This is a genomic window from Pseudomonas kairouanensis (assembly GCF_004682055.1).
GTDB classification, from domain to species: Bacteria; Pseudomonadota; Gammaproteobacteria; order Pseudomonadales; family Pseudomonadaceae; genus Aquipseudomonas; species Aquipseudomonas kairouanensis.
Genome location: NZ_QUZU01000004.1, coordinates 1 through 57,671, shown reverse-complemented (window position 1 = coordinate 57,671; position 57,671 = coordinate 1). Strand labels below are relative to the sequence as shown.

The 57,671-nt window shown below is 61.5% G+C and carries 49 protein-coding genes (1 of these 49 running past the window's edge); 19 read left to right on the top strand and 30 right to left on the bottom strand.

The window, feature by feature from the left end; genetic code table 11:
* Together map and DYL59_RS05185 are read right to left on the bottom strand one after the other, a co-directional pair.
* Positions 1–25 carry the 5' portion of a type I methionyl aminopeptidase gene (gene map / locus DYL59_RS05190; protein ID WP_135288213.1) on the bottom strand. 731 nt of this gene lie to the left of the window's left edge, so only the first 25 of its 756 coding nucleotides appear in the window; its start codon is at positions 23–25; its stop codon lies off the left edge, out of view.
* Positions 25–225, bottom strand: coding sequence for a ParD-like family protein (locus tag DYL59_RS05185; protein ID WP_003190946.1), 201 nt, complete (start codon positions 223–225; stop codon positions 25–27). The genes map and DYL59_RS05185 overlap by 1 nt, the downstream gene beginning before the upstream one ends.
* A gap of 255 nt (positions 226–480) precedes the next feature.
* On the opposite strand from DYL59_RS05185, the gene ilvA reads away from it, so the two are divergent.
* Together ilvA and DYL59_RS05175 are read left to right on the top strand one after the other, a co-directional pair.
* The gene (ilvA, locus tag DYL59_RS05180) at positions 481–1,491 is read left to right on the top strand and encodes a threonine ammonia-lyase, biosynthetic (protein WP_135288212.1); all 1,011 of its coding nucleotides are present in this window, start codon (positions 481–483) and stop codon (positions 1,489–1,491) included.
* Between the two features lie 218 nt (positions 1,492–1,709).
* Complete coding sequence (locus DYL59_RS05175) at positions 1,710–1,979, top strand: DUF1652 domain-containing protein (RefSeq protein WP_135288211.1); 270 nt, start codon at positions 1,710–1,712, stop codon at positions 1,977–1,979.
* A 67-nt stretch (positions 1,980–2,046) separates the two neighbouring features.
* Here the strand turns inward: DYL59_RS05175 and DYL59_RS05170 are convergent, their stop codons facing one another.
* From DYL59_RS05170 to DYL59_RS05125, 10 genes are all read right to left on the bottom strand, one after another.
* Positions 2,047–2,301, bottom strand: coding sequence for a DUF2790 domain-containing protein (locus DYL59_RS05170; protein WP_135288210.1), 255 nt, complete (start codon positions 2,299–2,301; stop codon positions 2,047–2,049).
* A 171-nt stretch (positions 2,302–2,472) separates the two neighbouring features.
* Complete coding sequence (locus DYL59_RS05165; RefSeq protein WP_135288209.1) at positions 2,473–3,411, bottom strand: carbohydrate kinase family protein; 939 nt, start codon at positions 3,409–3,411, stop codon at positions 2,473–2,475.
* Positions 3,412–3,423: 12 nt separating this feature from the next.
* Positions 3,424–4,905, bottom strand: a complete 1,482-nt coding sequence (gene xylB, locus DYL59_RS05160) for a xylulokinase (RefSeq protein ID WP_135288208.1) — start codon at positions 4,903–4,905, stop codon at positions 3,424–3,426.
* A gap of 142 nt (positions 4,906–5,047) precedes the next feature.
* The gene (locus DYL59_RS05155; RefSeq protein WP_135288207.1) at positions 5,048–6,523 is read right to left on the bottom strand and encodes a mannitol dehydrogenase family protein; all 1,476 of its coding nucleotides are present in this window, start codon (positions 6,521–6,523) and stop codon (positions 5,048–5,050) included.
* A 16-nt stretch (positions 6,524–6,539) separates the two neighbouring features.
* Positions 6,540–7,643, bottom strand: coding sequence for an ABC transporter ATP-binding protein (locus tag DYL59_RS05150; RefSeq protein ID WP_135288206.1), 1,104 nt, complete (start codon positions 7,641–7,643; stop codon positions 6,540–6,542).
* A 22-nt stretch (positions 7,644–7,665) separates the two neighbouring features.
* Complete coding sequence (locus DYL59_RS05145; protein WP_016968929.1) at positions 7,666–8,496, bottom strand: carbohydrate ABC transporter permease; 831 nt, start codon at positions 8,494–8,496, stop codon at positions 7,666–7,668.
* Positions 8,497–8,506: 10 nt separating this feature from the next.
* A complete protein-coding gene (locus DYL59_RS05140; protein WP_135288205.1) occupies positions 8,507–9,433 on the bottom strand; it encodes a carbohydrate ABC transporter permease in 927 nt (308 codons plus the stop codon).
* Positions 9,434–9,593: 160 nt separating this feature from the next.
* Complete coding sequence (locus DYL59_RS05135) at positions 9,594–10,877, bottom strand: ABC transporter substrate-binding protein (protein ID WP_420359266.1); 1,284 nt, start codon at positions 10,875–10,877, stop codon at positions 9,594–9,596.
* 218 nt (positions 10,878–11,095) lie between these two features.
* Entirely contained in the window at positions 11,096–12,001 is a 906-nt protein-coding gene (locus tag DYL59_RS05130; protein ID WP_135288203.1) for an AraC family transcriptional regulator, read from the bottom strand.
* Positions 12,002–12,073: 72 nt separating this feature from the next.
* Positions 12,074–13,363, bottom strand: coding sequence for a glycosyltransferase (locus DYL59_RS05125; protein WP_135288202.1), 1,290 nt, complete (start codon positions 13,361–13,363; stop codon positions 12,074–12,076).
* A 158-nt stretch (positions 13,364–13,521) separates the two neighbouring features.
* Between DYL59_RS05125 and tpx the strand changes: the two genes are divergently transcribed.
* The 7 genes from tpx to DYL59_RS05090 all read left to right on the top strand — a co-directional run bounded on the left by tpx (position 13,522) and on the right by DYL59_RS05090 (position 26,419).
* Positions 13,522–14,022 (top strand): thiol peroxidase, encoded by a 501-nt coding sequence (gene tpx, locus DYL59_RS05120; protein WP_135288201.1) that lies wholly within the window; start codon positions 13,522–13,524, stop codon positions 14,020–14,022.
* A gap of 232 nt (positions 14,023–14,254) precedes the next feature.
* Positions 14,255–15,559 carry an MdtA/MuxA family multidrug efflux RND transporter periplasmic adaptor subunit gene (locus DYL59_RS05115; protein ID WP_135288200.1) on the top strand — a complete coding sequence of 435 codons (1,305 nt, stop codon included), beginning with the start codon at positions 14,255–14,257 and terminating at the stop codon, positions 15,557–15,559.
* Positions 15,556–18,657: an MdtB/MuxB family multidrug efflux RND transporter permease subunit gene (locus tag DYL59_RS05110; protein WP_135288199.1), complete on the top strand. Its 3,102-nt coding sequence runs from the start codon at positions 15,556–15,558 to the stop codon at positions 18,655–18,657. Before DYL59_RS05115 ends, DYL59_RS05110 begins: the two co-directional genes overlap by 4 nt.
* Positions 18,654–21,761 (top strand): efflux RND transporter permease subunit, encoded by a 3,108-nt coding sequence (locus DYL59_RS05105; protein ID WP_135288198.1) that lies wholly within the window; start codon positions 18,654–18,656, stop codon positions 21,759–21,761. The genes DYL59_RS05110 and DYL59_RS05105 overlap by 4 nt, the downstream gene beginning before the upstream one ends.
* A complete protein-coding gene (locus tag DYL59_RS05100; RefSeq protein WP_135288197.1) occupies positions 21,758–23,299 on the top strand; it encodes an efflux transporter outer membrane subunit in 1,542 nt (513 codons plus the stop codon). Before DYL59_RS05105 ends, DYL59_RS05100 begins: the two co-directional genes overlap by 4 nt.
* Positions 23,300–23,521: 222 nt before the next feature.
* Positions 23,522–25,618 (top strand): putative bifunctional diguanylate cyclase/phosphodiesterase, encoded by a 2,097-nt coding sequence (locus tag DYL59_RS05095; RefSeq protein ID WP_135288196.1) that lies wholly within the window; start codon positions 23,522–23,524, stop codon positions 25,616–25,618.
* A 54-nt stretch (positions 25,619–25,672) separates the two neighbouring features.
* Positions 25,673–26,419 carry an SDR family oxidoreductase gene (locus DYL59_RS05090; RefSeq protein ID WP_135288195.1) on the top strand — a complete coding sequence of 249 codons (747 nt, stop codon included), beginning with the start codon at positions 25,673–25,675 and terminating at the stop codon, positions 26,417–26,419.
* Between the two features lie 59 nt (positions 26,420–26,478).
* Here DYL59_RS05090 and mapR read toward each other — a convergent pair whose 3' ends face one another.
* From mapR to DYL59_RS05075, 3 genes are all read right to left on the bottom strand, one after another.
* Positions 26,479–27,888: a GntR family transcriptional regulator MpaR gene (gene mapR, locus DYL59_RS05085; RefSeq protein WP_135288194.1), complete on the bottom strand. Its 1,410-nt coding sequence runs from the start codon at positions 27,886–27,888 to the stop codon at positions 26,479–26,481.
* A gap of 54 nt (positions 27,889–27,942) precedes the next feature.
* Entirely contained in the window at positions 27,943–29,352 is a 1,410-nt protein-coding gene (gene ccoG, locus DYL59_RS05080; RefSeq protein WP_135288193.1) for a cytochrome c oxidase accessory protein CcoG, read from the bottom strand.
* Positions 29,353–29,536: 184 nt separating this feature from the next.
* The gene (locus DYL59_RS05075; RefSeq protein ID WP_135288192.1) at positions 29,537–29,776 is read right to left on the bottom strand and encodes a DUF3203 family protein; all 240 of its coding nucleotides are present in this window, start codon (positions 29,774–29,776) and stop codon (positions 29,537–29,539) included.
* Between the two features lie 118 nt (positions 29,777–29,894).
* On the opposite strand from DYL59_RS05075, the gene DYL59_RS05070 reads away from it, so the two are divergent.
* Entirely contained in the window at positions 29,895–30,389 is a 495-nt protein-coding gene (locus tag DYL59_RS05070) for an MgtC/SapB family protein (RefSeq protein ID WP_135288191.1), read from the top strand.
* A gap of 6 nt (positions 30,390–30,395) precedes the next feature.
* Here the strand turns inward: DYL59_RS05070 and DYL59_RS05065 are convergent, their stop codons facing one another.
* Together DYL59_RS05065 and DYL59_RS31330 are read right to left on the bottom strand one after the other, a co-directional pair.
* Positions 30,396–31,418, bottom strand: coding sequence for a M10 family metallopeptidase C-terminal domain-containing protein (locus DYL59_RS05065; protein WP_167496654.1), 1,023 nt, complete (start codon positions 31,416–31,418; stop codon positions 30,396–30,398).
* A gap of 146 nt (positions 31,419–31,564) precedes the next feature.
* Positions 31,565–31,723 carry a hypothetical protein gene (locus DYL59_RS31330; protein ID WP_167496653.1) on the bottom strand — a complete coding sequence of 53 codons (159 nt, stop codon included), beginning with the start codon at positions 31,721–31,723 and terminating at the stop codon, positions 31,565–31,567.
* Positions 31,724–31,927: 204 nt separating this feature from the next.
* Between DYL59_RS31330 and DYL59_RS05060 the strand changes: the two genes are divergently transcribed.
* The 4 genes from DYL59_RS05060 (at position 31,928) to DYL59_RS05045 (ending at position 40,800) form a co-directional block, all read left to right on the top strand.
* Complete coding sequence (locus tag DYL59_RS05060) at positions 31,928–33,916, top strand: alpha-1,4-glucan--maltose-1-phosphate maltosyltransferase (RefSeq protein ID WP_135288189.1); 1,989 nt, start codon at positions 31,928–31,930, stop codon at positions 33,914–33,916.
* 84 nt (positions 33,917–34,000) lie between these two features.
* Positions 34,001–37,348 (top strand): maltose alpha-D-glucosyltransferase, encoded by a 3,348-nt coding sequence (gene treS / locus DYL59_RS05055; protein ID WP_135288188.1) that lies wholly within the window; start codon positions 34,001–34,003, stop codon positions 37,346–37,348.
* A complete protein-coding gene (glgB, locus tag DYL59_RS05050) occupies positions 37,345–39,582 on the top strand; it encodes a 1,4-alpha-glucan branching protein GlgB (RefSeq protein ID WP_135288187.1) in 2,238 nt (745 codons plus the stop codon). The genes treS and glgB overlap by 4 nt, the downstream gene beginning before the upstream one ends.
* A gap of 51 nt (positions 39,583–39,633) precedes the next feature.
* A complete protein-coding gene (locus DYL59_RS05045; RefSeq protein ID WP_135288186.1) occupies positions 39,634–40,800 on the top strand; it encodes a GGDEF domain-containing protein in 1,167 nt (388 codons plus the stop codon).
* A 59-nt stretch (positions 40,801–40,859) separates the two neighbouring features.
* Here the strand turns inward: DYL59_RS05045 and DYL59_RS05040 are convergent, their stop codons facing one another.
* From DYL59_RS05040 to DYL59_RS05030, 3 genes are all read right to left on the bottom strand, one after another.
* Positions 40,860–43,046: a GAF domain-containing protein gene (locus DYL59_RS05040; protein WP_135288185.1), complete on the bottom strand. Its 2,187-nt coding sequence runs from the start codon at positions 43,044–43,046 to the stop codon at positions 40,860–40,862.
* Positions 43,047–43,197: 151 nt separating this feature from the next.
* Positions 43,198–44,049 carry a CAP domain-containing protein gene (locus DYL59_RS05035; protein ID WP_135288184.1) on the bottom strand — a complete coding sequence of 284 codons (852 nt, stop codon included), beginning with the start codon at positions 44,047–44,049 and terminating at the stop codon, positions 43,198–43,200.
* An 81-nt stretch (positions 44,050–44,130) separates the two neighbouring features.
* Positions 44,131–45,345, bottom strand: coding sequence for an MFS transporter (locus DYL59_RS05030; RefSeq protein WP_135288183.1), 1,215 nt, complete (start codon positions 45,343–45,345; stop codon positions 44,131–44,133).
* Between the two features lie 113 nt (positions 45,346–45,458).
* Between DYL59_RS05030 and DYL59_RS05025 the strand changes: the two genes are divergently transcribed.
* Positions 45,459–46,367, top strand: coding sequence for a LysR family transcriptional regulator (locus tag DYL59_RS05025; protein ID WP_135288182.1), 909 nt, complete (start codon positions 45,459–45,461; stop codon positions 46,365–46,367).
* Positions 46,368–46,388: 21 nt separating this feature from the next.
* Complete coding sequence (locus DYL59_RS05020) at positions 46,389–47,057, top strand: GNAT family N-acetyltransferase (protein ID WP_135288181.1); 669 nt, start codon at positions 46,389–46,391, stop codon at positions 47,055–47,057.
* Here DYL59_RS05020 and DYL59_RS05015 read toward each other — a convergent pair.
* On the bottom strand, positions 47,040–47,648 hold the full coding sequence (locus tag DYL59_RS05015; protein ID WP_135288180.1) for a TetR/AcrR family transcriptional regulator: 609 nt from the start codon (positions 47,646–47,648) through the stop codon (positions 47,040–47,042). The genes DYL59_RS05020 and DYL59_RS05015 overlap by 18 nt on opposite strands.
* 69 nt (positions 47,649–47,717) lie before the next feature.
* Here DYL59_RS05015 and DYL59_RS05010 point away from each other — a divergent pair, with 69 nt between their 5' ends.
* Entirely contained in the window at positions 47,718–48,314 is a 597-nt protein-coding gene (locus DYL59_RS05010) for an NAD(P)H-dependent oxidoreductase (protein ID WP_135288179.1), read from the top strand.
* Here the strand turns inward: DYL59_RS05010 and DYL59_RS05005 are convergent.
* The 4 genes from DYL59_RS05005 to DYL59_RS04990 all read right to left on the bottom strand — a co-directional run bounded on the left by DYL59_RS05005 (position 48,311) and on the right by DYL59_RS04990 (position 52,060).
* Positions 48,311–48,700: a hypothetical protein gene (locus DYL59_RS05005; RefSeq protein WP_135288178.1), complete on the bottom strand. Its 390-nt coding sequence runs from the start codon at positions 48,698–48,700 to the stop codon at positions 48,311–48,313. The genes DYL59_RS05010 and DYL59_RS05005 overlap by 4 nt on opposite strands.
* A gap of 126 nt (positions 48,701–48,826) precedes the next feature.
* Positions 48,827–50,083 carry a 3-phosphoshikimate 1-carboxyvinyltransferase gene (gene aroA, locus DYL59_RS05000; RefSeq protein ID WP_135288177.1) on the bottom strand — a complete coding sequence of 419 codons (1,257 nt, stop codon included), beginning with the start codon at positions 50,081–50,083 and terminating at the stop codon, positions 48,827–48,829.
* A 91-nt stretch (positions 50,084–50,174) separates the two neighbouring features.
* Positions 50,175–50,729, bottom strand: coding sequence for a UPF0149 family protein (locus tag DYL59_RS04995; protein ID WP_135288176.1), 555 nt, complete (start codon positions 50,727–50,729; stop codon positions 50,175–50,177).
* Between the two features lie 74 nt (positions 50,730–50,803).
* Positions 50,804–52,060 carry a chloride channel protein gene (locus tag DYL59_RS04990; RefSeq protein WP_135288175.1) on the bottom strand — a complete coding sequence of 419 codons (1,257 nt, stop codon included), beginning with the start codon at positions 52,058–52,060 and terminating at the stop codon, positions 50,804–50,806.
* Positions 52,061–52,252: 192 nt separating this feature from the next.
* Between DYL59_RS04990 and DYL59_RS04985 the strand changes: the two genes are divergently transcribed.
* Positions 52,253–53,065 carry a crotonase/enoyl-CoA hydratase family protein gene (locus DYL59_RS04985; protein ID WP_135288174.1) on the top strand — a complete coding sequence of 271 codons (813 nt, stop codon included), beginning with the start codon at positions 52,253–52,255 and terminating at the stop codon, positions 53,063–53,065.
* A gap of 5 nt (positions 53,066–53,070) precedes the next feature.
* Positions 53,071–53,904, top strand: coding sequence for an NAD(+) diphosphatase (nudC, locus tag DYL59_RS04980; RefSeq protein WP_135288173.1), 834 nt, complete (start codon positions 53,071–53,073; stop codon positions 53,902–53,904).
* Here nudC and DYL59_RS04975 read toward each other — a convergent pair.
* The 5 genes from DYL59_RS04975 to DYL59_RS04955 all read right to left on the bottom strand — a co-directional run.
* A complete protein-coding gene (locus DYL59_RS04975; protein WP_135288172.1) occupies positions 53,872–54,651 on the bottom strand; it encodes a TSUP family transporter in 780 nt (259 codons plus the stop codon). The two genes, nudC and DYL59_RS04975, sit on opposite strands and share 33 nt — an antisense overlap.
* Before the next feature lie 174 nt (positions 54,652–54,825).
* Complete coding sequence (gene pcsA / locus DYL59_RS04970) at positions 54,826–55,545, bottom strand: phosphatidylcholine synthase (RefSeq protein ID WP_135288171.1); 720 nt, start codon at positions 55,543–55,545, stop codon at positions 54,826–54,828.
* Between the two features lie 149 nt (positions 55,546–55,694).
* Complete coding sequence (locus tag DYL59_RS04965) at positions 55,695–56,609, bottom strand: class I SAM-dependent methyltransferase (protein WP_135288170.1); 915 nt, start codon at positions 56,607–56,609, stop codon at positions 55,695–55,697.
* Positions 56,610–56,659: 50 nt separating this feature from the next.
* Entirely contained in the window at positions 56,660–57,148 is a 489-nt protein-coding gene (locus DYL59_RS04960; RefSeq protein ID WP_135288169.1) for a DUF1289 domain-containing protein, read from the bottom strand.
* 165 nt (positions 57,149–57,313) lie between these two features.
* On the bottom strand, positions 57,314–57,671 hold a 358-nt coding region (locus DYL59_RS04955; RefSeq protein WP_193557534.1), incomplete at its 5' end, for a ribonucleotide-diphosphate reductase subunit beta.

Genomic DNA, 57,671 nt, shown 5'->3' with positions numbered 1-57,671 from the left:
CCAGTTGTGGGGCGGTCTTGATCATCAGCTGCGCCCCCGGATCAGGTCGGGTTTGTCCAACAACAGTTTGTTGATCAGCTCGTTGTAGGGCAGGTGCGGGTTCAGTTCGGCCAGCAGGCCGATCTTGATCCAGAACTCGGCCTGGGCGTTGATGGAGCGGTCCATCGCAGCGCTGGCCAGGCGCAGTTGTTCGTGCAGTTGGTCGGTGATCTTGACGATGCCCATGGGGTTCACTGTGCAGAGTGGGTATACGAAGCGTATACGTTTCGTATGGTGTGCGTAAACCTTTTGTTGACTGCTGCCGCTGAGGGCGGTTAATTTCGTGGCATGACCTTTCCAGCCTCGCGCAGCCAGCAGACCATTATTATTTCCGCCATTCCTCATTTGGCGGGATAGCACACGGCTGCACCCAAACCCGCCTTAGAGGCGGGTTTTGTTTTTCCGTCTCCAGGGCCCTTTGCATAACGCCAGGAGACACCCATGAACACCGCCGCCCCGGAACTGCTTGAACACTACGTAAAAAAGATCCTCGCCGCGCCGGTCTATGACCTGGCAGTGCGCACGCCCCTGCAAGCGGCGCCAGCGTTGTCGGCCCTGGTGGGCAATACGGTGTTGCTCAAGCGTGAAGACCTGCAGCCGACCTTTTCCTTCAAAATCCGTGGCGCCTACAACAAGCTGGTGCAGCTTGGCGATGCCGAAAAAGCCCGAGGGGTCGTGACGGCTTCGGCGGGTAACCATGCCCAGGGTGTGGCCCTGGCGGCCCGGGAGTTGGGGATCAAGGCGCGCATCGTCATGCCCTGCAGTACGCCGGAGTTGAAGGTGTTGGGTGTACGTTCCCGTGGCGCCGAAGCAGTGCTGCACGGGGAGAGCTTCCCGTTTGCGCTGGCCCATGCACTGCAACTGGCGCAGGCATCCGGCAGCACCTTTGTGTCGCCCTTCGACGACCCTCTGGTGATCGCTGGCCAAGGCACCGTGGCCATGGAGATCCTGCGCGAGCAACAGGGGCCGCTCGACGCCATCTTCGTGCCGGTGGGCGGCGGGGGGCTGATCGCCGGGATCGCGGCGTACGTCAAATACCTGCGGCCTGAGGTGCGCATCATCGGCGTCGAACCGCAAGGCTCGGCGTGCTTGCTGGCCGCCATGGAGGCGGGGGAACGGGTGGTGCTGCCCAGTGTGGACGGGTTTGCCGACGGCACGGCGGTGGCGCAGATCGGCGCCTACGGTTTTGAAATCTGCCGCGACTGGGTGGATGAAGTGCTCACCGTGAGCAATGACGAGTTGTGCAGTGCCATCAAGCTGATCTACGACGACACCCGTTCCATCACCGAACCGTCCGGCGCATTGGCGGTGGCGGGCCTGCGCAAGTACGTGGCGCGCATGGGCGTGCGTGGGCAAACCCTGGTGGCGGTCAATTCCGGCGCCAATATCAACTTCGATAGTTTGCGACATGTTGCCGAGCGAGTGGCGGCAAGTGCAGGGTTAACCGTTTAATCCCGGTTATTCGCCGACGATTAAACAACTCAATGTTTAAAACCTCGTTGGATATATAACAACGAGCGGCACTTATGAGGAAAAGTTACAACGCCGCCGGATTTTGCCGAGTAGGCTGATCCATGCAAGCGTCTTCCAAGGCTGGCAAGACGCGGCGGGCAAGCGCCTGCCACACCTATAACAATCGATTGGCAGTCTCATGAAAGGAGAGGTTGGCCATGCTTTCGGAACTGGAACTTCGCAGCATTATTGAAACAAGTTTCCTGCCCAAACGGTGCGAATGCACCAAAGCCGAAGATGCGTCGCTGACGATCAAGGTGTATGACGACCGCGACCGTGACCGGGTGGATTTGGAAGTCAAAGGTATAAACGCTGACAAACTCGACAGCAGTCGGGCCATTTGCAACCTGATTACCGGGTTGCGCGAAGACCTCAAGCACACCCATGCCCCTGTTTTGCAAAGAGTCGGGGGGCGCACCTACTACTAGGCACTGACCGAAAAGCTGTGGGCCTGGATAAACGCCAGGCCCGATACGGCTGCCCTGCGCACGCGGTTCAATTCTGGAACATGCAGGCGTCGGACAATTTTTTGTAACTCACGTACTGCACCGCGCCCGCTTTATCCAAAAACTTGATATCGGCCTTGATGACCTTGCACTCATCGGTCTGCGGCTCGTTCATGGAAATGACCTTCTCGACATCCATCGGCATGCCATAGCGGTAGGGCACAGGTTTTGAATCGGCTTGTGCCAGGCCCGATACCCCAACCAGTGCCAGGGCACTTGCCAGGAGCAGTGTTTGCAGTTTCATGGTGGTTCTCCAACAGAGGTTCGCGGGCCCATCAAGGTGATGGGCGGACGCTCTCACTGTTGTCCCCAGACATTAACCATGGATTAATTTTCGGGTTGCTGACAAAAGCTTCATGTTCGAAAGCTTTTTCCTACGCTATCGCCGAAGTTCTCCTACGAATTAACGGTTTTTTCAGCCCAGCTGATCGCGATAGGGCAGGTCTGGGCCGGTCTTGGTGCACGTCATGGCCGCCGCACGAATCGCAAACCCGAGCATCGCGTCGATCTGATCGCGGCTGAGTTGTTGCAGGCCTGCTATGGAGTCCAGCGATTGTTCGGTCAGCCAGGCAATCAAGGCCGCCTGGAAGGTGTCCCCGGCACCGACCGTATCGGCCATCACGACCTTGACGGCTGGCGCAGACCAACTGCCATGCTGGCGGCTGAACACCGTTGCGCCCTCGCCGCCACGGGTGAGGAACACCAACTGGCAACGGTGTTGCAGCCAGCCCTGCAGCACGCTTTCGGGGGACTGGTCGGGGTAGAGCAGGTGCAGGTCTTCGTCGCTGACCTTGATCAGGTCGGCATGCTGGACCAGTTGCGCCACGCGGTCGCGCCACAGCTGGATATCTGGCTGCGGGTTCAGGCGTACGTTGGGGTCGAGGCTGATCAGGCGCTTGCCGCTTTCGCGTTGAACCAGGCGCAACAGGGTGTCGCCAATCGGCTGCACCACCAGGGAAAACGAGCCGAAATGCAGGCCGCGAACCTCCGCGCCCAGTTCGGGCAGGTGGGGGGGTTCCAGCAGCCGGTCGGCGCAACCTTCGCCCCGGAAGTTGTACTGCGGCGAGCCATTGGCGCCCACGGCGACCATCGACAGCGTGGTGGGCGCGGCAAATTCCACCAGGAACTGCTCACTCACGCCTTCGTCCTTGAGCACCTGCAGCAGGCGGCGGCCCAGGAAGTCAGTCGAGAGGCCACCGAACAGCCCGGCCTCGATGCCCAGGCGGCGCAACCCCACCGCCACGTTGAACGGCGAGCCGCCGGCAATCGCCTTGTAGTTGACCCTGGAAGCCCGCCCGCTGGCATCTTCCTCGCTGAAAAAATCAAACAGCGCTTCACCACACACCAGATACATAGTCGCTCGCTCTTAAAGGGTTGCCACAAGCTGCTGGTAGCGCTCGTAGGCCTGTTGATAGGCGTTCACGCTGGCCGCCACGGGCAAGGTTCGGCTGGCCGGGTCGACGCTCACGCAGTTGTCGCACAGCTGGGCCAGAGGCTCGCCAGACTGACACCACGCCGCCTGGATCGCCGCGCCCAGGGCAGCGGCTTCGCTTTGTTCGGTGCAGATCACTTCGGTGTTCATGATATCGGCGACCATCTGCCGCCACACCGGGCTTTTCGAGCCGCCGCCGATCAGGCGGATACTTTGGCTTTGCAGGCCGGTCTGGCGCAGCAGGTCCAGGCCATAGCGCAGGCCGAAGGTGGTGCCTTCGACCACGGCGCGGCACAGGTTGGCGCGGGTCAGGTTGGTCATGGTCAGGCCGTGCACACTGCCGGTAGCGTGGGGCAGGGCGGGTACGCGTTCGCCGTTGAGGAACGGCAGCATGCTCACGCCGTCGGCGCCGATCGGGGCCTGTTCGACCAAGGCGTTGAACGTGGGCAGGTCCAGTTCGAACAGCTCGCGAATCACCCCGGTGGCGTTGGTCAGGTTCATGGTGCAGATCAGCGGCAACCAACCGCCACTGGAGGCGCAGAACGTGGCCACCGAGGCCTGGGGGCTCACATTGGGCTGATCGCTGAAGGCGTACACGGTGCCCGACGAGCCCAGGCTCATGGTGATGACCCCCGGCGCGATATTGCCGGTGCCGATGGCGCCCATCATGTTGTCGCCGCCACCACTGGAGACGATGGCGTTGGGGTTGATGCCCAGGCGTTCGGCGATGGCGGGCAGGATCGTGCCCACGCTTTGATCGGCCTCGATCAGCTGCGGCAAGGCGGCTTCCAGGCGGCCGCTGGGGTCGATGTGCTTGAGCAGTGCCACGTCCCACTCACGGCTGCGCACATTGAAATACCCGGTGCCCGATGCGTCGCCGTATTCGGCGACGGCGCGACCGGTGAGCCAGTAATTGAGGTAGTCATGGGGCAGCAGGATATGGGCGATGCGCGCAAAAATGTCCGGATGCTGTTCGCGGGTCCATAGCAGCTTGGACACCGTGTAGCCCGGTGCAATCGCTACCCCAAGCCGTTCCAGCGAGCCGCTTGCGCCGCCCAGGTGTTGCAACAGACGGTCGTTTTCAGCGCTGGTTTCGGTGTCGCACCACAGCTTGGCCGGGCGCAATACCTGGCCGCTGTCATCGAGCAACACCAGGCCGTGTTGCTGGCCGGAAACGCCGATGCCGAGAATGGCCTGGCCGTCTACGCCGGCCTGTTTCAAGGCGCGGTGGGTGGCTTGGGTAAAGGCATCGAGCCACTCTTGAGTGTCTTGCTCGCGACGGCCATTGGCGCCGCTGATCAGCGTATGGGCGGCGGCGCCCAGCCCCAACACCTTGCCGCTGGTAGCGTCGAGAACGATGGCCTTGGTGCCCTGGGTGCCGCAATCGATGCCGAGGAACAGGTTTTGCTGGGTCATGGTGGCGTGCTCAGCAGTACTATTTTTATGGATTGGTAACCCGATCAAAATGTGGGAGCGCGCTTGCTCGCGAATGCGGTGTTTCAGTTGATACTTACTTCACTGACCCACCGCATTCGCGAGCAAGCCCGCTCCCACAGTTTTAATTCGGTTTCTTCAGGAGTTGCACCAGCGTTGCAGTGACGCCATTGTCTCGCAAACTCACAAAACACCGCTCAAACGCTGCCACAAACTCAGGCGAATTGGGAATAGCCGTGCCAAAGATCTCTTCCACCCCCAGCAATCGCTTGCTGATCAAGGCGTCATCGCTGACCAGTCCCTGGCAGAACTCGGCCCGCGGATCGGGGATCTTATAGCTCACCCCGTTCTCATCCACCCCCTTCAAATACAACGCCCAAGCCGCCACCACCAGCGCCGCGCGTTCAGTCTCACGGCCATCGGCAATCAAGCGGTTGATGGTCGGCACGGTGAATTTTGGAAACTTCGACGACCCATCGGAGCACACCCGCTCCAACTGGTCGGCAATCGCCTGGTTGGAGAAACGGTCTACCAGGGTCTGCTTGTATTCGGTCAGGTCGATGCCGGGTACGGGGGCCAGGTTGGGCGTGACATCCAGGTCCATGTAGGCGCGCATGTAGGCCACGAACACCGGATCGTTCATGGTCTCGTGTACAAACCGATAACCCTTGAGAAACCCCAGGTAGGTCAGCGCCAGGTGGCTGCCATTGAGCAGGCCGATCTTCATCTCTTCATAGGGGGTGACGTCATCGGTGAACTGCACGCCGACCTTTTCCCAGGCCGGGCGGCCGTTGACGAACTTGTCTTCCAGCACCCACTGCACAAAGGGTTCGCACACCACCGGCCAGGCATCGTCAATGCCGTGCTCGTCATGCAGTTGCAGGCGGTGGGCCGTGCTGGTCATGGGCGTGATGCGGTCCACCATGGCATTGGGGAAGCTCACATTGGCCTTGATCCAGTCATGCAGCTCGGCGTTATGCAGGGCGGCAAACGCCAGCAGCGCCTTGCGTGTGACCGCGCCGTTGTGGGGCAGGTTATCGCAGGACATTACGGTAAACGCCGGGATGCCAGCGGCGCGGCGTTGGGTCAGTGCCGCGCAGATAAAGCCAAACACGGTCTTCGGCGCCTTGGGGTGCGTCAGGTCGTGCTGGATCTGCGGCAAGTGGGCCATGAACTCACCATTGCTGTCATCGATGCAGTAGCCGCCTTCGGTGATGGTCAGCGAAACGATGCGGATCTCGGGGCTGGCCAGCTTATCGATCAAGGCCTGGGCGCTGTCTTCGGCCAGCAGCATGTCGCTGATGGCGCCGATCACGCGCACTTCGGTGTCGTCGCTGTCGCCCAGTTCATACAGGGTGAACAGGTAGTCCTGGCCTGCCAGGTCGTCCCGGGCCTTGCGGTCCTCGGCACGCAGGCCGACGCCGCAGATGCTCCAGTCCAGGGCTTCGCCGGTGTTCATCAGCGCGTCGGTGTAATACGCCTGGTGCGCGCGGTGGAAACCGCCGACGCCGATATGGGCAATGCCCTGGGAGGTGGCGGTGTACACCGGCAGTTGCACTTCGGGCGCCAACTGAGTGAGGTTCTGTTTATTCAGTTTCATCACAACTCTCGCGAAATCAGGCGGCAGCGCGCAGTGGACGGGCCACGGCTACGCCGTCGGTATCGAACAGGTGGCAGTGCGCCGGGTCCAGGTGCAATTGCAGGGTTTCGCCGTATTGGCTGGCCATGTCGCCACGAATACGCATGGTCAACGGCTCGCCGTTGGCGGTGATGACATGGCAGAAGGTGTCGCTGCCCAGGCGTTCGCCGACGTCGGCGGTGACCGTGAGGGTGGTTTGGCCGGGTGAGGCGATCTCCAGGTGTTCCGGGCGAATGCCCAGGGTCACAGCGCTGCCGACGCTCAGGGTGGCGCCGCTCAACGGCAGGCTGACAGTAGTGCCGGCGTCCAGTTGCACGTCGCAACCTTGGCTTTCGACGCGGGTGACTTTGCCCTTGAGAAAACCCATTTTCGGCGTGCCGAGAAACCCTGCCACAAACAGGTTGGCCGGCTGGTGGTACAGCTCCAGCGGCGAGCCGACTTGCTCGATGCGCCCACTGTTGAGTACCACCACTTTGTCCGCCAGGGTCATGGCTTCGACCTGGTCGTGGGTCACGTAGATCATGGTGGCTTGCAGTTCTTTGTGCAGGCGCGCCAGTTCCAGGCGCATCTGCACGCGCAGGGCGGCGTCGAGGTTGGACAGTGGTTCGTCGAACAGGAAGATCTTCGGGTTGCGCACAATCGCCCGGCCGATGGCCACGCGCTGACGCTGGCCGCCGGAAAGTTGCTTGGGCTTGCGTTCCAGCAGCGGGCCCAGTTCGAGGATGCGCGCGGCTTCGTCAACTTTGCTTTGCACCAACTTTTTGTCGACGCCTGCCAGGTCCAGGGCGAACGACATGTTCTTGCGCACGCTCATGTGCGGGTACAGCGCATAGGTCTGGAACACCATGGCCAGGTCGCGCTTGGCCGGGGTCACTTCGGTGATGTCGCGACCGTCCAGTTCGATGGTGCCTTCGCTCACTTCCTCAAGGCCTGCGATCAAACGCAGCAGGGTGGATTTACCGCAGCCTGAGGGGCCGACGAAGACCACGAATTCCTTGTCGTTCACTTCCAGGTCGATGCCTTTGATGATCGAGAAACCTTCGAAGCCTTTTTGCAGATTCTTGATTTTCAGGTTGGCCATGATGGGCCTCCGCTTGGAATTATTATTTAACGGCGCCGAAGGACAAACCGCGCACCAGCTGTTTCTGGCTGATCCAGCCAAAGATCAGGATCGGCGCGCAGGCCAGGGTCGAGACGGCAGACAATTTGGCCCAGAACAAGCCTTCGGGGCTGGAGTAGGAGGCGATCAACGCGGTCAGCGGCGCAGCGTTGGAAGAGGTCAGGTTCAACGACCAGAACGCCTCGTTCCAGCACAGGATCAGCGACAGCAGCACAGTGGATGCCAGGCCACCCTTGGCAATCGGCAGCAGCACGCGGACCATCTCTTGCCACAGCGTGGCGCCGTCGAGGCGGGCGGCTTCGAGGATGTCCTTGGGGATGTCCTTGAAGTAGGTGTAAACCATCCACACCACAATCGGCAGGTTGATCAGGGTGTAGATGATGATCAGCGCAATACGCGTATCCAGCAGGCCAAAGCTCTTGGCCAGCAGGTAGATCGGCATCAGCACGCCCACCGGCGGCAGCATCTTGGTCGACAGCATCCACAGCAGCGTGCCCTTGGTGCGTTGGGTCTCGTAGAACGCCATGGAGTAGGCAGCAGGTACCGAGATCAGCAGGCACAGGGCGGTGGCGCTGAAGGAAATGACCACTGAGTTCCAGGCGTAGGCAAAGTAATTGCTGCGCTCGTTGATGTGCAGGTAGTTCTCCAGCGTCGGCGTGAAGATGAACTGCGGCGGTGTGGCGAACGCGTCGATTTCGGTCTTGAAGCTGGTGAGCACCATCCAGAAGATCGGGAAGAAAATCAGGATCGCGATGGCCCAGGCCAATGTGCCGAGCAACAGGCTTTGCAGGCGGCGGGATTGTTGAAGCGTCATGGCGCGGCCCTCAAGGCTTGTCAGTCAGGTTTTTGCCGATCATCCGCACCAGGATGATCGCCGCGATATTGGCGATGACCACGGCAATCAAGCCGCCGGCCGAGGCCATGCCCACGTCGAACTGCACCAGCGCCTGGTTGTAGATCAGGTAGGCCAGGTTGGTAGACGCGTAGCCGGGGCCACCGTTGGTGGTGGTGAAGATTTCGGCGAACACCGAGAGCAGAAAGATCGTCTCGATCATCACCACCACCGCAATCGGCCGGGCCAGGTGGGGCAGGGTGAGGTGCCAGAAAATCGCGATGGCGCCGGCACCGTCCAGGCGCGCGGCTTCCTTTTGTTCCTGGTCGAGGGACTGCATGGCGGTCATCAACAACAGGATGGCGAAGGGCAGCCATTGCCACGACACAATGATGATGATCGACAGCAACGGGTAGTGCGCCAGCCAGTCCACCGGTTCGGCGCCAAAGAACTTCCACACAGCGGCAAGAATCCCGGAGACCGGGTGGAAAATCAGGTTTTTCCAGATCAGCGCACCGACGGTGGGCATGATGAAGAACGGCGAGATCAACAGCACCCGCACCAGGCCACGGCCGAGAAACTCACTGGCTTCGAGCAGGGCGCTGATCAACACGCCAAACACCACGCTGATCAGTAGCACGCTGCCCACCAGCAGCAGGGTGTTGGTAGCGCCGGGCAGGAACCCCGAGTCGGTGATGAAGTAGGTGAAGTTCTCCAGCCCCACGAACTGGTTTTCGCCGGGGTAGAGCAGGTTGTAGCGAATCAGGGAGAAGTACAGGGTCATGCCCAGGGGCACGATCATCCACAGCAGCAGCAGGGCCACCGAGGGGCTGACAAGGAACCAGCCGGGGTTGGCCAGGCGGTTTTTGCGCGGTTTGTCCGGCACGGCGGTTTGCACTTGGGCAGTGTTGGTATTCATAGGATCAGAACCAGTCAGGTACATGCAGAACTAGAATCGAAGCGCGGTCAGTGTGGGAGCGGGCTTGCTCGCGAATACGGAGTGTCAGTCACTGAAGTATTCACTGGAAGACCGCATTCGCGAGCAAGCCCGCTCCCACATTTACCGCGGTGTACCCACTTTATTTGGGGTAACCGGCCCGCTTCATTTCCCGCTCGGTGGTGGTCTGCGCGGCGGTCAGTGCTGCATCAACCGTTTGCTGACCGGTCAGCGCACCCGAGAAGAACTTGCCCACCTGGGTGCCAATGGCCTGGAACTCAGGAATGGTCACCAACTGAATGCCGATATAGGGCACTGGCTTGAGGGTCGGCTTGGTCGGGTCCGCCACTTTCAGCGATTCCAGCGTGACCTTGGCAAACGGAGCGGCTTTCATGTACTCGTCGCTGTAGGTGGACTTGCGTGTGCCTGGCGGTACGTTGGCAACGCCGTCGGTCTTGGCCACCAGCGCGCCGTATTCCTTGGACGTTGCCCAACTGGTGAACACCTTGGCGGCGTCCTTGGCCTTGGAGCTGGTAGGGATTGCCAGGCTCCAGGAGTACAGCCACGAGGTGCCCTTGTCGGTCTTCTCGTGAGGGGCGAAGGTGAAGCCGACGTGGTCCGCCACCTTGCTTTGCGTCTTGTCGGTGACAAACGAGCCGGCCACGCTGGCATCGACCCAGATCGCACACTTGCCGCTGTTGAACAGTGCGAGGTTTTCGTTGAAACCGTTGCTGGAGGCGCCCGGCGGGCCGGATTTTTTCATGTTGTCGACGTAGAAGTTCAGCGCGTCCTTCCATTCCGGGCCATTGAATTCTGGCTGCCACTTCTCATCGAACCAGCGCGCACCGTAGCCGTTGGCCAGGGTGGTGATCAGCGCCATGTTCTCGCCCCAACCGGCTTTGCCGCGCAGGCACAGGCCGTATTGCTCTTTGCTCTTGTCGGTGAGCTTGCTGGCGAACTCGCCGATCTGGGTCCAGGTCGGGTGCTCGGGCATGGTCAGCCCGGCGTCCTTGAACAGGTCGGTGCGGTAATAGGTGATCGAGCTTTCGGCGTAGAACGGCAGGGCGTACAGCGAACCCTTGACGGACAAACCGTCACGCACCGAAGGGAATACATCGTCCAGGTCGTAGGAAGCTGGCAGGTCTTTCATCGGCTCCAGCCAACCCTTGGCACCCCACAGTGCAGCTTCGTACATGCCGATGGTCAACACGTCGAACTGTCCACCTTGGGTGGCGATGTCGGTGGTCAGGCGTTGGCGCAGTACGTTTTCTTCGAGCACCACCCAGTTCAGCTTGATCTCCGGATGCTCGGCCTCGAAGGTTTTCGATAGCTTTTGCATGCGGATCATGTCGCTGTTGTTGACGGTGGCAATGGTCAGGGTTTGCGCGCCAAGGCTGACGGCGCTGAGGGTCATGCAGGTCATCATGCAGGTAGAGACAAGCAGAGCTTTTGCTGTGAACTTCATCGCGCACTCCATTTCCGCGCCCAAGGGCTACAGAAGGACAGTTATTGTTGTTGTGTCTTCCTACAAGGAGTCAGGAAGAGTGTGCGGTTGATTACAGCCTTGAAATGGGGTTGTGACAAATCCTTGGGCGCACTGGGACTGATACTTTTTTGCACTCGTCAGTTCTTGGACTGAAACCTTTAAGCCAGGTTTTTCTCGGTCAGCCGCTGCACCGCCAGGCGCCTGTAGTGGGATGGCGTCATGCCTTTAAGCTGCTGAAACCGCCGATTGAAGTTGGAAATATTGTTGAAGCCCGACTCAAAACACACATCCGTCACCGCTTTATCACCGTCCGCCAGTAACTCGCACGACTTGCTGATCCGCAGCCGATTGACGAATTCGATAAACGTGCGCCCGGTCGCTTGTTTAAACACCCGCGAGAAATACGTTGGCTTCATGCCCAGGTAGTCCGCCACCTCTTCGAGCGGCAATTCCCGTGCGTAGTGGGCAAAAATGTAGTCCACCGCGCGGTTGGTGCGGTCGATGCTGTGCTCATCGGCCAACTGCGGTGTGGTCACGCCCGACAGCAGTTGGTAGTCCTCACAGGCACTCAACACTTCCAGCAGGATAAAGAAGTGCCCCAGGCGCGCCATGCCCTGGGCGTCCTCGATGCGTTGCATCAGGGTCATGGCCTGGGCGATGGTCTTTTTGCAGCGAAATTCGATGCCGTACTGCGCGCGGTCCAGCAGCGGTGACAGGCTCTTGAGTTCGGTGAAGATCTGGCTGCCGCTCTCCAACAGTTCATCGGTGAAGTTCACCAACATGTCGCGCTTGGGCACCACTTCGTCTTCTTCGACCTGGCTGATCCAGTTGTGGGGCAGGTTGGGGCCGGTGAGAAACAGGCTTTCCGGGTAGAAGTTGCCGATGTAGTCGCCGATAAACACTTTGCCGGAGCTGGCGACGATCAGGTGCAGCTCGTATTCCTTGTGGAAATGCCAGCGCACCAGCGGGCAGGGGAAACCATGCTGGCGATAAATGATGGACAGGCCGTTGTGATCGTCCATCAGTTCGTAGGAAGGGTCGGTGATGCGCGTTGCTCGGGTCATGCTGCCGTCGCTTTATTGTTAGGGTGCGAGCCGAATAATGCCCCTATGTGTACGCACCTGCCAGCCCGGTGTTTATAGGTTGCGGTTTTTCGCCTCGATCCACTGGGACATGTACTGAGTACTTTTATGCGCATGGTGGCGCAGCATGCTCCCGGTGAAGTTGTCCCGCCGATGGGCGCTGAGGTTTTCGCGACAGTGCTCCAGGCACGCCACCAGCGCCGGGCCATGGTAGGCCTGGTCGTAGCGGCGCGTCAGCAGGCGGCGGCCGTCTTCCTGAGCCTGGGTCCAGCGCTCGCGGTCCTGGTACAGCGCGACGGCAGCGGCGGCGAGTGCCGGCGCAGACTGTTCGATCACACCCGGCCATGGCTGGTCATCGCCCATGGCCTCGGCACCGATGGGCGTGGTGATATTTGGCGTGCCACAGAGCATCGCATCCGCCAACTTGCCCTTGATGCCGGCGCCAAACCGCAACGGCGCCAGGCAGATGCGCGCCGCGCTCATCACTTGCAGTGCATCTTCGGCCCAGTTCATCACATGAAAACCCTGGGCCGGGTTATGCAGTGCGGTGGCCTTGGGCGGTGTGTAGGAACCGTAGAGGTGCAACTGGGCGCCTGGCAGCTGTTGGCGGATCAGCGGCCACAGGCTGTTTTTCATCCACAGCACCGCATCCCAGTTGGGGGCGTGGCGGAAGTTGCCGATGCTGAGGAAGTGCGCGCGTGCTTCATACGGGGCGAACGCCTCGGCGGGCGGCGCAAGCATCAACGGGCACCAGTGGAGCAGGGCGGAGGGCACCTTGAACTGCTCGGTGAGCAGGCGTATTTCCACATCGGAGATCATCAGGCTGACATCACAGCGGTAGATCGCGGCGATCTCGCGCTTGGCGACATCGGTGGTGGCCATCAGCTGGAATTCCTCTGCCAGCGCTGGCGCGAACAACGTGCTGAAGTCGTCGCCGTCGGCGTGGGCCTTGAGGTGGTCTTTGAGGCGCTGGTGACGGGCATCGCGCAGGCTTTGCAGGTCAGAGGTTTCCAGCACACGCACGGCGTCTGGGCAGCATTTTTCGACGCGCCAGCCGAATTGCTCCTCCATCATGAAACGGTCGAACAGCACGATGTCCGGGGCCAGTTCGCGGATAAAGTCGTCGAAACTGCTGTTATTCAGCTCGATGGCGCGCTCGGCGATACCCAGGGCTTGCAAGTCGGCCTTGTGCTCGCCGAGGGCGGCGGGGCTGCTAAAGGTGATTTCCCAATTTTGCGTAAGAAAAGTTTCCAGTATTTGCATCATGTGCCCGCCAGCGGCAGAGGAGCGGGGCTCGGGCCAGACGTATCCAATGACCAGAACTCGGGTGGCAGGCTGATTCATCAACAACAGTTTCCTTGGGGAGGGTGCGCAAAGCGCGCAATTAAACCACAAAGGGGCAGGATGACAATTTGTGTTCGGCGGTAGGTAGTCACACCACTTTGTGGTTAACTTCCGCCTCTCGAATTCGTTTCAATAAACCCAGCATAAGGATTCCGTTCATGGCTCAAGTCACTCTCCGTGGTAACCCTGTCCAGGTTGAAGGCGAACTGCCACAAGCCGGTACCCAGGCCCCTGACTTCACCCTGACCGCCGGCGACCTGTCGGATGCAACCCTGGCCACTTTTGCCGGCAAGCGCAAAGTGCTGAACATCTTCCCAAGCGTCGACACCCCGACCTGCGCGACGTCGGTGCGCAAGTTCAACGCCCAGGCCAACGATGTGGCCAACACCGTTGTGCTGTGCATCTCCTCGGACCTGCCATTTGCCCAGGCACGCTTCTGCGGCTCCGAAGGCCTGGACAACGTGAAGAACCTGTCGGACTTCCGCAGCGCTGCCTTCTCCGAAGACTACGGTGTGAACATCGTTGACGGCCCGCTGCGCAGCCTGACCGCCCGCGCTGTTGTGGTGCTGGACGAAAACGACAAAGTCCTGCACAGCGAACTGGTTGCCGAAATTGGCCACGAGCCAAACTACGAAGCCGCCCTGGCTGTTTTGAAGTAACTGTTTCGGCGCATTACTGTCGCCTGGCAGTAACACGCGTGCTACATGATTGCGGCCTGGCCTAGTCCAGGCCGTTTTTATTTAGGGGTCAAACGCTTAGCTGAATTAGCGAATGGACTAAGGTCAGAAGTTAAAAGTTGTAAGCCCAAGGTAAATAGCCGGTAAAGGCGCTTTTCTAAATGCGCCCCAGTGCTTATCTTTCAGCCTCCCAAAGAAGAAGCTCTCGCGCCCAATGGTTGATCAATCCATGCAATCCTCCCCCCGTAAGTCCCGCCGCTGGCTGTTCGGCCTGCTCGTGCTGCTGGTTATCGCCGGCCTGTGCTGGAAATTCTGGCCCGCCAGCCATAAAGAGGGCGCCGAGCAGGCCCCCGCAGGGCGTGCTGGCAAGACGGGGATGATGCGCCCGGGCTTCGGCGGTTCCACCGGGCCGGTTCCGGTGCGTGTGGCACCGACGGTGCTCGGTGATTTCCCGGTGTACTACAAGGCCCTGGGCACCGTCACGGCGCTCAATACCATCAATGTGCGCAGCCGGGTGGGCGGCGAGTTGGTGAAGATCGCCTTTGAAGAAGGGCAAATGGTCAAGGCCGGCGACCTGCTGGCCGAGATCGACCCGCGCAGCTACCAGAATGCCTTGCTCCAGGCCCAGGGCACGCTGTTGCAGAACCAGGCGCAACTTAAAAACGCCCAGGTAGATGTAGAGCGTTATCGCGGTCTGTACGCCCAGGACAGTATCGCCAAGCAGACCCTGGACACCGCCGAAGCGCTGGTGCTGCAATACCAGGGCACGGTCAAGACCAACCAGGGCGCGGTGGACGACGCCAAGCTCAACCTCGAATTCACCAAGATCCGCGCGCCCATCAGCGGCCGCGTAGGCTTGCGCCAGGTCGACGTGGGTAACCTGGTGGCCGCCAACGACACCACCTTCATTGCTGTGATCACCCAGACCCAGCCCATCAACGTGGTGTTCACCCTGCCGGAAAATACTCTCGACACCGTGCTCACCCGCTACCACGCCGGCAACAAGCTGCCGGTAGAAGCCTGGGACCGTGGCGACGTGAAGAAGCAGGCGGTCGGCGTGCTGCAAAGCCTCGACAACCAGATCGATGTCACCACCGGCACCCTGAAATTCAAGGGCCGCTTCGATAACAAGGACCAGGCGCTGTTCCCCAACCAGTTCGTCAACGTGCACCTGCTGGCCGACACCCTGCACAACGTGGTGCTGGCGCCCTCTGCGGCAATCCAGTTCGGCAACAGCGGCACCTTTGTCTACAAGCTCGATGGCGACAAGAAGGTCAAGGTGCAGCCACTGGTGGTGGGTGACACCGATGGCGACAACACCGTGATCAAGGAAGGCCTGGTGGCTGGCGATCGTGTGGTGCTGGAAGGCACCGACCGCTTGAAGGACGGCAGCGAGATCGAAGTGGTCAACGACAGCAGCGAAGTACCGACCACGCCCACCGAGCACCTGCAAGGCAAGCCTGCGGCAAAAGGGGAGACCGGCACCACCGCCGGCAAGGCGCAAAAGGTCGGTTCATGAACCTCTCGCGGCTGTTTATTCTTCGCCCGGTCGCCACCACGCTGAGCATGCTGGCCATTGTCCTGGCCGGCATCATTGCCTATCGCTTGCTGCCGGTGTCGGCCTTGCCCCAGGTGGATTACCCGACCATCCGGGTGATGACCCTGTATCCCGGCGCCAGCCCGGACGTGATGACCAGTGCGGTCACCGCGCCGCTGGAGCGCCAGTTCGGGCAAATGCCCGGGCTTACGCAGATGGCGTCCACCAGCTCTGGCGGGGCCTCGGTGCTGACCCTGCGCTTCAACCTCGACGTCAATATGGACGTTGCCGAGCAACAAGTGCAGGCCGCGATCAACGCCGCCACCAACCTGTTGCCCAAGGATTTGCCGGCGCCGCCGGTGTACAACAAGGTCAACCCGGCGGATACCCCGGTGCTGACCCTGGCCGTCACCTCCAAGACGATGTTGTTGCCCAAGCTCAATGACCTGGTCGACACGCGCATGGCGCAAAAAATTGCCCAGATCAGCGGCGTCGGCATGGTCAGCATCGCCGGCGGCCAGCGCCAGGCCGTGCGCATCAAGGTCAACCCCGAGGCCCTGGCGGCCAATGGCCTGAACCTGTCGGACGTGCGCACCCTGATCGCCGCTTCCAACGTCAACCAGCCCAAGGGCAACTTTGACGGGCCTACTCGTGTGTCGATGCTCGATGCCAACGACCAACTGGTTTCGCCCCAGCAGTACGCCGAGCTGATCCTGGCCTACAACAACGGTGCGCCGTTGCGTCTCAAAGACGTGGCACAGATCGTCGACGGCGCCGAGAACGAACGCCTCGCCGCCTGGGCCAATGAAAACCAGGCCGTGCTGCTCAATATCCAGCGCCAACCGGGTGCCAACGTGATCGAGGTGGTCGACCGCATCAAAGCGCTGCTGCCGAGCATCACCGACAACCTGCCAGCCGGCCTGGATGTGACGGTACTTACCGACCGTACCCAGACCATCCGCGCCTCGGTGACCGATGTGCAACACGAATTGCTGATCGCCATTGCCCTGGTGGTGATGGTGACGTTCCTGTTCCTGCGCCGGGTCAGCGCCACGATTATTCCGTCCATCGCGGTACCCCTGTCCTTGGTGGGCACCTTTGGCGTGATGTACCTGGCCGGTTTTTCCATCAATAACCTGACGCTGATGGCATTGACCATCGCCACCGGCTTTGTGGTGGACGATGCCATCGTCATGCTGGAGAACATCTCCCGCTATATCGAAGAAGGTGAAACGCCGATGGCGGCAGCGCTCAAGGGCGCCAAGCAAATCGGCTTTACCTTGATTTCCCTGACGTTGTCGCTGATTGCGGTACTGATTCCGTTGCTGTTCATGGCCGACGTAGTGGGGCGGTTGTTCCGCGAATTTGCCATCACCCTGGCGGTGGCGATCCTGATTTCGCTGGTGGTGTCGCTAACCCTCACGCCGATGATGTGTGCACGCTTGCTTAAGCGTGAACCCAAGGAAGAAGAGCAGGGGCGTTTTTATAAAGCCAGCGGCGCATGGATCGACTGGTTGATCGAAGCCTACGGGCGCAAATTGCAGTGGGTGCTCAAGCACCAGCCGCTGACCCTGCTGGTGGCCATCGCTACCCTGGGCTTGACCGTGTTCCTGTACCTGATGGTGCCCAAGGGCTTTTTCCCGGTGCAGGACACCGGCGTGATCCAGGGTATTTCCGAGGCGCCGCAGTCGATTTCCTTCGCGGCCATGAGCCAGCGCCAGCAGGAATTGGCCAAGATCATCCTGGAGGACCCGGCGGTAGAAAGCCTGTCTTCCTACATTGGTGTGGATGGCGATAACGCCACCCTCAACAGCGGGCGCTTGCTGATCAACCTCAAGCCCCACGGCCAGCGTGACTTGAGCGCGGCCGAGGTGATCACCCGGCTGCAACCGCAGATCGACAAGCTGGTGGGTATCCGCCTGTTCATGCAGCCGGTGCAGGACCTGACCATCGAAGACCGCGTGAGCCGCACCCAGTACCAGTTCAGCATGTCGTCGCCGGACGCCGACCTGCTGGCGCTATGGAGCGACAAGTTGGTGCACGCCTTGAGCCAATTGCCGGAACTCACCGATGTCGCCAGCGACCTGCAGGACAAGGGCCTGCAGGTGTACCTGGTGATCGACCGCGACGCGGCCTCGCGCCTGGGCGTCAGCGTGTCCACCATCACCGACGCGCTGTACGACGCCTTTGGCCAGCGGCAGATTTCCACCATCTATACCCAGGCCAGCCAATACCGTGTGGTGTTGCAGGCCCAATCCGGCGAAACCCTCGGCCCGGATGCACTGAACCAGATCCACGTTAAAACCACCGACGGCGGCCAGGTACGCCTGTCCAGCCTGGCCCGTGTGGAGCAACGCCAGGCCCAATTGGCCATTGCCCATATCGGCCAGTTCCCGGCGGTGATGATGTCGTTCAACCTGGCCCCCGGTGTGGCGCTGGGCAAAGGCGTGGACCTGATCAACCAGACCCAGAAAGACATCGGCATGCCGGTGGGGGTGCAAACCCAGTTCCAGGGCGCGGCGCAGGCGTTCGAGGCCTCGCTGTCGAGCACCTTGCTGCTGATTCTTGCCGCGGTGGTCACCATGTACATCGTGCTGGGGGTGCTGTACGAGAGCTATATCCACCCGATCACCATCCTCTCCACCTTGCCGTCCGCCGCAGTCGGGGCCTTGCTGGCGTTGCTGCTCAGTGGCAATGACCTGGGCATGATCGCGATCATCGGCATCATTTTGCTGATCGGTATCGTGAAGAAAAACGCGATCATGATGATCGACTTCGCCCTCGACGCCGAGCGCAACCAGGGCCTGGACCCACAGACGGCGATTTACCAGGCGGCGCTGCTGCGCTTCCGGCCGATCCTGATGACCACCCTGGCTGCGCTGTTCGGTGCGGTGCCGTTGATGCTGGCCACCGGGTCGGGCGCTGAATTGCGCCAACCCCTGGGCCTGGTGATGGTCGGCGGCTTGCTGGTGAGCCAGGTATTGACCCTGTTCACCACGCCGGTGATCTACCTGTATTTCGACCGCCTTGGCCGTCGCTGGCGCAAAGAGCCGCAAAGCCTGGAGCCGGTTGAGTCATGAACCTGTCCGGACCTTTCATTCGCCGCCCGGTAGCCACCATGCTACTGAGCCTGGCGATCATGTTGCTGGGCGGTGTGAGCTTCAACCTGCTGCCGGTGTCGCCGTTGCCGCAGATCGACTTCCCGGTGATCGTGGTCTCGGCCAGCCTGCCGGGTGCCAGCCCCGAGGTGATGGCGTCTACGGTGGCGACGCCGCTGGAGCGCTCGTTCGGCGCGATTGCCGGTATCACCACCATGAGCAGTTCGTCGAGCCAAGGCTCCACGCGGGTGATCCTGGCGTTCGACTCCGACCGCGATATCAACGGTGCCGCGCGGGAAGTGCAGGCGGCGATCAATGCCTCGCGCAACCTGCTGCCCAGCGGCATGCGCAGCATGCCCACCTACAAGAAGATCAACCCGTCCCAGGCGCCGATCATGGTGCTGTCGCTGACCTCGGACGTGTTGCAGAAGGGCCAGCTGTATGACCTGGCGTCGACCATCCTGTCCCAAAGCCTGTCCCAGGTGCCCGGCGTGGGCGAAGTGCAGATCGGCGGCAGTTCCCTGCCGGCGGTGCGTATCGAGCTTGAGCCCAAGGCGCTGGACCAGTACGGCGTGGCCCTGGACGATGTGCGCAACACCATCGCCAACGCCAACCAGCGCCGGCCCAAGGGTTCCCTGGAAGACAGCGAGCGCAACTGGCAGATCCAGGCCAACGACCAGTTGGAAAAAGCCAAGGACTACGAGCCGCTGCTGATCCGCTACCAGAACGGCGCGGCCCTGCGCCTGGGGGATGTGGCCAAGATCAGCGACGGTGTCGAAGACCGCTACAACAGCGGCTTCTTCAACAACGAACCGGCGGTGCTGCTGGTGATCAACCGCCAGTCCGGCGCCAACATCATCGAGACCGTGCGGCAGATCAAGGCACAGTTACCGGCATTGCAGGCAGTGCTGCCCTCCAGCGTCAAGCTCAACCTGGCCATGGACCGATCGCCGGTGATCACCGCCACCTTGCATGAAGCGGAAATGACCCTGCTGATTGCGGTGGCCCTGGTGGTGCTGGTGGTGTACCTGTTCCTCGGCAACTTCCGCGCGTCCCTGATCCCGACGCTGGCGGTGCCGGTGTCGCTGGTGGGCACCTTTGCGGTGATGTACCTGTTCGGGTTCTCGCTGAACAACTTCTCGCTGATGGCGCTGATCCTGGCCACCGGCCTGGTGGTGGACGACGCCATCGTGGTGCTGGAGAACATCTCCCGGCATATCGACGACGGTGTGCCGCCGATGAAGGCGGCCTACCTGGGGGCCCAGGAAGTCGGCTTTACCCTGCTGTCGATGAACGTGTCGCTGGTGGCGGTGTTCCTGTCCATCCTGTTTATGGGTGGGATCGTCACCAACCTGTTTCGCGAATTTTCCATCACCTTGTCGGCGGCGATCATCGTCTCGCTGGTGGTCTCGCTGACCCTCACCCCGATGCTTTGCGCCCGCTGGCTCAAGCCCCATATCAAAGGCCGGATGACCGGCTTGCAGCGCTGGAGCCAAAAGGTCAACGATCGCATGGTCGCCGTTTACGCTACCAGCCTGGACTGGGTGCTGCGCCACCGCCGCCTGACCCTGCTCAGCCTGCTGATCACCGTAGGTGTGAACGTTGCGCTGTACGTGGTGGTGCCGAAAACCTTTATGCCGCAACAGGACACCGGCCAGTTGATCGGCTTTGTGCGCGGCGATGACGGGCTGTCGTTCAATGTGATGCAGCCGAAGATGGAAACCTTTCGCCAGGCGGTGCTCAAGGACCCGGCGGTGCAGAGCGTGGCCGGGTTTATCGGTGGCAACAACGGCACCAACAACGCGGTAATGCTGGTGCGCCTCAAGCCCATCAGTGAGCGTAAGGTCTCGGCCCAGGCGGTGATCGAGCGCCTGCGCAAGGATGTTCCGTTGGTGCCCGGTGGGCGCCTGTTCCTGATGGCTGACCAGGATTTGCAATTTGGCGGCAGTCGCGACCAGACCAGTGCGCAGTATTCCTACATCCTGCAAAGCGGCGACCTGGCCGCGTTGCGCCTGTGGTACCCGAAAGTCGTCGCCGCCTTGCGCGAGCTGCCGCAACTCACGGCCATTGACGCCCGTGAAGGTCGGGGCGCGGCGCAGGTCACCCTGGTGGTGGACCGCGACCAGGCCAAGCGCCTGGGTATCGACATGAGCATGGTCACGGCGGTGCTCAACAACGCCTACAGCCAGCGGCAGATTTCCACCATCTACGACAGCCTCAACCAGTACCAGGTGGTGATGGAGGTCAACCCCAAATACGCCCAGGACCCGATCACCCTCAACCAGATGCAGGTGATCACCGCCGACGGCGCACGGGTACCGCTGTCGACCATTGCCCACTATGAAAACAGCCTGGCCGATGATCGCGTCAGCCATGAAGGCCAGTTCGCTTCGGAAAACATCGCCTTCGACATGGCGCCGGGGGTGACGGTTGAGCAGGGCACCGCTGCCATCGAGCGGGCGATTGCCAAGGTCGGCCTGCCCGAAGACGTGATCGCCAAGATGGCCGGCACGGCCGATGCGTTCGCGGCGACCCAGAAGGGCCAGCCGTTCATGATCCTTGGCGCGCTGGTGGCGGTGTACCTGGTGTTGGGTATTTTGTATGAAAGCTATATTCACCCGCTGACGATTCTTTCGACGCTGCCCTCGGCCGGGGTTGGCGCGATGCTCGCGATTTACCTGACGGGGGGCGAATTCAGCCTGATTTCCCTGCTGGGTCTGTTCCTGCTGATCGGTGTGGTGAAGAAGAATGCGATCTTGATGATCGACCTGGCCCTGCAGCTTGAGCGCAATGACGGCATGGGGCCGCTGGAATCGATTCGCAGTGCCTGCCTGTTGCGGCTGCGGCCGATCCTGATGACCACCCTGGCGGCCATTCTCGGTGCCTTGCCTTTGCTGCTGGGTACCGGGGATGGCGCGGAAATGCGCCGCCCGCTGGGCCTGACCATCATCGGCGGCCTGGTGTTCAGCCAGGTTCTGACCCTTTACACCACCCCGGTGGTTTACCTTTATCTCGACCGCGCGCGCCATCGCTTCAACCGCTGGCGCGGCGTGCGGACCGATGCTGCCCTGGACACTGCGCTATGACCGATTCAACCAACCAGCGTCTCCCTGTAGGCACGATCATGCTCGCGAAAAACCTGAGGGCGCCCCGTGCATTCAGGCGGCCAGCGTTATCGTTGACGATCTTCGCGAGCAAGCTCGCTCCGACAGTGGGTTTGGCGCTCTTGCTCAGCGCCTGCGCCATCGGCCCGGACTACAAGCGCCCGGACGTCGTGGAGCCGGTGCAGTTCAAGCAAGCCCAAGGCTGGCGCCAAGCCACCCCGAGCGATTCCCTGGCCCGTGGCGCCTGGTGGGAGCTGTACGGTGACCGTCAGCTCAATGACTTGGTGGTGCGCCTGAACACCTCCAACCAGACCGTGGCCCAGGCTGAGGCGCGTTTTCGCCAGGCCCAGGCCCAGGTGCGCAGTGCGCGGGGTTCTTTCTTTCCCACGGTTGACCTGAGCGTCGGCAAAACCCGCGCCAGCCAAGGCACCGGCAGCAGCAACGCCAGCCTCAGCAGTTCCAGCAGTGGTATCCGCGACACCCTCAATGCGCAGTTGGGCGTGAGTTGGGAGGCCGATGTATGGGGCAAATTGCGCCGTGGGTTGGAAGCCAACGAATCCACGGCCGAAGCCAGTTCGGCGGACCTGGCCGCGATGCGCTTGAGCCAGCAGTCGGAGTTGGTGCAGGACTACCTGCAACTGCGGGTCATGGATGAGCAGACTCGTCTGTTGCAAGCGACCCTGGACGCCTACCAGCGCTCGCTGAAAATGACCGAAAACCAATACCGTGCCGGCGTCTCCGGCAAGGACGCAGTCGCCCAGGCGCAAACCCAACTCAAGTCTACCCAGGCCAGCCTGATCGACCTGATCTGGCAGCGCGCCCAGTTGGAAAACGCGATTGCCGTGTTGATTGGCGAAGCTCCGGCCAACTTCAACCTGCCCGTGAGCCAGAGTATTCCGGCCCTGCCACAGATCCCGCTGAGCCTGCCATCGCAATTGCTGGAACGCCGCCCGGACATCGCCTCGGCCGAACGCTCGGTGATTGCGGCCAACGCCAATATCGGCGTGGCCAAGGCAGCCTACTACCCGGACCTGAGCCTGAGCCTGGCCGGTGGTTATTCCAGCAGCACCTACGCAGACTGGATCAGCCTGCCGAATCGCTTCTGGTCGGTGGGGCCGAAACTGGCCATGACCCTGTTCGACGGCGGTCAGCGCTCGGCGGAGGTCGACCGTAGCGTGGCTTCCTACGACGAGACGGTGGCCAAGTACCGCCAGACCGTGCTGGATGGTTTCCGCGAAGTGGAAAACTACATGGTGCAGCTCAAGGTGCTGGAAGACGAGGCGGTGGTCAGCAACGAAGCGCTGGACGCGGCGCGTGAGTCGTTACGCCTCACGGAAAACCAGTACAAGGCCGGTTTGATTGCCTACCTGGATGTGGTCACGGTGCAGGCCACGGCGTTGAGCAATGAACGCACGGTGTTGACCCTGTTGCAGACGCGGCTGGTGGCGAGTGTGCAGTTGATTGCCGCGTTGGGCGGCGGTTGGGACGGCCAGACGCCCATCAGTGACAAAGAAGACTAGCGATAAACACGGCGATCCATGTGGGAAGGGGGCTTGCCGCCCCTCCCATATTTGGATCCAATCAACGCTGAAAAGGGCGGTTTTTGGGTCATAGGATTGACGTCAAAAAGCCTGTGATGGCTATACGCTAATATTTCAACTGTACAAGAATTATTCTCGCTACAATCGCCCGCTTTGCCACTTGGCACGGGCTTTTCAGGCCCGTCAGTCTTGAGAAGTCCAATGCTTATCGGTAGCTATTCGCCCTCCCTGGTCGTGATTTCCCTGTTCGTTGCGATCCTTGCTTCCTATACCGCGCTGGACCTCTCCGGCCGCATTGCCACCGCCAAGGGGCGTGCCGTGTATCTGTGGATTGCCGGCGGGGCGATCGCCATGGGCATTGGTGTCTGGTCGATGCATTTTATCGGCATGCTTGCGCTGCGCCTGCCGTTTGCCCTGGGTTTCGACTTCGGCATTACGGCGTTGTCGTTGCTGATCGCGGTATTGTCCAGCGGCTTCGCACTCTGGCTGATCAACCAGCCTCAGTTGCGCGCCTGGCAACTGGCGTTCGGCGCGTTGGTCATGGGGGCCGGTATCGCGGCCATGCACTACACCGGCATGGCCGCGATGCGCATGACCCCGGGTATCGACTACGACCCGAGCCTGTTCGGTGCGTCGCTGCTGATAGCGGTAGTGGCGTGTGGCGCTGCGCTGTGGATCGCCCATAACCTGCGGCGCAACACCCCCTACGTTCGTCTGCTGCGCAGCGGTGCAGCGGTGGTGATGGGCTTTGCCATCGTGGGCATGCACTACACCGGTATGGCGGCGGCACGCTTTGCTGATGAAAGTTTTTGCGGCGCGGCATTGAACGGCTTGAGCGGCAAGGGCCTGGACAATCTGGTGCTGGTCACCACTCTGGCGGTGCTGGCCATCGCGCTGCTCACCTCGCTGCTGGATGCCCGCCTGGAGGCGCGTACCGCCGTGTTGGCCGATTCCCTGACCCAGGCCAACCAGGAGCTGACCCACCTGGCCCTGCACGACATGCTCACCGGCTTGCCCAACCGCACCTTGCTCGCCGACCGTATCCAGCAATCGATGCAGACGATCAGAGAGCAGGGCGGTTGCTTCGCGCTGATGTTTATCGACCTTGACGGTTTCAAGCCGGTCAACGATGCCTTCGGCCATCACATGGGCGACCAGTTGCTGCGCGAAGTGGGCCTGCGCCTGCGTGAGGACCTGCGCAGCCAGGACACCCTGGCGCGTATCGGCGGCGATGAATTCGTATTGCTGGTGCAACTGAACCAGCCCGATGACGCCCTGCGCCTGGCCGAGCGCCAGGTCGGCCTGATCAACCGCGCGTTCACGGTGGCCGAACATGAGTTGAAGATCTCCGCCAGCGTCGGCATTGCCCTGTTCCCAGGCAACGGTGGCAACCCTCAGGAGCTGCTGATGAACGCCGATGCCGCGATGTACCACGCCAAGGGCATGGGCAAGAACGGCTACAGCTTCTTCGACGTGTCGATGAACACCAATGCGCGCAAGCAACTGCAGTTGCTGCAGGACCTGCGCAATGCCATCGAACACCAGCAATTTCGCCTGCACTACCAACCCAAGTTCGATGCCGTCAGCGGTATCCCGGTGGGCGCCGAGGCGTTGTTGCGCTGGGAGCATCCGCAACAGGGCCTGCTGTTGCCGGCAATGTTTATCGAGCTGGCGGAAAAGACCGGGTTGATCATCCCCATCGGTGACTGGGTGCTGAACGAAGCCTGCCGCCAGATGAGCCTGTGGTACGCCCAGGGCTATGAAGACTGGCGTATCGCCGTGAACCTGTCTGCCTTGCAGTTCTGCCACGCCGGGCTGGTCAAAAGCGTCGCCACGGCCCTTGAGCGTCACCAGTTGCCGGCCAACAGCCTGACCCTGGAGATCACCGAGACCACCGCGATGAGCGACGCCGACGCCAGCATGACGGTGCTGCAGCAGTTGTCGGAGATGGGTGTGGACCTGTCCATCGACGACTTCGGGACCGGCTATTCGAGCCTGATGTACCTCAAGCGTCTGCCGGCCAACGAACTGAAGATCGACCGCGGCTTTGTGCGCGACTTGGAGCACGACAGCGACGATGCCGCGATTGTCTCGGCCATTGTCGCCCTGGGCCAGGCCTTGGGCTTGCGGATCGTGGCCGAAGGCGTAGAAACCGACGTGCAGCAGAATTTCCTTACGCGGTTGGGGTGCAATTCCCTGCAAGGTTACCTGCTGGGCCATCCGTTGCCGGCCGACACCTTCATGGCTGATATCCAGCGCGCCGAAGACGCCATGGCGCCTGACAAAAGCCGTGCGTGACGGTTATTCTTGGGCTCAGCCATAAACATCAGGTTGAATCAGGAGACTGCACGCATGGACAAAGTCGTCATCATCACCGGGGGCAGTCGTGGGATTGGCGCCGAGACGGCACTGCTGGCCGCCCGTCAGGGTTATCGCATTTGCATCAACTACCAGTCCGACGAAGAGGCGGCCCATCGCGTACTTGAGCAGGTGCGCGCCCTGGGCGCCCAGGCCATTGCGGTGCGCGCAGATGTGAGCATCGAAGATGAAGTGATCGGCCTGTTCAACCGCGTCGACGCTGAACTGGGCCGCGTCACGGCACTGGTCAACAATGCGGGCACCGTGGGGCAAAAGTCGCGGGTGGACGAGATGTCCGAGTTCCGCATCCTCAAGATCCTGAAGACCAACGTGCTGGGGCCGATCCTGTGCGCCAAGCACGCGGTGCTGCGCATGTCGCCCAAGCATGGCGGGCAGGGTGGCAGCATTGTGAATGTGTCTTCGGTGGCGGCACGGCTGGGGTCGCCGGGTGAGTACGTCGATTATGCGGCGTCCAAAGGCGCCCTCGATACCTTCACTTTGGGCTTGTCGAAGGAAGTGGCGGGTGAGGGCATTCGGGTCAACGCGGTGCGCCCTGGCTACATCTTTACCGATTTTCATGCCCTGAGCGGCGACCCGGACCGGGTCAGCAAACTGGAGTCAGGCATTCCCATGGCCCGGGGCGGGCGCCCGGATGAGGTAGCGGAGGCGATTATCTGGTTGTTGTCGGATAAGGCGTCGTATGCCACTGGGACGTTTGTGGATTTGGGCGGTGGTCGCTAGTTATCTAGCGCCTGGAAGTATGCCTTCGCGAGCAAGCCCACTGCGGGCAACCCAATCACTCAAAACGAGCGCACAATCCGCCCCAATGTCTCCATCGCTTTCTCTGAAGCCTCGGTCCACGGGCTGCCATAGTTCAGGCGAATACAATTTCTGAAGCGCTGGGTTGCCGAGAAAATCGGCCCCGGTGCGATGCTGATGCCTTGGGCCAGCGCCATCTGGAACAACTTCAACGAGTCGGTCTGCTCCGGCAACTCCAGCCACAGGAAATACCCGCCGGCCGGCTGGCTAACCCGCGTCTGCGTCGGGAAGTAACGGGCAATCGCCGCCAGCATCGCGCTTTGCTGTTCTTCCAGGGCGTAGCGCAATTTGCGCAGGTGCCGGTCGTAGCCGCCGTGTTGCAGGTAGTCGGCAATGGCCGCTTGCGCCGGCATTGAAGGGCAGAGCGAGGTCATCAGCTTCAAGCGCTCGACCTTCTGCGCAAAGCGCCCGGCCGCCACCCAACCGACGCGGTAGCCGGGGGCCAGGCTCTTGGCAAACGAGCCGCAATGCATCACCAGGCCTTCGGTGTCGAAAGCCTTGGCCGGTTTGGGTGCGTGCTGGCCGTAGTACAACTCGGCATACACATCGTCTTCGATCAATGGCACCTGGTGGCGGCGCAGCAACTCCACCAGGGCCTGTTTCTTGGCTTCCGGCACGGTGGCACCCATGGGGTTCTGGAAACTGGTCATGCTCCAGCAGGCCTTGATCGGGTAGCGCTCCAGGGTTTGTGCCAGGGCGCCCAGGTCGATGCCGTCGCGCGGGTGTACGGGGATTTCCACGGCCTTGAGCTTCAGGCGCTCCAGCACTTGCAGGCAGGCGTAGAACGCCGGGGCCTCGATGGCCACCAAGTCGCCCGGCTCGGTGACGGCTTGCAGGCACAGGTTCAGGGCTTCGAGGGCACCGTTGGTGATCAGCAGTTCTTCCATGGGCAGCATCAGGCCGCCAACCATGTAGCGCAGGGCGATCTGCCGGCGCAGCTGCGGGTTGCCCGGCGACATGTCGGTGACCACCAGGCGCGGGTCCATCGCGCGGCCGGCGCTGGCCAGCGAGCGCGCCAGGCGCGGCAGCGGGAACAGCATGGGGCTGGGGAAAGCCGAGCCGAAGGGCACGGTGGTGGGGTCCTTGATGGAGTCGAGTACCGAAAATACCAGCTCGCTCACGTCGACTTCGGTGGACTCGTGCACCTGCTCGCTCACCACCGGCTCGGAAAACGGGCTGGGTGCGTGGGTGTTGACGAAGTAACCGGAGCGCGGCCGCGCGCGGATCAGGCCGCGACGTTCCAGCAGGTAGTAGGCCTGGAACACGGTGGACGGGCTCACGCCGTAGGTCTGGCTGGCATAGCGCACCGAGGGCACGCGCTGGCCAGGGCCGAGCACGCCGGAGCGAATCAGTTCTGCGATGTCTTCGGCGAATTTTTCGTAGCGTTTCATTGGGGCCTTAAACAATTCTTGGGTATGAGCACGGACAAAAGCCAGGAGAGGCTTTCAGCGATTCAGCGGTGCCACAAAACGGCTGTCCGCGGCGCTGTAAACCCACGGCTCATCCACATCTGTCACCTTGAAACGCAAGGTCTGCGAACTGCTCACCGGTTTATCCGCCAGCAGCGCCACCGACACGGGCACATCGCTGATTTCCCCCGGTGCCAGGCTGATCTGGGTCTTGCCTTGCAGTTGGTAGCCCTCGGCATCCACCAGTTCCAGGCGGTAGTCCTGGTGTTGCTGGGTCTTGTTGATGACCTTGAGGCTGTAGATGTTCTCGATCAAGCCCTGGGCGTTTTCGCGGAACATGCCGCGGTCCTTGGTCACGTCCAGCGATACCATCGGCCGTTGTACCAATGCCACCACCAAGGCGGCAATCATCACCAGCAGCACCGCACTGTAGCCGATCAGGCGCGGGCGTAGCAGGTGGGTCTTGCCACCTTGCAGTTGGTGTTCACTGGTGTAGCTCACCAGACCACGGGCATAGCCCATTTTGTCCATGATCGAATCACAGGCGTCGATGCACGCCGCACAGCCGATGCACTCCATTTGCAGGCCGTCGCGGATGTCGATGCCGGTGGGGCACACCTGCACGCACAGTTGGCAGTCGATGCAGTCGCCCAGGCCTGCGTCGGCAGGTTTGACCTCGCGCTTGCGCGCGCCACGCTGTTCGCCGCGCGCCGCGTCGTAGGAAATGGTCAGGGTGTCCTTGTCGAACATCACGCTCTGGAACCGCGCATAGGGGCACATGTGCATGCACACCGCTTCTCGCAGCCAGCCGGCGTTGATGTAGGTAGCAGCGGTAAAAAACAGCACCCAGAACAGGCTCACGCCGCCCATTTGCCAGGTCAGAAGCTCTGCGGCTAGCGGGCGGATGGGGGTGAAGTAGCCGACAAAGGTCAGCCCGGTCAGCACGCTGATGCCCAGCCACAGGGTGTGCTTGGCCGCACGTCGCGCGAGTTTGTTCAGGCCCCACGGCGCCGCCTGCAGTTTGATGCGTTGGTTGCGTTCACCCTCAGTGACTTTTTCGCACCACATGAACAGCCAGGTAAACGAGCTTTGCGGGCAGGTGTAACCGCACCATACGCGTCCGGCGAACACGGTGATGGCAAACAGGCCGAAGGCGCAGATGATCAACAGCGCCGACAACAGGATGAAGTCCTGGGGCCAGAAGGTCGCGCCAAAAACATGGAATTTGCTTTCGGCCAGGTCCCATAGCACCGCTTGGCGCCCACCCCAGTTCAGCCACACGGTGCCGAAAAAGGCCAGGAACAGAAAGCCTGCGCCTGCTACGCGCAAGCTGCGGAACAGGCCGGTGAAACTGCGGGTATGGATCAGGTTGTCGCTGGATTTGGCCTTCACCTTCTTTGGGTGGGTGGGCTCAAAAATTTCCACGGTTGTGATTCGTTCGCTCATGGTCGTTCGCTCATCAGCCTCCATCAGGCCGCTGAACTATGCGCGTGGCTCTGTTTGCATAACAGACTCAGGTAGGGCGATAAAAAGCAGATCAGACAGCGCTTGCACAGGCTGCTGCGACATTGTGCTGCACCCCACAGGGTAGGGGGTGCAGCACTGTCTAGACGTTGTTGATGCAGGTCAATTAAATCAGCGAACCAGGCTCTTCGGCCTTCACATGGTTGCGCCCATCGGTGGCGCCCTCGACGGTGAGGGCGTCGGCCTCGGCTTCGGTGATGTAGATGCGCTGGCCGGCCAGTTCCACGAATGACATGGATTTATCATTGTCGGTCATGACGTTGACCCGCGTGGCTGGCAGGCTTTGTTCCTGGCCATCTTCATTGAGCTTGAAGTAACACAGGTGGTTTTCGATACGTACGCTCATGCCGATCTCCTGCTTATGGGCTATGAACCTTAGGGCGCGACACTTGGCGGGGGTTCCAGGCAACTGACTGGCGGTCGGCGCTGTCCATCCTTTATCAACCCTCGAAAGGACGGCTTTCATGAACGCCTGGTGGCACGAAGTGTGGCAAACCCTGCAAGCCGAATTTGCCGATATCGGCGATGCCCGGCAGCTGACCCAGATCACCGTGCGCCTGGTGATCGCTGCCGTGCTGGGCGGGATCCTCGGCTTTGAACGCGAGAGCAAGGGCAAGGCTGCGGGCGTGCGCACCCATATGCTGGTGGCCCTGGGCGCGGCGTTGTTCGTGATGGTGCCGCAGATGTCCGGCAACCAGGCCGATGCCATGAGCCGGGTCGTGCAGGGGGTGATTGCCGGCATCGGCTTTTTGGGTGCCGGTACCATCATCAAGGGCAAGGATGACGAGGAGGGCCACGTCAAAGGCCTCACCACCGCCGCCGGGTTGTGGATGACCGCTGCGATTGGGGTCTCGGCCGGGCTGGGCCGTGAATCGACAGCGGTGCTGAGTACCTTGCTCGCGTTGGCGGTGTTCAGTTTGATGCCTCGAATCGTCAAGGTTTTTGACAAATCCAACTGACGGGCATCAGCTAATGAGGTCGGTTTGCTTGAACTTGCCAAAGATCTTCGCCACAAAGGCGGGCTCGTCCTTCTCGCCCGAGATCAGCAGGACACTGGCATCGTTGGTCGGTGAATACCTGAGCAACATTTCGCCACTGGCGCCGGAGAGCTGGTTGACCCATTGCAGTTTTTTTGCCAGTTGCTTAGCGATACCGGCAACGTCGAGTTTGTCGGTGCCATGCTTGAAGTCCCTGATTTCACTGGGCGACTCCAGGGTGGATTCGCCGGTAGTCAGGTAGCGGTAGAGGTTGGGTTGCCCGCCTTGATCCGTATCGCTGCGACGTCTTTCCCACTCGTCAGGAAGCGCGTACTGCAATGGCTCGTTCACTTTTCTTACCGCTGTGGCAATGTCGCACAAGCTAGCGGCGCGGGCGCCGACGTCACTCAGATAGTCTTCGATATTCGCCAGGGTCTTGGGCTTTTCATTCGCGAAACTGCGGATAAGGTCAAAGCGGCTGCTGGGCGCTGTGGTAAGCAGGCGGTACTTCAGGTCAAACAGTGACGCGTCAACGTAGCGCTGATACGCATCGATCTGCTCGGTTTCAAGGGCCGTCCGAGCCGCGTCAATGGAGTCTTTGTTCAAGTGGGTTTCGAGGGTGGTAAGCGTCGTTTTGCACGCTTGTGCGTTGGGTCCACGTAACACAGCATCAATAGTGCCAGCCGTCAGCGCGCGCTGGGCGTTTTCGAAAATCCGCGTGGCCGTCAGGGAGCCTGGGTGGCGGATCATGCGCTCAACGGATGCCTGGTTAATGTGGGGGGCCAGTTCGTTGATGGCCTGCTCTTGCGCTGTTGTGTCAGCCAGCACACCGTTGGGCTTTTCGGGCCGCTTAGGTTCCCTGGCATTGTTGGGCCCTGAATTGAGCAAGGCATTCAGCGCGTTGGCGCGTTGGCCCGAAGGTGACAGCGCGGCGTCAGGGCGCGGGTTGATGGGGTTGGCGTGCAATGCCGCAGGTAAATCCGAGCGAGAGGGGATGGCAGACAGGGTCATGGTGTTTCCTCGTAGGCACATGCGCTGGGGCCCTCTTCAAATAGCCTGAAGTCGGGGCCAGTTCAGCGTCAGTGTCAGCGGCGGCCCTGCCACTGGAGTAGGGCCACTCTCTTTTACTTGAGTAGGAAACTTCAATTGGCCGGGGGTTAGACAATCACCGGCGCAATTTTCACCGGTGGCTCCTGTACTGGGGCCGGCTGTTCCTCGGGCGGTTCCTGCTCAGGTACCGGTTGGGGTTCTGCGGGCGGCAATGTCGGATTGTCGATGTTGGGGTCCGGGGTTTCAGCCGGGATCGGGATATTCATCGGTGTGGCCTCCTTTGTGCTTTGCTCTATCGGTGGACAGCCGCCGAGGCGAATTGATTCCCCGCCCAATGGCGGTACATCCACCTGAACTTTTAACCGACCCCCGGGCTCGGACCTATTACGGCCCTGCTCAGGGAGAGCGGCGCCGTATCAGAATTCGGATCAAGCAAAGAGCGTCCACAGGGCGTAAGGGGAAGATGCTCGATGACTGCTGAAACACTGACCCACGATCAATCCTTGTTACCACTGTCCCAGGCCTTGCTGTTGCCCAGGATCGCCATCGAAAGCACCACACCTGTGATTGACGGCGGCGAGTTTGCCGTCAAGGCCGTGGTTGGCCAGCGCGTCAACGTCACCAGCAAAGTGTTTGCCGATGGCCACGACAAGCTCGCGGTGTTGATCCGCTGGCGCCCCTTGGCGGACGAAAGCTGGCACAGCGTGGTCATGACCGACGTGGGTAACAATGGCTGGGAGGGCGGGTTTACCGTCGAGACCCAAGGCCCCCACGAATATTGCATCGAAGCCTGGATCGATACCTTCGCCAGCTTCTGTTATGAATTGCGCAAGAAGCACGAGGCGGGCGTGCCTGTGAGCCTGGAGTTGCAGGAAGGTCGCAGCCTGGTGTTGCAGGCCGCCGAGCGCAGTGACAACGAGCTGCGCGACCGCCTGATGTTGTTGCACCATGAACTCTCCGGCCTGCTGGAAACCGAGCAAGTCGCGTTGTTCCTGCACGAAGACAGTGCACACCTGATGACCCAGGCCGATCACCGTGCCTACCTGAGCATCAGCACCGTGTACCCGATCGATGTGGAGCGCGAGGCCGCACTGTTTGCCAGTTGGTACGAGCTGTTCCCGCGTTCGATCACCGATGATCCTGCACGCCACGGCACCTTCAATGACGTGCACTCGCGCTTGGCGATGATCCACGACATGGGGTTTGACGTGCTGTACTTCCCGCCGATCCACCCCATCGGCCGTAGCCACCGCAAAGGGCCCAACAATTCCCTGACCGCCGGCCCCGATGATCCGGGCAGCCCGTATGCCATTGGCAGTGAAGACGGCGGCCACGAGGCGATCCATCCGCAACTGGGCAGCCGCGATGACTTCCGGCGCCTGGTCAAGGCCGCCGCCGATCACGGCCTGGAGATCGCCCTGGACTTCGCCATCCAGTGCTCCCAGGACCATCCGTGGCTCAAGCAGCATCCCGGTTGGTTCAACTGGCGGCCGGACGGCACGATCAAATACGCAGAAAACCCGCCGAAAAAGTACCAGGACATCGTCAACGTCGATTTTTACGCGGCGGACGCCATCCCCAGCCTGTGGGTCGAACTGCGGGACATCGTGGTGGGCTGGGTGGAAGAGGGCGTTAAGACCTTTCGTGTCGACAACCCTCACACCAAACCGTTGCCGTTCTGGCAATGGCTGATCAGCGATGTGCGGTCCAAGTACCCCGAGGTGATTTTTCTCGCCGAGGCGTTTACTACCCCGGCGATGATGGCCCGGCTGGGCAAGGTCGGGTATTCCCAGAGCTACACCTATTTCACCTGGCGCAATACCAAGGCCGAGCTGAGTGAGTACTTCACCCAGTTGAACCAATCGCCGTTGCGCGAATGTTTCCGGCCGAATTTCTTCGTCAACACTCCGGATATCAACCCCGGCTTCCTGCATGAGTCCGGCCGCCCTGGCTTTTTGATCCGGGCCGCATTGGCCACCATGGGCTCGGGCTTGTGGGGGATGTACTCGGGGTATGAACTGTGCGAAGCCGCGCCGGTGCCGGGCAAAGAGGAATACCTGGACTCGGAGAAATACCAGATCCGCGTACGAGATTTCACCGCGCCGGGCAACATCATCGCCGAAATCGCCCAGCTCAACCGCATCCGCCGGCAAAACCCGGCATTGCAGACTCACCTGGGTTTGAAGCTCTACAACGCCTGGAACGACAACATCCTGTATTTCGGCAAGCGCACGGAGGATGGCAGCAATTTCATCCTGGTAGCGGTGAATCTTGACCCCTATAACGCCCAGGAGGCGAGTTTCGAGTTGCCGTTGTGGGAAATGGGGTTGCCTGATGACGCCCAGACCCAGGGCGAAGACTTGATGAATGGCCATCGCTGGACCTGGTATGGCAAAACCCAGTGGATGCGGTTGGAGCCTCATACCCCATTCGGTATCTGGCGCATCAGCACTTCTTAAGCCCTTGTGAAGACCAGATGTGGGAGGGGGCTTGCTCTCTCCCACATGGGCAGCATTCCTTCAGACCTATTCCAGGAGTTTCCAATGGCGAAGAAACCCACCCCAGCCACTTTCATCAAGGACCCGCTCTGGTACAAGGACGCGGTGATCTACCAGGTTCACGTCAAATCCTATTTCGACTCCAACAACGACGGCATCGGCGATTTCCCCGGCCTGATCGCCAAGCTCGACTACATCGCCGACCTGGGTGTAAACACCATCTGGCTGCTGCCGTTCTACCCCTCGCCACGCCGTGATGACGGCTACGACATTGCCGAATACCGTGGCGTACACAGTGACTACGGGACAATGGCCGACGCCAAGCGCTTTATCGCCGAAGCCCACAAGCGCGGCCTGCGGGTGATCACCGAACTGGTGATCAACCACACGTCCGACCAGCACCCCTGGTTCCAGCGTGCGCGCAAGGCCAAGCCCGGTTCGGCGGCGCGGGACTTCTACGTGTGGTCCGACGACGACCAGAAATACGACGGTACCCGCATCATTTTCCTCGACACCGAGAAATCCAATTGGACCTGGGACCCGGTCGCCGGCCAGTACTTCTGGCACCGGTTCTACTCCCACCAGCCGGACTTGAACTTCGACAACCCGCAGGTCATGAAGGCCGTACTCTCAGTGATGCGTTACTGGCTGGACATGGGGATCGATGGGCTGCGCCTGGATGCCATCCCGTACCTGATCGAGCGCGACGGCACCAACAACGAAAACCTGCCGCAAACCCACGATGTGCTCAAGCAGATCCGCGCCGAGATCGACGCCCATTACCCCGACCGTATGCTGCTGGCCGAAGCCAACCAATGGCCGGAAGACACCCAACTGTATTTTGGCGACAAGAAGGGCGACGACGGCGATGAATGCCATATGGCCTTTCACTTCCCCCTGATGCCGCGCATGTACATGGCGCTGGCCCAGGAAGATCGCTTCCCCATCACCGATATCCTGCGCCAGACCCCAGAGATTCCCGCCAATTGCCAGTGGGCGATCTTTTTGCGCAACCACGATGAGCTGACCCTGGAAATGGTCACCGACAAGGAGCGTGACTACCTGTGGAACTACTACGCCGCCGACCGTCGCGCGCGTATCAACCTGGGGATTCGCCGTCGCCTGGCGCCCTTGATGGAGCGCGACCGCCGCCGCGTGGAATTGCTCAATAGCTTGCTGCTGTCGATGCCGGGCACGCCTACCTTGTATTACGGCGATGAGATCGGCATGGGCGACAACATCTACCTGGGCGACCGCGATGGCGTGCGCACACCGATGCAGTGGTCCATCGACCGCAACGGTGGCTTCTCCCGCGCCGACCCGGCCAGCCTGGTGTTGCCGCCGATCATGGACCCGCAATACGGCTACCAGTCGGTCAACGTCGAGACGCAAACCCAAGACCCGCACTCGTTGCTGAACTGGACCCGGCGCATGCTGGCGGTGCGCAAGCAGTCCAAGGCGTTTGGGCGGGGCAGCTTGAAAATGCTGTCGCCGAGCAACCGTCGGATCCTGGCCTATACCCGCGAATTCACCGGCGAGGACGGGCGAACCGAGATCATTTTGTGCGTGGCCAACGTATCGCGCAGCGCTCAGGCGGCGGAGCTGGACTTGTCGGCGTTTGCCGGTATGGTCCCGGTGGAAATGCTCGGCGGTAATGCCTTCCCGCCCATTGGCCAGCTGAATTTCCTGCTGACCCTGGCACCCTATGGCTTTTATTGGTTTGTGCTGGCCGCCGAAAACCAGATGCCCAGTTGGCATGTGGAACCGGCGCAGAGCATGCCGGACTTCACCACACTGGTCCTTAAAAAACGCATGGAAGAACTGCTGGAAGAACCGTGCCGTACCTCCCTTGAGCAAACGTCGCTGCCCGCCTGGCTGCCCAAACGGCGCTGGTTTGCCGGCAAAGACACCGCTATCGACAGTGTGCGCATTGCCTACGGCGTTCGCTTTGGCGACCCGCAGCACCCGGTGCTGCTCAGTGAGATCGACGTGACCAGCGGCGGGCAGGTCAGCCGTTATCAGCTGCCGTTCGGTTTCCTGGGGGAAGACCAGTTCACCAGCGCCTTGCCCCAGCAATTGGCCTTGGCCCGAGTGCGCCGTGCGCGGCAGGTGGGGTTGGTGACGGATGCGTTCAGCCTTGAGTCCTTCATTCGCGCAGTGATCCAGGGCCTGCAAGCCGGTACGGTATTGAGTGCCAGCGAAGGTGACCTGCGTTTCGAAGCCACGCCGCACCTGGCCAGGCTGCAACTGACGGATGAGTCGCAGGTACGCTACCTCTCGGCCGAACAGTCCAACAGCTCGGTGGTGGTGGGCGAAAGCCTGGTGCTCAAGCTGATCCGCAAAGTCGCCGGCGGAGTTCACCCAGAACTGGAAATGAGCGCGTACCTCACCGCCGCCGGCTACCCGAATATCTCGCCACTGCTGGGCTCGGTGATTCGCCGCGATGGGGCCGGGCAGGACAACCTGCTGATGATCGCCCAGGGCTATCTCAGCAACCAGGGCGATGCCTGGGCCTGGACGCAAAACAGCCTGGAGCGGGCGATTCGCGATGAGTTGGCCGAGGCCATGTCCGAGCAGGAACAGCACTACAACGCCTTGGGCGAGTTGAAAGATTTCGCCGGCCTGCTCGGCCAGCGCCTGGGCGAGATGCACCAGGTGTTGGGGGCGAAGACGACCGACAAAGACTTCAAGCCCGAAGCCACCAGCGTCAAAGACACCCAAGCCTGGGCCAAGGACGTCGGTGCGCAGATCGAGCGCGCCTTGCACTTGCTCAAGTTGCATCAAAATCAGTTGAACCCTGCGGATCAGACACTGGTCAGTGATTTGCTGGCGCAGAAAAAAGCCATCTCCAGCCATGTGCAGGCCTTGGCCAAAGCCACGGCCGGCGGATTGCGTATCCGGGTCCATGGTGACTTGCACCTGGGCCAGGTACTGGTGGTGAAGGGCGATGCCTACCTGATCGACTTTGAAGGCGAGCCCGCGCGCCCGCTGCACGAGCGACGGGGCAAGCACAGCCCGTATAAAGATGTGAGCGGCGTGCTGCGTTCCTTTGACTACGCGGCGGCCATGGCCCGGACTGGGCAAGGGGTGGATCACTCGCCCGAGGCCGACCAGGCACGCCAACGCGTGACCGAGCGATATCTGAAAGACGCACGCCAGGCATTTATCCAGGCTTATCAGGCAGCTACGTCTACACTGGCGCATGACTGGCAGGATGCCAAAGGCCAGGACGCAGCGCTGACGTTGTTCAGCCTGGAAAAGGCTGCGTACGAAGTGGCCTACGAAGCGGAAAACCGCCCGACCTGGCTACCCGTGCCCCTACAAGGGCTGCACGGCTTGCTCAGCGGGATTGCACCTATAAACAAAACTGCACGCGGTGGGGAGACGTCATGAGCTTTACACAGAAAGAACCGCTGCAACCGAAGTTGACGGCACTGCCGGCGTCCAAGGACGTCGAAGCGCTGGTACGCGCTGAACATCACGACCCCTTCTCGATTCTGGGGCCCCATGAGGATGAGCACGACGGCCAGTTCATTCGTGCGTTCCTGCCCGAGGCGTTGAGCGTCCAGGTGCTGGCACGCGACAGCGGCGAACCGATCGGCAACCTTGAGGCGAGCCAGGTGCCGGGGTTATTTGTCGGGCACTTCAACCATCGTCAGCCGTACTTGCTCAAGATTCAGTGGGCCGGTGGTGAGCAGGTCACTGAAGACCCCTACAGCTTCAGCCAATTGTTGCTGGGGGAAATGGACCTGTACCTGTTTGCCGAAGGTAACCACCGCGACCTCAGCAGTTGCCTGGGTGCCCAGGTGACCAGCGTTGACGGCGTGCCGGGTGTGCGCTTTGCCGTGTGGGCACCCAATGCCCGACGTGTGTCGGTGGTGGGCGACTTCAATATCTGGGACGGCCGCCGTCATCCGATGCGTCTGCGCCATCCGTCTGGCGTATGGGAGATCTTCATCCCACGCCTGCAACCGGGTGCGGCCTACAAGTACGAGATTCTTGGCGCGAATGGCATCCTGCCGCTTAAAGCCGACCCGGTGGCGCTCGCTACCCAGTTGCCACCGGACACGGCGTCCAAAGTCGCCGAGCCGCTGCAGGTGGACTGGCAGGACCATGAGTGGATGCAGTCTCGGCTCGAGAAGCAGAAGACCAGCGCGCCGCTATCGATTTATGAACTGCATGTGGGCTCCTGGCAGTGCGAGCTGGACGAGGCGGGCGAGGTGGCGCGCCAGTACAACTGGCGCGAGCTGGCTGAGCGTTTGATTCCCTACGTGCAGCAACTGGGTTTCACCCATATCGAGTTGATGCCGATCATGGAGCATCCATTCGGCGGCTCGTGGGGTTATCAGGCGTTGTCGCAATTTGCACCGACCGCGCGGTTCGGCTCGCCGCAAGACTTTGCCTACTTCGTCGACGCCCTGCATCGGGCCGACATCGGTGTGATTCTGGACTGGGTACCGGCGCATTTTCCCACCGATACCCATGGCCTGGCCCAGTTCGATGGCACCGCTTTGTACGAATACGCCAACCCGCTGGAAGGCTTCCATCAGGATTGGGACACGCTGATCTACAACCTGGGCCGTACCGAAGTACATGGCTTTATGCTGGCATCGGCCTTGCACTGGCTCAAACACTTCCATGTGGACGGCCTGCGTGTCGATGCAGTGGCGTCCATGTTGTACCGTGACTATTCACGCAAAGCCGGCGAATGGGTGCCCAACCGCCATGGCGGTCGCGAGAACCTGGAGGCCATTGATTTTCTGCGCCACCTCAACGACGTGGTGGCCCAGGAAGCGCCGGGCGCGCTGGTGATCGCCGAGGAATCCACCGCCTGGCCAGGCGTGAGCCAGCCTACCCAGCAGGGTGGCCTGGGTTTCAACTACAAGTGGAACATGGGCTGGATGCATGACTCGCTGCATTACATCCAGCAGGACCCGGTGTACCGCGCCCATCATCACAATGAACTGAGTTTTGGCCTGGTGTATGCCTGGTCCGAGCGTTTTATCCTGCCGATTTCCCATGATGAAGTGGTGCACGGCAAACATTCGCTGATCGACAAGATGCCCGGCGACCGCTGGCAGAAATTTGCCAACCTGCGGGCCTACCTCGCGTTCATGTGGATGCATCCGGGCAAGAAATTGCTGTTTATGGGCTGCGAATTCGGCCAATGGCGCGAGTGGAACCACGACCAGCAGTTGGACTGGTACCTGCTGCAATACGCCGAACACAAAGGTGTGCAGAAGCTGGTGGGCGACTTGAACCGCCTGTACCGCCAAGAGCCCGCCTTGCACGAGCAAGACGACGCTCCCCAGGGCTTCCAATGGTTGATCGGCGACGATGCGATCAACAGCGTCTACGCCTGGTTGCGCTGGAGCAAGGACGGCAAGCCGGTGCTGGTGGTGGCCAACTTCACCCCGGTGCCCCGTGCGGCCTATGCGGTGGGCGTGCCGTTTGCCGGGCGGTGGAGCGAAGTGCTCAACAGCGATGCGGATACCTATGCCGGGTCCAACTACGGCAACGGTGGAGAGGTATTCACCCAGGACGAACCGCGCCATGGGCAGCCGGTCTCGCTGTCCTTGAATCTGCCGCCTCTGGGCGTGTTGATTCTGCGGCCTGAAACGCTTTAAAGGCCCTACCGTGCTGGATTCTGTTGTCCACGCTACTGGCAGGGTGCCACAATGGCCCCTTTGTCGTGGCAGCAGAATCAGGCGGATTTCATGAATGGCCTTGGGCGTGGGCAGGACCAGGATTGTTTTATTGAGGAACAGGTGCGAACCGACCGTTTGCACCAGTTGTTTCGCCAGTCATTTGCCGCGATTTTCGGCAGCTACCTGGGCGCCGTCATGCTGTGCTGGCTGTGCTGGGAGCGGTTCGACCACGAGGTCATCCTGATCTGGCTGGGCACGCTGGCGGCTTCCACCTTGCTGCGACTCAAGATGTTCATGGAGTGGTTTCGCTGCCCCCATGCCGAGCGCACGCCTGAACGCTGGGAGCGTCGCTACTGGGTCACGCTGATGGTGTCGGCCGGGATCTGGGGGTTTGGGGCACTTGCGGTCATGCCTACCGATGACCGTCTGTCCCAGGCGCTGGTGATGCTGTTTACCGTGGGCATGTCGGTCAGCGCGGTGTCCTGCTATTCGGCCTATCGCTACATGACATTGGGCTCCATGAGCCTGGTGCTGCTGCCTTGCACGCTGTGGCTGCTGTTCCAGCCGTCGTCCATGCAAGTGGGCGTGGCCATTGCGGTGCTGGTGTTCTCGACCTTCGTGGTCAGTGCCTCGCGCAAACTGTCGGACGCCCTGGAAAAGACCTTTCGCCTGACCCGGCAAATGGAGCGCGCCCACAATATTTCCACACGCGCCGCCCAGACCGATGAACTCACCGGCCTGATGAACCGCCGTGCGTTTTTCGAGCATGCCCAGGTGCTTTACGCCCAATGTCGCCACGACCAGCAACCGCTGTGTGCGTTGATGATGGACATGGATCACTTCAAGGACATCAACGACACCTATGGCCATCAGGCCGGCGACCAGGTCTTGCGCCAGATTGGCGGGGTGATCAGCGCGTCGTTCCGTCAGGCTGATGTGTACGGCCGTCTGGGGGGCGAGGAATTTGCGGTGTTACTGCCCAACACCTCGTTGGAAACCGCACGCGATATCGCCGAGCAATTGGTCAAGGCGATCTCCGGCATGGCCGCCGAGCCGGTGCATGGCCTTACAGCGAGCTTGGGCGTGGCCTACACCCACGCCCAGGACCAGGACTTGCACGGGTTGATGAATACCGCCGACAAGGCGCTGTACCGCGCCAAGGCCCAGGGACGCAACCAGGTCGCCGTAGCGGAATAACGCAGTCCGACGGGAGCAAGCGCCCACGCCACCGCTTGTTTACCCTGGGAAAATCGGGCTCAGTCCCTGCGCATGGCCTTGGTCAGGGCCCGCGCTACCTGCTCGGCAGAATAGGGCTTGGCCAGGAATTCAAACCCTTCGTAGCCACTGTCGGCCAGTTCTTCGCTGTAGCCAGAGGTGAGCACCACCGGCAAGTCCGGGCGCCGCTCACGCAGGAGCCTGGCCATCGCGACACCGGTAATCCCCGGCATGACCACATCCGAGAAAATCCCATCGAACGCCAGCGCCTGCGGGCCGGCCAGTGCCAGGGCCTGTTCAGCGTCAGTGGCCCAGGTGGTCTGGTAGCCCAGGTCCTGCAGGATCTGATTGGCAAAACGGCCTACTTCAAGGTTGTCCTCCACGATGAGGATGTGGCGCAGGTCCGGGTTACGCAGGGGGCTGCGAGCCTCCTCGGACGGGCTGTGCTGCTCGGCCTGGGGCGCGACTTTGGGCAGGTACAGGGTAAACACCGTGCCTTGGCCCAAGGTGCTGGCCACATCGACGTTGCCGCCGGACTGCTTGGCAAACCCGAATACCTGGGACAGCCCGAGCCCCGTACCCTTGCCGACGGCCTTGGTGGTGAAGAACGGCTCGAAGATACGCTCGAAAGCATCCCCGGCAATGCCACTGCCCGTGTCGGCCAGGGAGACGGCCACAAACGGCTGGCGAGAGCCGGCATCCCCACGGATTTGCGGCAGGCCGGGCACATCGGCGACCCGCAGGGTCAGGGTGCCTTGGCCGTCCATCGCGTCGCGGGCATTGAGGGCGATGTTGATCAGTGCGGTTTCGAACTGGCTGGAGTCGACGTGCACATGGCTGGGCTGCTCAGGCAGTACGACCTGCACCTGGATCCGCGCACCGGTGACGGTTTCCAGCATTTCGCCGATGTTGCGCACCCGCTGGCCCACATCGAAAACCTGCGGGTTGAGGGGCTGGCGCCGCGCGAAGGCGAGCAATTGGCTGGTGAGCTTGCTGGCCCGCTCGACGGTGTCGGAGACCGCACCCATATAACGCTGGCGACGCTCCTCGGAGAGGCCGGGCTGGCGTAGAAAATCCACTGAAGAGCGAATGATGGTCAGCAGGTTATTGAAGTCGTGGGCCACGCCGCCGGTCAATTGGCCGATGGCTTCGAGTTTCTGGGATTGATGCAGCGCGGCTTCGGCTTGCGTGAGGGCCGTGGTGCGCTCGACGACGCGTTGTTCCAGGGTGGCGTTCAACTCGGTAAATGCGGCGAGGCCTTCGCGTACCGCCGCGTCGGCGCGCACCCGCTCGATGTGTGCCCAGGAACGCTCGGTGACCTCTCCCAGCAGCGCCAGGTCGTAGGGCGACCAGACACGGGCAAGCTTGTGGTGCACGGCCATCAAGGCGGTGAGACGGCCGTTTTTGATGAGCGGGAAGCACACCGTGGCCAACGCGCCTAGGGCTTGATAGCTGGCGGCTTCTTCCGGAGGGAATTCCACGCGGTTGTCCTGCACCACCAACGGCTCACCCGCCCGCAACTGCTGCACCGCCCGCACCCCGAACGACGCCAGGCTGTAGCGCCCCACGATGCTCGGCGAACCCTGCGCCGCCCAGTTACCGCGAATGGTAAAGCCGTCTTCATCGGCGTCCATATCGGCATAGGCGCAGTTCGACACTTGCAGGTGTTCGGCCAGCAGGCGCGTGGTGGTGGTCATGATGGCTTCGGCGTCGGTGGCATTGGCCACCGCACTGCCGACGGCGTCGAGCACCTCCAGGCGGCGGGAGAGGAACACAGTGGCAGTGGTTTCAGTGACGGTGTCGAGCATGCCCACCACCTGACCTTGAGGGTCGCGGATGGGGCTGTAGCAGAAGGTGAAATACGCCTGTTCCAGGCCCGCACCGCGCTCGATCAAGAGGGGGAAGTTTTCGATATAGGTGGCGTGCCCTTCGAACGCCGCATCGGCGATAGGGCCCACCTCAGCCCAGGCTTCCTGCCACACCTCACTGAACGGACGCCCCAGCGCATCGGGCTTGTCGCCCAGGATCGGAATGAAGGCGTCGTTGTAGAGCGTGATCAACTGTGGCCCCCAAACGATGGACTGGGGGAAGCTTGAAGCAAAGCACAGCGCCACGGTGGTTTTGAGTACGTCCGGCCATTGTTCCAACGGCCCCAGGGGCGTGCTGGCCCAATCATGCTGGCGTACCCGCTCAGCCATATCGCTGCTGCTTTGCAGCCAATTCATCATTGGGAGAACACCTTGTTTGCCACCGTCTCGTTAGCCACCGGGTGGGCGGGCTACCAAGCTACAGACCGGAATGGCCGCTGGCAGTTCAGCGGAATTATCCATGGGATGGCAATTTGATGCTCTATCCAAATGAATAGATCAAAAAAACCGACTACTGCGCGCCGAAAACCCCCGTCCAATAAATTCCTGCATCGCTTTTGGGGTCCATGGCATAGGCCGCGCCCAACTCGCGAAATTGCGGGTTCATCAGGTTGGCGCAATGGCCAGGGCTGGCGAGCCAGCCGTCGACAACCTTGCGTGGGGTATCCAGGCCTGCGGCAATGTTTTCGCCAATGTTTTTCGCGATGTACCCGGCCAGTTCGGCACGATCACCGGGGGTGCGGCCATCATGGTCGAGGTGGTCGAAGAAGTTGCCGTTGGCCATGTTGCGCGTGTGGCTGTTGGCGGCGCCAGCCAGGTCTTCGTTCCAGGACAGCGGTGTGGTTGCCGTAAATGCCTGGGTGCCGCACTGGCGCGATTGTTCGCGGGCGGCGTTGATCAGGGTGAGCAGTTGCTTGCCTTCGGTCTGCCAGTCACCCAGCCCGCTGGAGAGCAGGGGGCGGGCGAGCACGATGCGCCAGTCCTGGCCGCTGTTGCTCACGCCGATATCCACGAATTGCGGGTCCAGCACCACGCGGCAGAAGCTCTCGCGCACGGCCTTCATGGCGGCTTGCGCATCCTTGGGCCCCGACAGGCTGATGGCCTGCACATTGACCATCGGGTACGCAGCACGGGCCAGGGACTGTTGCAGGTCGCCGACGTTGGTGGCGGGCAGCACCAGCCGTGTATCGCTGGCCAACGGTGGCAGTTCCTGGGAACCCTGGTTACCGCAGCGCTGTACCTGGCTGCGGTATTCGTTGATCTGTTGTACCAACTGACTTTCTTCATTCGCCATCGCGCTGGCGCAGAACACCGTAGTGGCGGCCAGCGTCGTCAGGCTCATCATCAATGACAGCACGCGCATGGACGTTACCCTTGAGCTTGAAAGTGCCCATGATGCGCGATCTAACCCAGTCTTGCGCAACGCCTTTTTTGTTTTTTTACCTCAACGGGGCTTCTGTTGGCGGTTTAGGGCGCCGATTGGGCGATAGGCCATCGCGCTGGCAATGAGGATTAACGCCACCGCCACGGCAAAGGTTGTGTGCAGGCCAGTGGCCACAGATTGCGGCGAGGCGTGGCTGACATCTGGCGTGGCCCAGGCGAATACCGCGCCCAGGGCCGACGCGCCGCCAATCAGGCCCAGATTTCGCGATAGGTTCAACAACCCCGAGACGGTGCCTCGGTGTGTGGGCTCCACGTTGCTCATCACTGAGGTGTTGTTGGCGGCCTGGAACAGGCTGTAGCCGCTGGTCAGCACCGCCAGAGCGGCCAGGTAAGTCAACAGGCCTGTGGCGAATGTCAGCAGCAGTGCGCCACACAGCAACAACCCCAGCCCGCCCATGATTATGCGCTGGCTGCCGAGGCGGTCGGTGAGGCGGCCTGCCGGAATGCCGGTAACGGCCGCCACGCAGGGCCCGACCGCCATGGCCAGGCCCATCCAGGCCGCATCGAGCCCCAGGCCACGGGACAGATAGAACGGCCCCACCACAAAGGTCGCCATGATCACAGCGGCAATCATCGCACTCATCCCAAGGCCCACGCGCAAGGACGCATCCTTCAAGGCGGCGCGCAGGCCCAGGCCGGTGGCCGTCACCGTGCGCGCTTGATCTACCGGCAAGCATCGGTAGGCAAAGATTGCCGCCAGCAACCCCAGCGGCACACCCACCAGGAAGAGTGCGCGCCAGCCCCATACGGCCAGCAACACGCCACCCACACTGGGCCCCATGGCGGTGCCAATGGCGGACGTGGTGCCGAGCAAACCCATGACGCGGCCGGTGTGCGCCTTGCTGACCGTGTCGCCGACCATGGCCAGCGCCATGGCCATCATCGCTGCCGCGCCCAGGCCTTGCAGGATGCGCGCGCCGACCAGCCATTCAAGCGTGGGTGCGGCGCCACACAAGCCACAGGCCACGGCGAACAGCAGCACCCCCGCGAGCATTATTCGACGGCGTCCCCAGCGGTCACCCAAACGACCGGCATTTACAATCACCGCAGTGATGGCCAGAAGATACGCCAACACCACCCATTGCACGGCAGCGAAAGAGGCCGCGAAGGCCTGTGCCAGGCTGGGCAGGCCGACGTTGGCAATGCTGGTACCGAGGGACGCGAGCAACATGCACAGGCACAAGCTGGCGAGGGCACCGCGTGAAGAGGTGGGCATGGGCAATTCCTTGGGTGAAGGCGACTGTCACAAATCTACGGCGTCACCTAACATGGCGGAAGACGCACGCTATGCAGTTAATACCTGCACACAACGCCTGATGAGGAGCCGTAATGCCCGACCTCAATTTGTTGATCACCTTGGATGCGTTGCTCGCCGAAGGCAGCGTCGCCCGTGCTGCCCAGCGCCTGGGCCTGAGCCCCTCCGCCATGAGCCGGGCCCTGGCACGCCTGCGTGAGACCACTGGCGATCCGCTGCTGGTGCGCGCAGGTCGCGGGCTGGTACCCACCCCTAGGGCAATGGAGCTGCGCGAGCAGGTCGGTCGCCTGGTGCAAGACGCTCACGTCGTATTGCGGCCTGCTCATGCACTGGACATGGCCCGGGTTGAACGCACCTTCACCCTGCGCGCCAGCGAAGAGTTCGTTGAACACATCGGCCCAGCCTTACTGGCGCGTATTGCCCAGGATGCGCCCGGTGTGCGCCTGCGCTTTGTGAATAAAACCGATAAAGACAGCGCGCTATTACGCCACGCCAGGGTCGACCTGGACACCGGTGTTGTCGACGCCGACGCCAGCCCCGAGCTGCTGACCCAGGCGTTGTTCCGTGATCGGCTGGTCGGCGTGGTGCGCAGTGGTCACCCGCTCAGCACGGGCGAAATCGTTGCCGAGCGCTATGCCGCCGGGCAGCACGTCTATGTCTCGCGCCATGGCCGGGACAGTGGCCAGATTGACGATGCCCTACAGTCCCAAGGCCTCACCCGGCAGATCAGTACCATTGTCACCGGGTTCTTCAGTGCCATCGCGTTGGCCCGCCATACCGACCTGATCGCCAGCGTGCCCGAACGCTACATCGCCCACCAGCGCGAGGGACTGCACAGCTTCGAACTGCCGCTGTCGCTACCAGCCTTTACCGTGGCGATGCTCTGGCACCCCAGGCTCGACGCCGACCTGGCCCATCGCTGGCTACGTGGATGTTTGCGTGAGGTCTGCGCGCCGCAACAGGTACAATCGCCGCTGCCTTGACGCGAAACCCCAGGAATTTGCATGTTCAGCCTTACCCGCTACACCACACCGTGCCCCGAACCCATCAATGCGCAGATCCTGCAGCTGGTGGTGGACAACCTCACCGACATCAGCAGCATCGCGTTGCCGCCGAGCAACCTGCTGTACAACATCTACCAGTACGCCATTGGCTTTGAAGTGCACCTGTACCTTGAAGCGCTCAATGGCCAGAAGGGGGTTGCCGTGGAGCTGGTGGTGGCCACGCAGGCCGAAAAGGTCATCGGTTTTGTGCTGTACCTGCCGGTAAAGGATGACCCCCAAGCCTGTGGCGTTGCGTTCATGGCGGTCCACGCCGGCCATCGGCGCCAGGGCGTGGCGCGGGGGATGCTGCAGGACGTACTGGCGCGCTTTCCCCACGCTGAACTGGCATGTGCGGTAGAGAAAGTGCCGGCCTTTGAATCCATGGGCTTGCAGGTGCGCGGTGCGCGGGGCACTCAGGTGCTGATGAATACACGGGACTACGGGACCGACGGGTTGATGGGCGTGCTGGATGTGGCGCCTATCTACAGCTCGCTGGAAGTGCGGCAGATTCATACGTACCTGCTGCAAAAACATGGCAAGCGCGCCATGGTGGACGCGGAGAAACAGCGGGATCGGCACTTGGACCATCTGGCGCGCAAGGTTCAGCTGTTTCTACAAAACCGCAGCTGAAATACGGCCGCGGTTGACCATCGCCAGGATCGTCGCCAGTAACTCCTGCTGCGCCTCTTCACGGCTGATCTCACCGCTGGCCGCTGCATGGGACAACGCTTCAGCAGCCCCCAGCATCGCCCGCAATCCTGCCTGGGATACGCGACCAAACGGCGACAACGCCTCACGGCATTTATCCAGGAAGATCGCCTCGTACCGGCGCTTGAGGGTCTCAAGCTCCGGTGAGCTGCTGAGCGCGGCGATCACCCCCGGGATTTCCCGGCCTTGCAACAACACGCAGTCCACGTAGGACGACGCAATCACCCACGCCCGGTCTTCCAGGGTGGCATCGCTGGCTTCGATGGCATCGGTAAACACCTGGTTCTGACGCCCGTCGAAGTCTTCATAGAGTGCGGCCAACAACCCTGGGCGGGTGACGAAATGGTCGTAGACCACCGGTTTTGTGACACCGGCCAATTCCGCCAAGCGCCCTAGGGTCAGCGCCTCAGTGCCTTCTTCGCGTACCAGTTGCCAGGCCACGTCCAGCAATTGCCGTAGGCGATCTTCACGGGACAGGCGTCGGCGTGGGGCAGGGGACTCAGTGCTTGACATGCTTATATACCAAAAGTAACTTACCAAAGGTAACTTAAGCCCAGCCTAAACCGAAAGGGAGTCAATGTCATGCACGCTTTGATCGTTGTTGCTCATCACGACCCGCAATCCCTTACCCACGGCGTTGCCGCACACGTCGGCGCTGGCCTGGTTGCGTCGGGCCACACCTTTGAAATCGCCGACCTTGCCGCCGAAGGGTTCGACCCGCGTTATACCGCTGCCGATCATCGGGTGCACCGCACGCATGCAGCGCCACCAGCTGACGTGTTGGCCGAACAAGCCCGTATCGACCGCGCCGATGCCCTGGTGCTGGCGTTTCCGATCTACTGGTGGTCTATGCCGGGCCTGCTCAAGGGCTGGATCGACCGCGTGTTCATCAACGGCTGGGCCATCGATTACGGCCCCGACACGCCGGTGGTGAAGAAGCTTGGGCACTTGCAGGTGCACCTGCTGGCACTTGGCGCGGCCGATGACAGCGCGTTTGATCGTCATGGCTACGCCAAGGCCATGCGCACGCAAATCGACTACGGCATTTTTGATTACTGCGGCGCGCAGGTGGTGACGTCTGAATTGTTGCTGGACTCGGAAAGTGGCACAGCACAAGCGCACTTGAAGACGGCCAGGCGCATAGGCCAAGGCGTGTTTCAGGCCGAAACGGTGATTTAGCCTTCGCGAAACAGATCGTGGGCATCCAGCAAGCGGTAGGCAATTTCCGGGTGTTTCTCCATGCCCCGGCGAATGGCGGCCGGGATGGACTGCCGGGTCTTGCGGCACAGGCCGGGCAGGTCGTCGATGAGGATCTGGATCCCGCGCATGCTCTTGACCTCGGTGTGGCCCGGCGCGATATGCACGCGGATGCCCAATTGCTGGTACATCAGCTGTTGCATGCGCTCCAGGTCTTGCAGGCTCTTGAGGTTTTCGAGGCGGTCGAGCAGCTTTTTTTCTTCCTGGCGCGTGAGCTGCAGGATGCGCTGGTCGGCACCGGGCGTCTGTAGCAATTGTTCGCGGTCACAGACGCAGGCGCCGGGTGGGCAGGGTTGGCGGATTATCATTGACCCTCCCTGCTTGGCTTTACGGTAGGAGCGAGCTTGCTCGCGAAGATCGCAAGGGCGCTGCGGTTCGTCAGGATGCACGCGTTATCGTGGACGTTGTTCGCGAGCAAGCTCGCTCCTACAGGGTTAATAGGTGAGTTGAACCCCAAGACTGCCCAGGGCCTTCCAGTACTCAGGATAGGTCTTGGCCACGCAGTCCGGGTCTTGAATGCGGATGCCCGCCACTTTCAAGCCCGCCAGGGCAAAGCACATGGCGATGCGGTGGTCGGCGTGGGTGTCGATCAGCGCCTGGCACGAAGTGCCGGCCAGGGCAGGGTCGCTGGCCACCAGCAGGTCGTCGCCTTCGATGGTGGCCAGGCCTGGGCGGATCTCGTTGAGGCCGTCATGCAGGGCCTGTACGCGATCACACTCCTTGACCCGCAGGTTGGCCAGCTCGGTGAAGCGCACCGGAGTGTTGTTGAAGGCTGCCAGTACCGCCAGGGTGGGGATGGCGTCCTGCATTTGCGAGCCGACGACAACGGCCTGCATATTCGGGAATTGGGCGATCACGGCCTGGGCCTTGGCGTCCGGCTGGGTGAAGTCCTGAGCGGCCACGCCGATATCGATGCGGCCACCGGTCAGTACTTCAGCTGCCCATAGGTAGGTGGCAGCGGAAGCATCAGGTTCGATCAGGTAATCATGGGCGGTATAGCCGGTCGCGGCCACGCGCCAGGTGGTGTCGTCGACGGCCTCGACCTGGGCGCCGAATGCGCGCATGCAGTCCAGGGTCAGGTCCACATAGCCACGGGCGCCGATGTCCTTGCCGGTCAGCGCCACTTCAATCGGCGCCTCGCCGCAGGCTGCCAGCATCAGCAGGGCCGAGACGTATTGGCTGGACAAGCCGCCGTCGATCTCGAAGCACTTGGCCTGGACCTTGCCCACGCCATGCACGGTGACCGGTGGGCAGCCGGTGGGGCTGTCGACCTGGATGCCGTTCTGGCCCAGGGTGGCCAGCAGCGGGCCAATCGGGCGCTTCTGCATATAGTCGTCGCCGGTCAGCACCACGGTGCCTTCAACGGTGGCCACAGCGGCGGTCAAAAAGCGCATCGCGGTCCCGGCATTGCCCAGGAACAGCGGCTGGGCAGGCAATTGCAGCTTGCCGTGGCCGGTGACCACAAAGGTGGTGTCGTCTGGCTCATCGATGGTCACGCCCATCTGGCGCAGGGCCACCGACATATGCCGGGTGTCATCGCTCTTGAGTGCACCGCTCAGGCGGCTGGTGCCCTTGGCCAGCGCGGCCAGCAACAGGGCGCGGTTGGTAATGGATTTGGAACCGGGGGGCGCGACCTTGCCATTGAGGGGGAAATTGGGCGGTGTAACGGTCACGGTTTTCTGCGAACTCAAGGTACAAGGCTCCTGATTCAAGGCAAGGCGGTAGGGAGTGGCCGACGGGCGGACCCGAATAATCGGCCAAAGCAGCGGTGCTTGTCGAGGCTTAGCGCTGGCTCAACCAGTAATCATGCAGCGCCCGTGCCGCAGGCTCGATCTGGCTGACGCGTTGCTGGTGCGCCTGTACGTCCAGGTCGGCCGGCAATTCGAAGTTGTCCTGCTCGGCGCACCAGGAGATCTTTTCCAGCTCGCCTGCCTGTGCGGCGGGCAGTGCGGGCCAGTTGCCAATGGCTGCGCCACGGATGTAGCCAAAGCACCATTCCTCGGCCAGGGTCACGTTCTGGCCCTGGTGCTCGGTTTCGTCGAAGCGCGCCTTGAACGCATTGGCATCGGTCGCCAACTGCCCGGCCAGGGTATTGATGTGGCGCACGCACAGTTCCAGGAAGCTCTGGGCCTCGTCCATGTTGTCCCATTCGGGGTTCAGGCCGCCCCAGATCGCCGGGAACCACTCGGCCACATCCACCTGGACCGGGCTAGACACCAGCGCCGTGAAGTAGCCGTCGAGCTCGGCCAGGTTCAGCACCGAATGGTCATCGCCATACTTTTGCAGGGTGTCTTCGATAAATTCGAATTCGGCCGGGGTGAGGGGTTGGGTGTGCATGGGCATATCCTTCAAACGTCGAACGCCACGCAGGGCGTGGCTTAAAGGGCGAAGGATGGCGTGTGTGCCGGGTTTTATCCAGCCTTTTCCCAGCGTTGGCACAGCTTGCTCACGCACACCGAGCCCACCACGGCGAGGATGATCGGCACCAGGAAGTCATGCTCGATGCGGGTGAATTCGGCCACCAGCACAATCGCGGTCAGCGGCATGCTCATGCTGGACGCGAGAAAGGCTGCTGCGCCGATAATGGCAAACGCGCCCAATGGCACGCCTGGCCACATCAGGCTCCAGGCGCCACCGAGGATGATCGCCAGCAGCGCGCCGTTGGCCAGCCCCGGCGTCAACAGCCCACCTTCGGCCCCGGCGCGCAGGCTGCTGGTGGTGATCAGCACCTTGGCCAGCAATAACAGCGCGGCCAGGCCCATCGTCAGTTCATTGTCGAAACCCAGTTGCGCCGGGCCTTTGCCATTGCCGAGGATCTGCGGCAGCCACATGGCCAGGGCGCCGATAAGTGTAAAGTTGATCAGCGCCAATACCGGCAGGCGCCAGCCGCGAGCCGCATGGGCCCGCGCCTGGCCGGTAAGCCGGGTAAACCCATACGCTGCCAACCCGAACAGCGGGCCGCACACCACCGCCCAGACGATCAGCGTTGGGCTCAGCACAAAGTGGGGGATTACGTATTGCGACTCCGCTCCCAGCCCGATCCACGCCACCGATGCGCCAATCGCCGAGGTTGCCAGCGCAATCACCGCCGCCGGCCAGCTGAACGCGCCGACCAGCACTTCCAGCACAAACACCGCGCCACCCAGTGGCACGTTGTACACCGCAGCCAAGCCCGCTCCGGCGCCACAGGCTACGATCAGGCGATGCATCTGCGGCGCAAGCTGGGCACGTTGGGATAACCAAGTGGCTGCCAATGCTCCGACTTCCCGTGGCGCGACTTCACGCCCAAGGGGCGAGCCCAGGGCCACGGTGATGATCTGCAGCACGGCGTGGGCGAGGGTGGTCTTGGGCGGCATGGTCGGCATCTTGTCCGACACCGCTTGCTTGACGCTCACCAATGGGCGGCCGTAGCGATAAATCGCCCACCAGCCCAAGCCCGCGACCAGTCCACAGATCACCAATACGCTCAGGCGGCGCTGGGGCGACGCTGCCGTCACACCCCATAAAAAGGTTTCATGGCTGACCAGGCTATCGAGGCTGTAGCCGTAGGCCAAATGCTGGATGCCATGCAGCAGCAACGCCAGCAGCATCCCGCCAAGGCCCGCGCCAATACCGGTCAGCACGACCACCAGGGCCAGGATCAAGGATGAGCGAAACGGGGTGGGCATAGGCAACTCCAGGCAATGGCCCTGATTGTATAGCCGAAAAATCGCGCTTCCCGGCGCAAATGTAATGGCGCTGCATGAACCTTGCGTTCACAACATTCCATTACCTTTGCCAGTCCCGTTTTTGGCCGATGCGCCGTGGCGCACCCTTGTTATAGTTCGGGCCTTATCAGTCGCCAGTCAGGGATCACTGCCATGTCCGAATACCAAGCTTTCGTCGTCGAACTCATTGGCAACGTTGCCCATGTGCAGATCAACCGGCCGGAAAAGATCAACGCGATGAATGCCGCGTTCTGGACCGAGATCATCGATATTTTCCAATGGGTCGAAGACACCGATAACGTGCGCGCCGTGGTGCTCAGTGGTGCCGGCAAACATTTTTCGTCCGGTATCGACCTGATGATGCTGGCGTCGGTGGCCAATGATTTTGGCAAGGACGTCGGCCGCAACGCGCGCCTGCTGCGGCGCAAGATCCTGGAACTGCAAGCCTCGTTCAATGCCGTGGATAACTGCCGCAAGCCGGTACTGGCGGCAATCCAGGGCTACTGCATCGGCGGCGCCATCGACCTGATCAGCGCTTGCGACATGCGTTATGCGGCCGAGGGCGCGCAATTCTCCATCAAGGAAATCGACATCGGCATGGCCGCCGACGTCGGCACCCTGCAACGCCTGCCGCGCATCATCGGCGATGGCATGCTGCGTGAGCTGGCCTACACCGGCCGTCAGTTCGGTGCCGAAGAGGCCCGCAGCATTGGCCTGGTCAACCGTGTCTATGCCGATCAGGAGAGCCTGTTGGCCGGTGTGCTGGAAATTGCCCATGAAATCGCCGCCAAGTCGCCGATTGCGGTCACCGGTACCAAGGCCATGATCAGCTACATGCGTGACCACACAGTCAAGGATGGCCTGGAATACGTTGCCACCTGGAACTCGGCTATGTTGCAATCCAACGACCTGCGCGTGGCCATCGCGGCCCATATGAGTAAGCAGAAACCCGAATTCGTGGATTGACTGACATGACCCCAGGCTGGATTACCACAACGCTTTTGGACAACGACACCCCCGGCGGCTGGGCAGTTGCCCGCAGCCGCGACGGCTTTTTGCATGACCCCAACGGCCCGCTGTTTCCTCGCGAATGGCTCAAGCGCCAGGACCTGTCGGTGTTTGCCGAGCACGGCATCGGCCACCTCGATGGCGAGCCGGTGTACCTGCTGGAGTTGAACGCGCCCGCCGAAGTGCCGGGTTGCAGCTGGCAGGGGCTGCGGGCCTTCATGTTGCAAGGTGATCACACCCTGTACAAAGTACTGGGCTACGCCGCACAGATCGGCACCTGGGCGCGGGAGCACCGGTTTTGCGGCAGTTGCGGCCAGGCCATGGTGCAAGTGCCACGGGAGCGGGCGATGTATTGCCAGGCGTGCGACCTGCGCAGCTACCCACGCATTTCACCGAGCATGATTGTGCTGGTGACCCGTGGCGACGAGATCCTGCTGGCGCGCTCGCCACGGTTTGTGACGGGGGTCTACAGCACGCTGGCGGGGTTTGCCGAGCCGGGTGAGTCGGCCGAAGACTGCTTGATCCGCGAAGTGCGCGAAGAAGTGCAGGTGGAGGTCAAGAACATCCAGTACATGGGCAGCCAATGCTGGCCGTTCCCCCATTCGATGATGCTGGGCTTCCATGCTGAATACGCCGGTGGCGGTATCGTGCCCCAGGCCGACGAGATCGAAGACGCGCAGTGGTTCAACATCCACAACCTGCCGCCGTTGCCGGCGTCACGTTCGATTGCGCGTTACCTCATCGACCTGTACCTGGCCCGTCGCTTAGGCCACGCTGAACCAGTGTTGCCAGGCTAGGCGCACGGTCAGGCCCAGCACCACGGTGATAAACACCGGGCGAATGAATTTGGCGCCGCCGCTGATCGCGCTGCGGGCGCCAAAGAACGCGCCAAACATCACGCAGATGCCCATGGTCAGGCCGACGATCCAGTCCACTGTGCCGTTGAAGATAAACACCGACAGCGCCGCCGCGTTGCTGACGAAGTTCATGCTGCGCGCCACGCCGCTGGCCTTCACCAGGTCGACGGGGTACATGAGCAGGGTGCTGACGGTCCAGAAGGCACCGGTACCGGGGCCTGCGACACCGTCGTAGAAGCCCAGGCCAAAGCCCTGGGTGGACTGCCATTTCTTCTTGATCGGTGCATCCGCCTCCAGCGGTGCCTTGGGCGTACCGCCGAACAACAGGTACAGGCCGCAACCGAACACGATCACCGGGAGCATCTTGTTCAGGGTTTCGGCGGGCAGGTAGTGGGCCACCACGGCGCCGGTCAGCGCGCCGATAAAGGTGCCGACGATGGCATGCACCCATTGGCGCGGGTGGAACAGCTTGCGGCGGTAGAAAGTAAAGCTGGCGGTGGCGGAGCCGAAGGTGGAGCTGAGCTTGTTGGTGCCCAGCACCAGGTGTGGCGGCATGCCGGCGGTAAGCAGGGCGGGAGTGGTGAGCAGGCCGCCGCCGCCGGCGATGGCGTCGATGAAGCCGGCAATAAAGGCGACAAATGCCAGAATGGCGAGGGTGGTGAGGTCAACGCTGAGTTCGAAGGGCATGGGCAGGGCTTATGGTTGGCAGGGCGCTAAGCGAAAGGCGCCATCTTACTGCCAGAAGTAAGGAGATCCAAATGTGGGAGCGGGCTTGCTCGCGAAAGCGGTGTGTCAGTCACAACATCTGTAACTGATCCACCGCTTTCGCGAGCAAGCCCGCTCCCACATTTTTAACCGCGATCAGCCGTGACGCTTGTCCAGCCACTCCAGCGCCGTGCGCCAGATGCAAATCCCCAGGAAATACGCCGACATCACCGACCACAACCCAAATGTCCACGGGTTAGTGTTCGGGTAATCCACCACCATCAAGAAGCTGCACAGCAGCCAAATGGTGGTCACCGCGATATTGATCGGCATAAAGCGCTTGACCCGGAACGGGTGCAAAAACTTCATCGGTGTCACCGTCAGCAGCGCCAGGCCGATCACCGTCAGCAAGGTGACCCAGGCCTCTGGCTGGATGATGTACACGCACAGCGCCACCACATTCCATGCCGCCGGGAAGCCGACAAAGTAGTTGTCCTTGCTCTTCATGTTCACGTTGCAGAAGCAGAACAGCGACGACACCAAGATCACCGATACGGTGAACAGGTGGGTAAATTCAGGCAGGTCGATATAGCGGTAGATAAACAGCGCCGGAATAAACACATAGGTGAGGTAGTCGATCACCAGGTCCAGCACCGAGCCATCAAAGCTGGGCAATACCGTGCTCACGTTGACCCGTCGCGCCAGGGAACCGTCGACGCCATCGACCACCAAGGCCAGCCCCAGCCATAGCAGGCAGGCTTTTGGTGAGTTTTCCAGCAGCGCCAGGGTGGCCAGGAAGGCCAGCACCACGCCAGTGGCAGTGAAGCCGTGGGCGCCCCAGGCTTTGAGTCTGGCTACATGCAGGGTCGATATCACGGGCGGTTCTCCAAAAGGTGAAACGGGGCAGCCGACAACGTGACGCCGTCGAGTCTGGCCGGGGAATGCAGGTATCGACCGGGAAGGGGGTAAGAAGGTTCACCACCCCGGCGTATCACTTAGCGTAGCAAGCGTGGGACGTTTCAGCATCAGCCCTGGCGGAACACCAGGGCCTTCAAGCCACTTTGGGCATCGATATCAGGAAATTCCGGCGGGTTGGCCAGGCGCTCGACGAAGCGCAGGCCCGGTGCTTCGCGGGTCACGCCGTCGATCAGGAAGTCTTCGCCAAAGGCCGGGTCATTCATGCAGGCCAGCACAGTGCCTTGCGCGGTGAGTAAATCCGGCAGGCGGCGCAGCACGCGCTGGTAGTCTTTGGTCAGCAGAAAACTGCCTTTCTGGAACGACGGCGGGTCGATGATCACCAGGTCATAGGGGCCGCTATTTGTGACCTTGGCCCAGGACTTGAACAGATCATGGCCGAGAAAGGTGACCTTACCCAGGTCATGACCATTGAGCCGATGGTTGTCACGGCCACGGCTCAGGGCGCCACGGGCCATGTCGAGGTTCACCACATGGTCGGCACCACCTTCGATGGCGGCCACGGAAAACCCGCAGGTGTAGGCAAACAGGTTGAGTACACGCTGGCCTTGAGCCTGTTCGCGTACCCAATTGCGGCCGTAGCGCATGTCGAGGAATAGCCCGCTGTTCTGCTTTTTACCCAGGTCGATCAGGTAGCGCAGGCCGCCTTCGGTGATGGTCAGCTCATCGATAGGGTTGCCCGCCAGCCATTCGGTGGTGCTTTGCGGCAGGTAGCGGTGTTGCAGGGCGACGGTGTGGGCGCTGAACTGGGTTTGCAGCAGGTGTTTCAGGGCGTCCAGCTGTGCAGGCTCCGGTTCCTTGAACAAAGACACCAGCAGCACGCCTTGCAGCCAGTCCACCGTCAATTGCTCAAGGCCAGGCCAGCAGCGGCCACGGCCGTGAAACAGGCGGCGGGTTTCGCTGGGTGGAGTGGCCAGGGCGGTGAGCAGGTGGGTGTGCAGGGTGGCGAGTGCTTCTGGGTTCATCGTTGAGCGTCGGTCATTGAGCGGGCGGCATTTTAAACACAATTGTGTGGTTAAAAGGCAGCGATCAATGGCGGGCCAAACGCGTCACGAATAAAACCAGGTGCGATGTAGCGCTCGTAATGCGCCTGCGACAGCAGGAAAAACTCCCGGTCGATGGCATCCCGCAAGTCGGCCAAGTGGCGTTCGCGAAACTCCGGCAGCAACGCCAGCCCGTAGGCGTCCAGCTTGGAAATCACCCGCGCACCTCGGGCGATCAACTGGTATGCCCAGCAATACGGCGATTGGTGCGGCATAAAGCGGATCTTGCGGTTTTCCAGTTGCTGGCGCAGCAGGTGCGCGTCAAACATCTCCAACTTACTGGCCATCACTTGCACCAGCAATTGCTCCAGGCGCAGCCACACCGCGTGTTTTTCCTCGGCGTTGTAGCCATTCCACTGGATCACTTCATGGTGATAACGCTTGCAACCGCGGCAGACCAGGTCGCCGTAGACGGTGGAGCACAGGCCGACGCAAGGGGTCTTGATGGTTTGGTTAGGCATTAGAGGCAAGCTTGCAGAATATATGGAACAGCGCAGGCCCAATGTGGGAGCGGGCTTGCTCGCGAATGCGGTGTGTCAGCAAGTACATCAGGCACTGCTCCACCGCCTTCGCGAGCAAGCCCGCTCCCACACAAGACCGCTCCCACACTGGATTTGTGACGTTGATCAGTCCCAGCTCAGCGCACCACCCGTCTGGTACTCGATCACACGGGTCTCAAAGAAGTTCTTTTCTTTCTTCAAGTCCATGATCTCGCTCATCCACGGGAACGGGTTGGTCGTGCCTGGGTACTCTTCCTTCAAGCCAATCTGCGACAGACGACGGTTGGCGATGAACTTGAGGTAGTCCTCCATCATTGCCGCGTTCATGCCCAGCACGCCGCGCGGCATGGTATCGCGTGCGTATTCGATCTCCAGCTGAGTCCCTTGCAGGATCATCTGGGTCGCTTCTTCCTTCATCTCGGCATCCCACAGGTGCGGGTTTTCGATTTTGATCTGGTTGATCACGTCGATACCGAAGTTCAAG

Bases quoted from the DNA above. Each gene is read 5' to 3' on its own strand.
- DYL59_RS05185 (WP_003190946.1), bottom strand. From the start codon at position 225: ATGGGCATCGTCAAGATCACCGACCAACTGCACGAACAACTGCGCCTG.
- ilvA (WP_135288212.1), top strand. From the start codon at position 481: ATGAACACCGCCGCCCCGGAACTGCTTGAACACTACGTAAAAAAGATC.
- DYL59_RS05175 (WP_135288211.1), top strand. From the start codon at position 1,710: ATGCTTTCGGAACTGGAACTTCGCAGCATTATTGAAACAAGTTTCCTG.
- DYL59_RS05170 (WP_135288210.1), bottom strand. From the start codon at position 2,301: ATGAAACTGCAAACACTGCTCCTGGCAAGTGCCCTGGCACTGGTTGGG.
- DYL59_RS05165 (WP_135288209.1), bottom strand. From the start codon at position 3,411: ATGTATCTGGTGTGTGGTGAAGCGCTGTTTGATTTTTTCAGCGAGGAA.
- xylB (WP_135288208.1), bottom strand. From the start codon at position 4,905: ATGACCCAGCAAAACCTGTTCCTCGGCATCGATTGCGGCACCCAGGGC.
- DYL59_RS05155 (WP_135288207.1), bottom strand. From the start codon at position 6,523: ATGAAACTGAATAAACAGAACCTCACTCAGTTGGCGCCCGAAGTGCAA.
- DYL59_RS05150 (WP_135288206.1), bottom strand. From the start codon at position 7,643: ATGGCCAACCTGAAAATCAAGAATCTGCAAAAAGGCTTCGAAGGTTTC.
- DYL59_RS05145 (WP_016968929.1), bottom strand. From the start codon at position 8,496: ATGACGCTTCAACAATCCCGCCGCCTGCAAAGCCTGTTGCTCGGCACA.
- DYL59_RS05140 (WP_135288205.1), bottom strand. From the start codon at position 9,433: ATGAATACCAACACTGCCCAAGTGCAAACCGCCGTGCCGGACAAACCG.
- DYL59_RS05135 (WP_420359266.1), bottom strand. From the start codon at position 10,877: ATGATGACCTGCATGACCCTCAGCGCCGTCAGCCTTGGCGCGCAAACC.
- DYL59_RS05130 (WP_135288203.1), bottom strand. From the start codon at position 12,001: ATGACCCGAGCAACGCGCATCACCGACCCTTCCTACGAACTGATGGAC.
- DYL59_RS05125 (WP_135288202.1), bottom strand. From the start codon at position 13,363: ATGAATCAGCCTGCCACCCGAGTTCTGGTCATTGGATACGTCTGGCCC.
- tpx (WP_135288201.1), top strand. From the start codon at position 13,522: ATGGCTCAAGTCACTCTCCGTGGTAACCCTGTCCAGGTTGAAGGCGAA.
- DYL59_RS05115 (WP_135288200.1), top strand. From the start codon at position 14,255: ATGGTTGATCAATCCATGCAATCCTCCCCCCGTAAGTCCCGCCGCTGG.
- DYL59_RS05110 (WP_135288199.1), top strand. From the start codon at position 15,556: ATGAACCTCTCGCGGCTGTTTATTCTTCGCCCGGTCGCCACCACGCTG.
- DYL59_RS05105 (WP_135288198.1), top strand. From the start codon at position 18,654: ATGAACCTGTCCGGACCTTTCATTCGCCGCCCGGTAGCCACCATGCTA.
- DYL59_RS05100 (WP_135288197.1), top strand. From the start codon at position 21,758: ATGACCGATTCAACCAACCAGCGTCTCCCTGTAGGCACGATCATGCTC.
- DYL59_RS05095 (WP_135288196.1), top strand. From the start codon at position 23,522: ATGCTTATCGGTAGCTATTCGCCCTCCCTGGTCGTGATTTCCCTGTTC.
- DYL59_RS05090 (WP_135288195.1), top strand. From the start codon at position 25,673: ATGGACAAAGTCGTCATCATCACCGGGGGCAGTCGTGGGATTGGCGCC.
- mapR (WP_135288194.1), bottom strand. From the start codon at position 27,888: ATGAAACGCTACGAAAAATTCGCCGAAGACATCGCAGAACTGATTCGC.
- ccoG (WP_135288193.1), bottom strand. From the start codon at position 29,352: ATGAGCGAACGAATCACAACCGTGGAAATTTTTGAGCCCACCCACCCA.
- DYL59_RS05075 (WP_135288192.1), bottom strand. From the start codon at position 29,776: ATGAGCGTACGTATCGAAAACCACCTGTGTTACTTCAAGCTCAATGAA.
- DYL59_RS05070 (WP_135288191.1), top strand. From the start codon at position 29,895: ATGAACGCCTGGTGGCACGAAGTGTGGCAAACCCTGCAAGCCGAATTT.
- DYL59_RS05065 (WP_167496654.1), bottom strand. From the start codon at position 31,418: ATGACCCTGTCTGCCATCCCCTCTCGCTCGGATTTACCTGCGGCATTG.
- DYL59_RS31330 (WP_167496653.1), bottom strand. From the start codon at position 31,723: ATGAATATCCCGATCCCGGCTGAAACCCCGGACCCCAACATCGACAAT.
- DYL59_RS05060 (WP_135288189.1), top strand. From the start codon at position 31,928: ATGACTGCTGAAACACTGACCCACGATCAATCCTTGTTACCACTGTCC.
- treS (WP_135288188.1), top strand. From the start codon at position 34,001: ATGGCGAAGAAACCCACCCCAGCCACTTTCATCAAGGACCCGCTCTGG.
- glgB (WP_135288187.1), top strand. From the start codon at position 37,345: ATGAGCTTTACACAGAAAGAACCGCTGCAACCGAAGTTGACGGCACTG.
- DYL59_RS05045 (WP_135288186.1), top strand. From the start codon at position 39,634: ATGGCCCCTTTGTCGTGGCAGCAGAATCAGGCGGATTTCATGAATGGC.
- DYL59_RS05040 (WP_135288185.1), bottom strand. From the start codon at position 43,046: ATGATGAATTGGCTGCAAAGCAGCAGCGATATGGCTGAGCGGGTACGC.
- DYL59_RS05035 (WP_135288184.1), bottom strand. From the start codon at position 44,049: ATGCGCGTGCTGTCATTGATGATGAGCCTGACGACGCTGGCCGCCACT.
- DYL59_RS05030 (WP_135288183.1), bottom strand. From the start codon at position 45,345: ATGCCCACCTCTTCACGCGGTGCCCTCGCCAGCTTGTGCCTGTGCATG.
- DYL59_RS05025 (WP_135288182.1), top strand. From the start codon at position 45,459: ATGCCCGACCTCAATTTGTTGATCACCTTGGATGCGTTGCTCGCCGAA.
- DYL59_RS05020 (WP_135288181.1), top strand. From the start codon at position 46,389: ATGTTCAGCCTTACCCGCTACACCACACCGTGCCCCGAACCCATCAAT.
- DYL59_RS05015 (WP_135288180.1), bottom strand. From the start codon at position 47,648: ATGTCAAGCACTGAGTCCCCTGCCCCACGCCGACGCCTGTCCCGTGAA.
- DYL59_RS05010 (WP_135288179.1), top strand. From the start codon at position 47,718: ATGCACGCTTTGATCGTTGTTGCTCATCACGACCCGCAATCCCTTACC.
- DYL59_RS05005 (WP_135288178.1), bottom strand. From the start codon at position 48,700: ATGATAATCCGCCAACCCTGCCCACCCGGCGCCTGCGTCTGTGACCGC.
- DYL59_RS04995 (WP_135288176.1), bottom strand. From the start codon at position 50,729: ATGCACACCCAACCCCTCACCCCGGCCGAATTCGAATTTATCGAAGAC.
- DYL59_RS04990 (WP_135288175.1), bottom strand. From the start codon at position 52,060: ATGCCCACCCCGTTTCGCTCATCCTTGATCCTGGCCCTGGTGGTCGTG.
- DYL59_RS04985 (WP_135288174.1), top strand. From the start codon at position 52,253: ATGTCCGAATACCAAGCTTTCGTCGTCGAACTCATTGGCAACGTTGCC.
- nudC (WP_135288173.1), top strand. From the start codon at position 53,071: ATGACCCCAGGCTGGATTACCACAACGCTTTTGGACAACGACACCCCC.
- DYL59_RS04975 (WP_135288172.1), bottom strand. From the start codon at position 54,651: ATGCCCTTCGAACTCAGCGTTGACCTCACCACCCTCGCCATTCTGGCA.
- DYL59_RS04965 (WP_135288170.1), bottom strand. From the start codon at position 56,609: ATGAACCCAGAAGCACTCGCCACCCTGCACACCCACCTGCTCACCGCC.
- DYL59_RS04960 (WP_135288169.1), bottom strand. From the start codon at position 57,148: ATGCCTAACCAAACCATCAAGACCCCTTGCGTCGGCCTGTGCTCCACC.